57 protein-coding genes and 1 pseudogene are annotated in these 57,249 nt (G+C 42.1%); 53 read left to right on the plus strand and 5 right to left on the minus strand.

What is annotated here, in order from left to right; all coding sequences use genetic code 11:
* The first annotated feature begins 204 nt into the window (after positions 1 to 204).
* The 26 genes and pseudogenes from murD to AB5123_RS07410 all read left to right on the plus strand — a co-directional run bounded on the left by murD (position 205) and on the right by AB5123_RS07410 (position 27,180).
* Complete coding sequence (gene murD / locus AB5123_RS07285; protein ID WP_117897450.1) at positions 205 to 1,596, plus strand: UDP-N-acetylmuramoyl-L-alanine--D-glutamate ligase; 1,392 nt, start codon at positions 205 to 207, stop codon at positions 1,594 to 1,596.
* Positions 1,597 to 1,622: 26 nt separating this feature from the next.
* Positions 1,623 to 2,639, plus strand: coding sequence for a M42 family peptidase (locus tag AB5123_RS07290; protein ID WP_368364649.1), 1,017 nt, complete (start codon positions 1,623 to 1,625; stop codon positions 2,637 to 2,639).
* A gap of 6 nt (positions 2,640 to 2,645) precedes the next feature.
* On the plus strand, positions 2,646 to 3,665 hold the full coding sequence (locus tag AB5123_RS07295; RefSeq protein ID WP_368364650.1) for a M42 family metallopeptidase: 1,020 nt from the start codon (positions 2,646 to 2,648) through the stop codon (positions 3,663 to 3,665).
* Positions 3,662 to 4,438 (plus strand): hypothetical protein, encoded by a 777-nt coding sequence (locus AB5123_RS07300; RefSeq protein ID WP_117863987.1) that lies wholly within the window; start codon positions 3,662 to 3,664, stop codon positions 4,436 to 4,438. Before AB5123_RS07295 ends, AB5123_RS07300 begins: the two co-directional genes overlap by 4 nt.
* Complete coding sequence (locus AB5123_RS07305) at positions 4,431 to 5,702, plus strand: methionine gamma-lyase family protein (protein WP_117923476.1); 1,272 nt, start codon at positions 4,431 to 4,433, stop codon at positions 5,700 to 5,702. Before AB5123_RS07300 ends, AB5123_RS07305 begins: the two co-directional genes overlap by 8 nt.
* A gap of 27 nt (positions 5,703 to 5,729) precedes the next feature.
* Positions 5,730 to 6,689, plus strand: coding sequence for an HPr(Ser) kinase/phosphatase (gene hprK, locus AB5123_RS07310; RefSeq protein WP_022286731.1), 960 nt, complete (start codon positions 5,730 to 5,732; stop codon positions 6,687 to 6,689).
* Positions 6,690 to 6,728: 39 nt separating this feature from the next.
* Entirely contained in the window at positions 6,729 to 7,451 is a 723-nt protein-coding gene (locus AB5123_RS07315) for a phosphatase (RefSeq protein ID WP_347503300.1), read from the plus strand.
* 45 nt (positions 7,452 to 7,496) lie between these two features.
* Complete coding sequence (gene murB, locus AB5123_RS07320) at positions 7,497 to 8,411, plus strand: UDP-N-acetylmuramate dehydrogenase (protein ID WP_117927397.1); 915 nt, start codon at positions 7,497 to 7,499, stop codon at positions 8,409 to 8,411.
* 60 nt (positions 8,412 to 8,471) lie between these two features.
* Positions 8,472 to 9,329, plus strand: coding sequence for an RNase adapter RapZ (gene rapZ / locus AB5123_RS07325; protein WP_038671699.1), 858 nt, complete (start codon positions 8,472 to 8,474; stop codon positions 9,327 to 9,329).
* Positions 9,330 to 9,342: 13 nt separating this feature from the next.
* On the plus strand, positions 9,343 to 10,284 hold the full coding sequence (gene whiA, locus AB5123_RS07330) for a DNA-binding protein WhiA (RefSeq protein ID WP_242989164.1): 942 nt from the start codon (positions 9,343 to 9,345) through the stop codon (positions 10,282 to 10,284).
* A 2-nt stretch (positions 10,285 to 10,286) separates the two neighbouring features.
* Positions 10,287 to 13,757: a DNA polymerase III subunit alpha gene (locus tag AB5123_RS07335; RefSeq protein WP_368364651.1), complete on the plus strand. Its 3,471-nt coding sequence runs from the start codon at positions 10,287 to 10,289 to the stop codon at positions 13,755 to 13,757.
* A gap of 2 nt (positions 13,758 to 13,759) precedes the next feature.
* Positions 13,760 to 13,927 carry a hypothetical protein gene (locus AB5123_RS07340; protein ID WP_022286737.1) on the plus strand — a complete coding sequence of 56 codons (168 nt, stop codon included), beginning with the start codon at positions 13,760 to 13,762 and terminating at the stop codon, positions 13,925 to 13,927.
* 118 nt (positions 13,928 to 14,045) lie between these two features.
* Positions 14,046 to 15,332 (plus strand): pitrilysin family protein, encoded by a 1,287-nt coding sequence (locus tag AB5123_RS07345; RefSeq protein WP_337811858.1) that lies wholly within the window; start codon positions 14,046 to 14,048, stop codon positions 15,330 to 15,332.
* Positions 15,325 to 16,599 carry a M16 family metallopeptidase gene (locus tag AB5123_RS07350; RefSeq protein ID WP_368364652.1) on the plus strand — a complete coding sequence of 425 codons (1,275 nt, stop codon included), beginning with the start codon at positions 15,325 to 15,327 and terminating at the stop codon, positions 16,597 to 16,599. Before AB5123_RS07345 ends, AB5123_RS07350 begins: the two co-directional genes overlap by 8 nt.
* A 41-nt stretch (positions 16,600 to 16,640) precedes the next feature.
* Positions 16,641 to 17,891 (plus strand): prolipoprotein diacylglyceryl transferase, encoded by a 1,251-nt coding sequence (gene lgt, locus AB5123_RS07355; RefSeq protein WP_195388494.1) that lies wholly within the window; start codon positions 16,641 to 16,643, stop codon positions 17,889 to 17,891.
* Positions 17,892 to 18,746, plus strand: a complete 855-nt coding sequence (folD, locus tag AB5123_RS07360) for a bifunctional methylenetetrahydrofolate dehydrogenase/methenyltetrahydrofolate cyclohydrolase FolD (RefSeq protein ID WP_347503876.1) — start codon at positions 17,892 to 17,894, stop codon at positions 18,744 to 18,746.
* Positions 18,747 to 18,918: 172 nt separating this feature from the next.
* Positions 18,919 to 19,185 carry a 30S ribosomal protein S15 gene (gene rpsO / locus AB5123_RS07365; protein ID WP_022286742.1) on the plus strand — a complete coding sequence of 89 codons (267 nt, stop codon included), beginning with the start codon at positions 18,919 to 18,921 and terminating at the stop codon, positions 19,183 to 19,185.
* Positions 19,186 to 19,362: 177 nt separating this feature from the next.
* Positions 19,363 to 21,477, plus strand: coding sequence for a polyribonucleotide nucleotidyltransferase (locus AB5123_RS07370; protein ID WP_022286743.1), 2,115 nt, complete (start codon positions 19,363 to 19,365; stop codon positions 21,475 to 21,477).
* 106 nt (positions 21,478 to 21,583) lie between these two features.
* The gene (locus AB5123_RS07375; protein WP_038671712.1) at positions 21,584 to 22,318 is read left to right on the plus strand and encodes a hypothetical protein; all 735 of its coding nucleotides are present in this window, start codon (positions 21,584 to 21,586) and stop codon (positions 22,316 to 22,318) included.
* A gap of 93 nt (positions 22,319 to 22,411) precedes the next feature.
* Complete coding sequence (locus AB5123_RS07380; RefSeq protein ID WP_347503877.1) at positions 22,412 to 23,254, plus strand: zinc ribbon domain-containing protein; 843 nt, start codon at positions 22,412 to 22,414, stop codon at positions 23,252 to 23,254.
* A 142-nt stretch (positions 23,255 to 23,396) separates the two neighbouring features.
* Positions 23,397 to 23,741, plus strand: a complete 345-nt coding sequence (locus AB5123_RS07385; RefSeq protein WP_038671715.1) for a hypothetical protein — start codon at positions 23,397 to 23,399, stop codon at positions 23,739 to 23,741.
* Between the two features lie 17 nt (positions 23,742 to 23,758).
* Positions 23,759 to 26,005, plus strand: coding sequence for an ATP-dependent RecD-like DNA helicase (locus AB5123_RS07390; RefSeq protein WP_117938599.1), 2,247 nt, complete (start codon positions 23,759 to 23,761; stop codon positions 26,003 to 26,005).
* Positions 25,974 to 26,132: pseudogene (locus AB5123_RS07395) on the plus strand (double zinc ribbon domain-containing protein); the annotation flags it as partial. The gene AB5123_RS07390 and the pseudogene AB5123_RS07395, both read left to right, overlap by 32 nt.
* Positions 26,133 to 26,213: 81 nt before the next feature.
* Positions 26,214 to 26,696 carry a phosphoribosyltransferase family protein gene (locus tag AB5123_RS07400; RefSeq protein WP_302838991.1) on the plus strand — a complete coding sequence of 161 codons (483 nt, stop codon included), beginning with the start codon at positions 26,214 to 26,216 and terminating at the stop codon, positions 26,694 to 26,696.
* 42 nt (positions 26,697 to 26,738) lie between these two features.
* Positions 26,739 to 26,933: a hypothetical protein gene (locus AB5123_RS07405; RefSeq protein ID WP_022286749.1), complete on the plus strand. Its 195-nt coding sequence runs from the start codon at positions 26,739 to 26,741 to the stop codon at positions 26,931 to 26,933.
* A complete protein-coding gene (locus AB5123_RS07410; protein WP_347503408.1) occupies positions 26,923 to 27,180 on the plus strand; it encodes a hypothetical protein in 258 nt (85 codons plus the stop codon). The genes AB5123_RS07405 and AB5123_RS07410 overlap by 11 nt, the downstream gene beginning before the upstream one ends.
* Before the next feature lie 32 nt (positions 27,181 to 27,212).
* On the opposite strand, the gene AB5123_RS07415 is transcribed toward AB5123_RS07410, so the two are convergent.
* Entirely contained in the window at positions 27,213 to 28,019 is an 807-nt protein-coding gene (locus AB5123_RS07415) for a mechanosensitive ion channel family protein (RefSeq protein ID WP_195246533.1), read from the minus strand.
* Between the two features lie 235 nt (positions 28,020 to 28,254).
* Here AB5123_RS07415 and AB5123_RS07420 point away from each other — a divergent pair, with 235 nt between their 5' ends.
* The 4 genes from AB5123_RS07420 to rpe all read left to right on the plus strand — a co-directional run bounded on the left by AB5123_RS07420 (position 28,255) and on the right by rpe (position 31,355).
* Positions 28,255 to 28,707 (plus strand): OadG family transporter subunit, encoded by a 453-nt coding sequence (locus tag AB5123_RS07420; protein WP_051706523.1) that lies wholly within the window; start codon positions 28,255 to 28,257, stop codon positions 28,705 to 28,707.
* 31 nt (positions 28,708 to 28,738) lie between these two features.
* On the plus strand, positions 28,739 to 29,962 hold the full coding sequence (locus tag AB5123_RS07425; RefSeq protein ID WP_046439744.1) for a sodium ion-translocating decarboxylase subunit beta: 1,224 nt from the start codon (positions 28,739 to 28,741) through the stop codon (positions 29,960 to 29,962).
* Positions 29,963 to 30,030: 68 nt separating this feature from the next.
* Positions 30,031 to 30,615, plus strand: coding sequence for a 5'-deoxynucleotidase (yfbR, locus tag AB5123_RS07430; RefSeq protein ID WP_038671721.1), 585 nt, complete (start codon positions 30,031 to 30,033; stop codon positions 30,613 to 30,615).
* An 86-nt stretch (positions 30,616 to 30,701) separates the two neighbouring features.
* A complete protein-coding gene (rpe, locus tag AB5123_RS07435) occupies positions 30,702 to 31,355 on the plus strand; it encodes a ribulose-phosphate 3-epimerase (protein WP_038671723.1) in 654 nt (217 codons plus the stop codon).
* Here the strand turns inward: rpe and AB5123_RS07440 are convergent.
* Both AB5123_RS07440 and abc-f read right to left on the minus strand, forming a co-directional pair.
* The gene (locus AB5123_RS07440; protein WP_038671724.1) at positions 31,338 to 31,874 is read right to left on the minus strand and encodes an adaptor protein MecA; all 537 of its coding nucleotides are present in this window, start codon (positions 31,872 to 31,874) and stop codon (positions 31,338 to 31,340) included. The two genes, rpe and AB5123_RS07440, sit on opposite strands and share 18 nt — an antisense overlap.
* A 78-nt stretch (positions 31,875 to 31,952) precedes the next feature.
* Positions 31,953 to 33,896 (minus strand): ribosomal protection-like ABC-F family protein, encoded by a 1,944-nt coding sequence (abc-f, locus tag AB5123_RS07445; protein WP_038671726.1) that lies wholly within the window; start codon positions 33,894 to 33,896, stop codon positions 31,953 to 31,955.
* Positions 33,897 to 34,113: 217 nt separating this feature from the next.
* Between abc-f and speD the strand changes: the two genes are divergently transcribed.
* From speD to nspC, 11 genes are read left to right on the plus strand one after another with little or no spacing between them, the layout of a single operon-like run.
* The gene (gene speD / locus AB5123_RS07450) at positions 34,114 to 34,929 is read left to right on the plus strand and encodes an adenosylmethionine decarboxylase (RefSeq protein ID WP_171028812.1); all 816 of its coding nucleotides are present in this window, start codon (positions 34,114 to 34,116) and stop codon (positions 34,927 to 34,929) included.
* Between the two features lie 16 nt (positions 34,930 to 34,945).
* Positions 34,946 to 36,397 carry an aminotransferase class I/II-fold pyridoxal phosphate-dependent enzyme gene (locus tag AB5123_RS07455; protein ID WP_368364653.1) on the plus strand — a complete coding sequence of 484 codons (1,452 nt, stop codon included), beginning with the start codon at positions 34,946 to 34,948 and terminating at the stop codon, positions 36,395 to 36,397.
* Between the two features lie 16 nt (positions 36,398 to 36,413).
* Positions 36,414 to 37,265: a polyamine aminopropyltransferase gene (speE, locus tag AB5123_RS07460; protein WP_038671730.1), complete on the plus strand. Its 852-nt coding sequence runs from the start codon at positions 36,414 to 36,416 to the stop codon at positions 37,263 to 37,265.
* Positions 37,266 to 37,276: 11 nt separating this feature from the next.
* Positions 37,277 to 38,125 (plus strand): agmatinase, encoded by an 849-nt coding sequence (speB, locus tag AB5123_RS07465; protein WP_117876113.1) that lies wholly within the window; start codon positions 37,277 to 37,279, stop codon positions 38,123 to 38,125.
* A 12-nt stretch (positions 38,126 to 38,137) separates the two neighbouring features.
* On the plus strand, positions 38,138 to 39,049 hold the full coding sequence (locus AB5123_RS07470) for a YwqG family protein (RefSeq protein ID WP_337811886.1): 912 nt from the start codon (positions 38,138 to 38,140) through the stop codon (positions 39,047 to 39,049).
* A gap of 28 nt (positions 39,050 to 39,077) precedes the next feature.
* Positions 39,078 to 40,280 carry a saccharopine dehydrogenase family protein gene (locus tag AB5123_RS07475; RefSeq protein WP_337811885.1) on the plus strand — a complete coding sequence of 401 codons (1,203 nt, stop codon included), beginning with the start codon at positions 39,078 to 39,080 and terminating at the stop codon, positions 40,278 to 40,280.
* Between the two features lie 14 nt (positions 40,281 to 40,294).
* A complete protein-coding gene (locus AB5123_RS07480; protein WP_117891712.1) occupies positions 40,295 to 40,534 on the plus strand; it encodes a hypothetical protein in 240 nt (79 codons plus the stop codon).
* A 12-nt stretch (positions 40,535 to 40,546) separates the two neighbouring features.
* Positions 40,547 to 40,777 (plus strand): hypothetical protein, encoded by a 231-nt coding sequence (locus AB5123_RS07485; protein WP_022288395.1) that lies wholly within the window; start codon positions 40,547 to 40,549, stop codon positions 40,775 to 40,777.
* Positions 40,758 to 41,078, plus strand: a complete 321-nt coding sequence (locus AB5123_RS07490; RefSeq protein ID WP_038673184.1) for a YbjQ family protein — start codon at positions 40,758 to 40,760, stop codon at positions 41,076 to 41,078. Before AB5123_RS07485 ends, AB5123_RS07490 begins: the two co-directional genes overlap by 20 nt.
* Positions 41,079 to 41,363, plus strand: a complete 285-nt coding sequence (locus tag AB5123_RS07495) for a hypothetical protein (protein ID WP_046439728.1) — start codon at positions 41,079 to 41,081, stop codon at positions 41,361 to 41,363.
* A 16-nt stretch (positions 41,364 to 41,379) separates the two neighbouring features.
* Complete coding sequence (gene nspC / locus AB5123_RS07500; RefSeq protein WP_117856396.1) at positions 41,380 to 42,510, plus strand: carboxynorspermidine decarboxylase; 1,131 nt, start codon at positions 41,380 to 41,382, stop codon at positions 42,508 to 42,510.
* 47 nt (positions 42,511 to 42,557) lie between these two features.
* On the opposite strand, the gene AB5123_RS07505 is transcribed toward nspC, so the two are convergent.
* Positions 42,558 to 43,343 carry a Cof-type HAD-IIB family hydrolase gene (locus AB5123_RS07505; protein ID WP_038671740.1) on the minus strand — a complete coding sequence of 262 codons (786 nt, stop codon included), beginning with the start codon at positions 43,341 to 43,343 and terminating at the stop codon, positions 42,558 to 42,560.
* 427 nt (positions 43,344 to 43,770) lie between these two features.
* On the opposite strand from AB5123_RS07505, the gene AB5123_RS07510 reads away from it, so the two are divergent.
* On the plus strand, positions 43,771 to 46,041 hold the full coding sequence (locus AB5123_RS07510) for an LTA synthase family protein (RefSeq protein ID WP_337811883.1): 2,271 nt from the start codon (positions 43,771 to 43,773) through the stop codon (positions 46,039 to 46,041).
* A gap of 105 nt (positions 46,042 to 46,146) precedes the next feature.
* Here AB5123_RS07510 and rpmB read toward each other — a convergent pair whose 3' ends face one another.
* Positions 46,147 to 46,332: a 50S ribosomal protein L28 gene (rpmB, locus tag AB5123_RS07515; RefSeq protein WP_022288401.1), complete on the minus strand. Its 186-nt coding sequence runs from the start codon at positions 46,330 to 46,332 to the stop codon at positions 46,147 to 46,149.
* A 248-nt stretch (positions 46,333 to 46,580) separates the two neighbouring features.
* Here rpmB and AB5123_RS07520 point away from each other — a divergent pair, with 248 nt between their 5' ends.
* The 11 genes from AB5123_RS07520 to AB5123_RS07570 all read left to right on the plus strand — a co-directional run bounded on the left by AB5123_RS07520 (position 46,581) and on the right by AB5123_RS07570 (position 57,165).
* Positions 46,581 to 47,246 (plus strand): site-2 protease family protein, encoded by a 666-nt coding sequence (locus AB5123_RS07520; RefSeq protein WP_038671741.1) that lies wholly within the window; start codon positions 46,581 to 46,583, stop codon positions 47,244 to 47,246.
* Positions 47,247 to 47,272: 26 nt separating this feature from the next.
* Positions 47,273 to 48,475 (plus strand): segregation/condensation protein A, encoded by a 1,203-nt coding sequence (locus tag AB5123_RS07525; protein WP_337811882.1) that lies wholly within the window; start codon positions 47,273 to 47,275, stop codon positions 48,473 to 48,475.
* Positions 48,476 to 48,495: 20 nt separating this feature from the next.
* Positions 48,496 to 49,059: an SMC-Scp complex subunit ScpB gene (gene scpB, locus AB5123_RS07530; RefSeq protein WP_022288404.1), complete on the plus strand. Its 564-nt coding sequence runs from the start codon at positions 48,496 to 48,498 to the stop codon at positions 49,057 to 49,059.
* 19 nt (positions 49,060 to 49,078) lie between these two features.
* Positions 49,079 to 50,083 (plus strand): hypothetical protein, encoded by a 1,005-nt coding sequence (locus AB5123_RS07535; protein ID WP_368364655.1) that lies wholly within the window; start codon positions 49,079 to 49,081, stop codon positions 50,081 to 50,083.
* A gap of 20 nt (positions 50,084 to 50,103) precedes the next feature.
* Complete coding sequence (gene ytfJ, locus AB5123_RS07540) at positions 50,104 to 50,487, plus strand: GerW family sporulation protein (RefSeq protein ID WP_337812579.1); 384 nt, start codon at positions 50,104 to 50,106, stop codon at positions 50,485 to 50,487.
* A 90-nt stretch (positions 50,488 to 50,577) separates the two neighbouring features.
* Entirely contained in the window at positions 50,578 to 51,708 is a 1,131-nt protein-coding gene (locus AB5123_RS07545) for a D-alanyl-D-alanine carboxypeptidase family protein (RefSeq protein WP_368364657.1), read from the plus strand.
* A gap of 37 nt (positions 51,709 to 51,745) precedes the next feature.
* The gene (locus AB5123_RS07550; protein WP_368364656.1) at positions 51,746 to 52,477 is read left to right on the plus strand and encodes a pseudouridine synthase; all 732 of its coding nucleotides are present in this window, start codon (positions 51,746 to 51,748) and stop codon (positions 52,475 to 52,477) included.
* A 233-nt stretch (positions 52,478 to 52,710) separates the two neighbouring features.
* Positions 52,711 to 54,093 carry a carboxyl transferase domain-containing protein gene (locus tag AB5123_RS07555; RefSeq protein ID WP_256322486.1) on the plus strand — a complete coding sequence of 461 codons (1,383 nt, stop codon included), beginning with the start codon at positions 52,711 to 52,713 and terminating at the stop codon, positions 54,091 to 54,093.
* A 38-nt stretch (positions 54,094 to 54,131) separates the two neighbouring features.
* Positions 54,132 to 54,494 carry a biotin/lipoyl-containing protein gene (locus AB5123_RS07560; RefSeq protein WP_117957940.1) on the plus strand — a complete coding sequence of 121 codons (363 nt, stop codon included), beginning with the start codon at positions 54,132 to 54,134 and terminating at the stop codon, positions 54,492 to 54,494.
* A 37-nt stretch (positions 54,495 to 54,531) separates the two neighbouring features.
* The gene (locus AB5123_RS07565) at positions 54,532 to 55,929 is read left to right on the plus strand and encodes an oxaloacetate decarboxylase subunit alpha (RefSeq protein WP_022288411.1); all 1,398 of its coding nucleotides are present in this window, start codon (positions 54,532 to 54,534) and stop codon (positions 55,927 to 55,929) included.
* A gap of 108 nt (positions 55,930 to 56,037) precedes the next feature.
* Entirely contained in the window at positions 56,038 to 57,165 is a 1,128-nt protein-coding gene (locus tag AB5123_RS07570; protein ID WP_302838982.1) for a DUF4317 domain-containing protein, read from the plus strand.
* Positions 57,166 to 57,249 lie beyond the last annotated feature (84 nt).

Raw genomic sequence — 57,249 nt, forward strand, 5'->3', positions numbered from 1 at the left:
ACTTTATTTTATCAGATTTTTGCCTATCTCTCTTTTCTTTTTTCTTAATTTTGTCCAATATCTATTGTAGCACTACAGTAAACTTTTTTTGCATATATAAAAAAGTCCTTGCGTTTTTGGATAAAATGATATATAATAAAATAGAATAGGTATGTGTGCAGTATATTGCACACAACTGACAGAATTATTGAAGGAGTTAATGATATGACAAAAGCACAAAGATATTTCATGGAAATAAAAGATAAGAGAGTAGCGTTCATAGGTACGGGCGTAAGTCATCTGGAGCTTATAAAGCTTTTTCTCTCAAAGGGCATAAGATGCGTTGTCTGCGACAAAAAGACAGAGGACGAATTTGATGAGCTTATCTATGAGGAGCTTTCCGCAAAGGGCTGTGAGTTCTCATTGGGCGAGCATTATCTTGATATCATCTTCAACTGCGATATAGTTTTCAGAACACCTGGTATGTACTATAATGATGAAACTATTACAAAGGCAAGAAAAGCAGGCGTTGCCATTACATCAGAAATGGAAACTTTCTTTGACCTCTGCCCATGCAAGATATACGGCGTAACAGGTTCAGACGGAAAGACTACTACTACTACCCTTATCAGCGAAATGCTCAAAGCCGAGGGCAAGCGTGTCCATATCGGTGGAAATATCGGCAAGGCTCTTCTGCCTATCGTTGAAACAATGTCCGACAGTGATGTTGCAGTAGTTGAGCTTTCAAGCTTCCAACTTATCTCAATGAGACAGTCGCCAAACGTTGCCGCAATCACAAACATCACTCCAAACCACCTGAACGTTCACGGAACAATGGAGGAGTATATCGGTGCAAAGGCCAACCTTATCGCTCATCAGAACGGATACTCAAGAACTGTTCTCAACGAAGATAACGAGGAAACCATAAAGCTTGCAGACCTCGTAAGAGGAAAGCTTGTCACATTCTCTCTAAAGCACCCTGTTCAGACAGGCGCATATCTTAATGACGACGGTATGCTTTGCTACACGGAAAAGGGCAGAACTACAGAGATAGTGCACAAGGACGATATAAGGATACCTGGTATCCACAACGTTGCGAACTATCTCACAGCTATCGCCGCAGTATGGGGCGAGGTATCTATCCAGAGCATAGTTCAAGTAGCAAAGAACTTCGGTGGCGTTGAGCATAGAATTGAATTTGTAAGAGAGATAGATGGTGTTAAGTGGTATAACGATTCTATCGCAACAAGCCCTACAAGAGTTATCGCAGGACTTAATTCATTTAATCAGAAGCTTATTGTTATCGCAGGTGGCTATGACAAGAAGATACCTTTTGAGCCTCTTGCCGAGCCTGTGAACAAGAACGTAAAGATACTCATTCTTCTTGGTGCGACAGCAGACAAGATAGAAAAGGCTGTTACAGAAAGCCCGCTCTATCCTGAAAGCGGTCTGAAAATAGTGAGAGTAAAGACACTTGAAGAGGCGGTCCTCACAGCACAGAAAATGGCTGAAGAGGGCGATGTTGTCACACTTTCACCAGCCTGTGCAAGCTTTGACCTCTATCCTAACTTTGAGGCAAGAGGCAGACATTTCAAGCGACTTGTGAACGAACTCTAATTTTATAAAAAGCAGGGATATGTATTATGGATACATTTGAGATACTGTCACAGCTTTGCTCTGCGGCAGGTGTATCGGGAGCGGAAGGCTCAGCGGCTGAGGCTGCGGCAAAGCTCCTTGAAGAGTATGGCGAAGTCACCTTGGATAACGCTCTTGGCAGTGCTATCTGCAAGGTTGGAAGCTGGGAGAACGGCAAGCCTGTTATGCTTCTTGACGCCCATATAGACGAGATAGGCATGATAGTCACATACATCACAGAGGACGGCTTTTTGAAAATATCAGGCTGCGGTGGCCTTGATACAAGGCTTCTTTTGGCTCAGCAGGTGACAGTTTACGGCAAAGAAAAGCTCACGGGCATCGTGACTTCAACTCCGCCTCACCTTGAAAAAGACAGCTCTGTCGCACCAGACCTTGACAGCGTTTTCATAGATATAGGTTTTACGAGCCGTGAAAATGCAGCAAAGTATGTTTCCCTTGGTGACAGAGTGCTTATAGAAAACAAGGCCGAAAGGCTCGCAGGAAGCCGTGTGACATCTAAAGCAATTGACGACAGGTCAGGCTGTACGGCTATCCTAAAGACTTTGGAGCTTCTCAATGGTCAGCAGACAGCTTATAATATCGCAGTGTGCTTTTCAACTCAGGAAGAAGTTGGCGAGCGTGGTGCAAAAACAGCCGCCTTTGATATCAATGCAGACTATGCGATAGTGGTGGACGTTTCCTTTGCTAGGACTCATTATGAGAGCGAGGAAGAGTGCGGCATAATGGGCAAGGGAGCGATGATAGGCATTGCTCCGTCCCTTTCACGAGAGATGTCAGATGGCTTTGTTAGCCTTGCAGAAGAAAAGGGCATACCATATCAGCTTGAAGTCATGAGCGGAAAAACAGGTACGAACGCTGACGCTATCGGTGTGAGCGGAAGCGGAACAAAAGCCGTTACCATATCCATTCCAGAAAAGCATATGCACACGCCTGTGGAGATAGTTGATATAAACGATATTGATAATACGGCTCTGCTTATTGCAGAATATCTGAAAAGAGTGTAGATATTTATGTTGGATAAACTGAAAGACCTCTGCCTCCTTGACGGCATTTCAGGCGACGAGGGAGCGGTAAGAGAATATATAATAGATAAAATAGGCGATAAAGCTGAAATAAGGGTGGATAACCTTGGCAATGTCATAGCTTTCTGTAAGGGCAAAAAGATGCCTAAAAACAAGATAATGGTGTCTGCTCATATGGACGAGGTTGGCATGATAGTAACCTATGTGAATTCTGACGGCACGCTGAAAGTGTCATCAGTTGGCGGTGTTGACCCAAGAGTTGTTTTCGGCAGACGTGTCAAAATCGGCAGGAATAACGTCCTTGGCGTTGTGGGCGGAAAGGCTATCCATAACCTCACAGCCGAGGAGAGAAAAAAGTCTGTGCCTTTTGATAAGCTTACCATAGATATAGGCGTTGACAGCCGTGAGGAAGCCTTAAAGCTTGTGCGCCTTGGGGACAGTGTGAGATTTGTTTCCGATTTTGTAGAGTTCGGTGAGGGCTTCGTGAAGTGCAAGGCTATAGACGATAGAGCAGGCTGTGCAATAATGCTCAGAATGATAGAAGAGGGCATGGAGTATGACACATATTTTACCTTCGTGGTGCAGGAAGAGATAGGTTTGCGTGGCTCGACCTGTGCGGCGTTCACTGTTGCGCCTGATTATGCAGTGGTGCTTGAATCCACAACTGCGGCGGATATTCCATCGGCTTCTGGAGAGAAAAGGGTTTGTGAGCTTGGAAAAGGTCCTGTTGTTTCATATATGGACAGACACACAATGTATGACCGTGAGCTTTATGAGCTTGCATTTTCTGCGGCAGAAGAGAACGGCATATCGTGCCAGACCAAAACAATGGTGGCAGGAGGAAATGATGCAGGTGCGATACACGTTTCCCGTGGTGGCGTAAAGACAGCCGCAGTGTCGCTCCCTTGCAGATATCTTCATTCGCCTAGCTGCGTGATAAATAAGGCGGACTTTGAGAACGCTTATGTTCTTACAAAATTGATCTTGGATAGGACTTATAACAAATGATCTATGAAACCAAAGAGATCAGCTCAGAACTGCTGAGCGGTCTTAAACCTAACAATTATACAAGGCGTATAAAGTCGCACTTTGCGGCATACGGCACAGGGTATGATTTTCTGCATTTCTATGCCGTTGAGGAAAGCGGAGAAAAGCTTGGTATCATATCAGTATTCAACGCCTCTATGATGATATCGACTTTCAAGGATAAGAGATTTGACGATAAGGTATTGGGCGAGCTTGCAGGGTTCATTCTTATGAATAAGCCTGCCGCAGTGGAGTTTGAGGCGGAGTATTCAGATAAGCTTGCAGAACTCACTAAGGCAGAGTATAAGGGTGACAAACGGACGGAGTTCAGCTTTGTTGCAAAGAACGATATCCCGCCCCTTGATGTGAATGAGCTTCCAAAACTCGATGATGTTTTCAGGATACTTGCACCGTGTTTCCCTGCCATAAAAAATTCCTATGAGCTGTGGCTTACGGATACTTCCCACAGAGTAAGAAGAGGACTTTCACAGTCATTCCTGCTTGGAAACTACACCACTGCCACTATACAGTATATCATAGATGGAGTGGCACTTGTGGGACACGTTGGAACGATACCTGAGGAGCGTGGAAAATTCCATGCAAGACAGCTTTTGTATTGGATAGGTGAAAAGCTCACACAGGACGGCTTTCAGGTGAGATTATTTGCAAGACCCCATAGAGTGAGCTATTATGAGGAGATAGGCTTTAAAGCCTGCGGAATAGATCTTGTATTGGAGAGAATAGAAAATGAATGAATGTATATTTGATATAGACCCAAAGCTTTTATCTCTTGCCTCCGAGGCAGAGAATGAGTGCAGGGAGATGTTTGAGAAAATAGACAGCAATGCCGAGTATAACGGACAGAAAGTGCTGAAAGCTTTTATCGACAATCGTGTAAGCGAGGGCTGTCTTAAAGGCACAACAGGTTACGGATACGGCGACATGGGCAGAGATACTATAGACAAGGTGTTCGCTCAGGCGCTGGGCGGTGAGGACGCTTTGGTAAGACACACTTTTGTGAACGGTACTCATGCACTTTCAACAGCGCTTTTCGGAGTGCTTAGAAGCGGAGACACAATGCTTGCCTGCACTGGAAAGCCATATGATACTCTTGAGGAGATAATCGGTATCAGAGGCGAAAAGGGCAACGGCTCACTTATTGATTTCGGTGTAAAGTATGAGCAGGTAGACCTTGTTGACGAAATGTATCCTGACTATGACGAGATAGCAAAGAAAGCTGTTGGTGCAAAGATAGCGTATATCCAGCGTTCAAGAGGCTATTCTCTCAGACCGTCACTGACAGTTGAGATAATCGGAAAGATAGCAGAAACAGCAAAGAAAGCTAATCCTGATATAATCGTCATGGTGGATAACTGCTACGGTGAGTTTGTTGAAAGAAAAGAGCCACTGAGCGTTGGCGCAGATATCATCATAGGCTCGCTTATCAAAAATCCGGGCGGTGGAATTGCTTCTACAGGCGGATATATCTGCGGCAGAGCAGACCTTGTGGAAAAATGTGCCGACAGGCTCACCTGCGTTGGTATGGGCAAGGAAGTTGGTTGTTCACTTAATCAGAACAGAGAAATGCTCCTTGGCTTTTTCTTAGCACCACAGGTGGTTGCTTCTGCTCTTAAAACATCAGTTTTCGCCTGCCGTTTCTTTGAAAAACTTGGCTACAAGACCCTTCCTGAAAGCGGCGAAACAAGAACTGATATAATCGCATCTATACTTCTTGAAAACGAGGAGAACCTTGTGGCTTTCTGTCAGGGAATACAGAAAGGCTCGCCGGTTGACAGCTATGTTACTCCAGAGGCATGGGATATGCCGGGTTATGACAGCAAGGTGATAATGGCGGCAGGAGCATTCACAATGGGTGCGTCCATAGAGCTTTCCGCCGACGCTCCTATAAGACCGCCGTTTGCCGCATGGCTTCAGGGCGGTATCACATACTCAACAGGCAAAGCAGGCGTTATGCTTGCCGCACAGGAGATGTATAACAAAGGTTTACTTAGAATATAAAATTTGACTGGAAAGGAATGATATTCAATGGCAGAGATATTCAGCGTTACTGTCGAGGAGATAATCAAACAGCTTAATATGGAGATAATCTATGCTCCTGAGAACATCAGCAGCCTTGTTGTTACTGAGAATGATTGTAACAGACCTGGACTTCAGCTTATGGGATTTTATGAGTATTTCAATGCAGAGCGTGTTCAGATATGCGGAAATATGGAGTTTGCTTATCTTGCTTCACTTGACGAGAAAACAAGATATGAGAGGATAGACGCTCTTTTTGCTACAAAGATACCGCTTTTTATCGTGGCAAGAGGTCATGAACTTTACCCTGAAATGGTTGAGATAGCTAAGAAATACGGCGTACCTATCGCAAGAACTCAGGACAGCACAACAGCATTTATCGCCGCACTTATCGGCTACCTGAACGTTGAGCTTGCTCCGAGAATAACACGCCACGGCGTTCTTATCGAAGTATATGGCGAGGGTATCCTTATCGTGGGCGAGAGCGGCGTTGGTAAGAGCGAGACAGCTATCGAGCTTGTAAAGAGAGGTCACAGACTTGTGGCTGACGATGCCGTTGAGATAAGAAAGACATCAAACAGAACGCTTGTCGGCTCATCACCTGATAATATCCGTCACTTCCTCGAACTGAGAGGTATCGGTATCATCAACACAAGACGTCTGTTCGGTATGGGTGCTGTAAAGGTAAGCGAGAAGATAGACCTTATCGTAGAGCTTGAACCTTGGGACAGCACGAAGATATACGACAGAATGGGCGTAGACAATGAGTATACAACTATTCTCGGAATCAAGATACCGAGCCTTACCATTCCTATAAAGCCGGGCAGAAACCTTGCTGTTATCCTTGAAGTTGCGGCTATGAACAACCGTCAGAAGAAAATGGGTTATAACGCTGCCGCTGAACTTTTGCAGAATCTTGGTCTGCAAATGGACAAGAAAGACAAGGTCAAGAACTGGGATAATTTCTAAAAACACGCATATACTTTTTTAAATAGGAGATAGATCATAATGCACTTACAGGGAGATATGCACACGCACACTATAGCTTCAACTCATGCTTACTCCACCATAACAGAGAACTGCCAGTGGGCTGAAAAATACGGAATGAAAGGCATAGCGATGACAGACCATGCCATGAAAATGCCCGACTCGCCACATATCTGGCATTTTGTCAATCTTGGCATACTGCCGAGAAAGATAAACGGGATAACCGTCCTCAGAGGTATAGAGGCTAACGTTGTGAGCGATGACGGAGAGCTTGATACCAGCGAAAAGCTGCTTTCAGGACTTGAATGGGTGGTGGCGTCTATGCACAGTGCCTGCTATACTCCCTCGACACCTGAGAACCACACTAAAAGCTGGCTGAAAGTCGCACAGAACCCTCAGGTGGATGTCATAGGTCACTGCACCACCGCACCTTTTATATTCGATTATGAAAAGGGCGTAAAGGCGTTCAAGGAGTACGGCAAGCTTGTGGAGATAAATGAAAGCTCATTTGTGTGCAAAAGATCGCCCAGAAGAAACGTAGTGGAGCTTTTGAAGCTTTGCAAAAAGTATGAAGTGCCTGTGGTCTTTGACTCTGATTGTCATTTCTGTCAGCTTATCGGTCAAACACCGAAAGTGGCAAAGATAGCGGAGGAACTTGATTTTCCTGAGAAGCTTATCATGAACAGTGATTGGGAAAAGATAAGGGAATATGTTCTTGCGAAAAGACCAAACCTCGATATTTAAAACGATGAAAGGAGAAGCCCTCACAAGGGCGTTTTACAGATATATATGAATACACAAAAGCTGCTTGATCTTGCCTCAGAGCTTGAATGTAATGTTGTCTACAACGAGCCGCTTTCAAAGCATACCACATTCCGCACCGGCGGAGCGTGTACTGCAATGGTGGATATAAGCTCAGAGGAAAGCCTTGCAAAACTTGTTAGAGCCGCACACGAATGGAACGTAAGATATATTGTTGTTGGAAATGGCTCAAATCTTCTCTTTGACGACAGAGGCTATGAGGGCGTGGTGTTCCTTATGGGTCAGTCAGTGGACGAGATAAAAATGATGAACGAAAACACCATATACGCCGAGGCTGGGTGCAGCCTTATAAAGCTGTGCAGATTCGCTCTTGAGCATAACCTCACAGGACTTGAGTTTGCCTATGGCATACCGGGAACTGTGGGCGGTGCTATATATATGAACGCAGGAGCTTATGACGGTGAGATTAAAAATGTTATAACCTCTGCGAACTCCGTGAGGGCAGACGGCACTGTACATACTACAGAGGCAAATAAAATGGCTCTTGCTTATCGCAGCAGCTGTTATCAGAAAAACGGCGAAGTCATAACCTCAGGAGTGTTCAGACTTGAGGCAGGAGCGTATGACGATATTCAGGACAAAATGGTGGAGCTTATGGGCAGACGCCGTTCAAAACAGCCACTTGAATATCCAAGTGCAGGCTCGACCTTTAAAAGACCTGAGGGACAGTTTGCAGGAAAGCTCATTGAGGACTGTGGTCTGAGGGGATACACAGTGGGAGGAGCACAGGTGTCTGAAAAGCACTGCGGTTTTGTGGTGAACAAGGGTGGTGCAACAACTGAGGATATTATGTCGGTGATAAGACACGTTCAGCACATTGTCAAAGAGCAGACAGGCTATCTTCTTGAATGTGAGGTAAAGATAATACCTTACAAGGAATAATTTAAATAGGGATCAATAAGTGATGATTTTTTTCAGCTTTGTAAGAAAGGAATGAGCGTTATGCAGTTTGTGATAATTACTGGTATGTCAGGATCGGGAAAATCAAGTGCCGTGAATGTGCTTGAAGATATAGGATATTACTGCGTTGATAATATGCCGCCTGAGCTTATCCCAAAGTTTGCAAACATATGCAGTCAGTCTGACGGAAAAATAGACAAGGTAGCGTTTGTTGTTGATATAAGAGGCGGCGACCTTTTTCTGAAGCTTCAAGACACAGTAAAGCAGCTTCAGGGCGAGGGCGTGAGTCTTAAAATACTTTTCCTTGACAGCTCAGATGACGTTATCGTGAGAAGATACAAGGAAACAAGAAGAAAGCACCCTCTTGACGAGGTGTCATATGGAAACATAAGAAAAGCTATTGAAACTGAGCGTGAGATATTAAGACCTATAAAAGCACAGGCTGATTTTTATATAGACACGTCCAGAAGCTCAACAGCTCAATTTAAGGAAAGGCTTTATTCAATATTTCTTGGAAACAACGAGTTTATGCATATTGATGTTCAGTCGTTCGGGTTCAAGTTCGGTGCAATGAGCGAGGGCGATCTTGTATTTGACGTAAGGTGTCTGCCGAATCCGTTTTATGTACCTGAGCTTAAGAACAAAACAGGTCTTGACAAGGACGTTTATGATTATGTTTTGAGCTTTGACGAAGCCAAAGTGCTTCTAGGCAAGCTAACAGATCTTATCGACTATCTCATACCTCTTTACGAAAAAGAGGGCAAGTCACAGCTTGTTATAGCGTTCGGCTGTACGGGCGGAAAGCATAGGAGCGTTACCTTTGCAGAAGCAGTTGCGGAGCATCTGAGAAAGCAAGGTCACAGGATAAGAATAACACACAGAGATATAAATAATCAGTAAGGCGGTTTGAAAGTTGGAGGACGTATCCTTTTCATACAGAGCAAAAGAAGAAATAATCAGCAAGATAAATTCAAAGCCAAAGGCTGACGTGTGCATGATGGGTATGCTCACGTACTGTAACTGCCTGTCAGATGATGAGATATCTTTTCTCACTGAAAACAAAGCGGTAGCAGACTTTTTCGTGTTGAACACCGGCAGGATAACTGGTAATGAAAACGCAGTGTTAGTCACAGAGCAGAAAAAGCGAAACGGCGTTGTGCTTTATGCTTTGGATATTCCTGAGCGTGAGGACAGGCTCACACTTCTTGACTATTTCAGAATGGATAAGAGCAGGCGTTTGGAAGAAGCTGACCTGCCTAAAGAGAAGTTTTATCCACAGCTCGTGGCTGGTATATTTCTTGCCTGCGGTTCGGTGAACAATCCTGAGAAAAAATATCATATGGAGTTCGTTATGCCAACGATAGAGCTTTGCAATGATTTTGGTATGCTGCTTATAGATAATTACGATATCACTCCAAAGCACGTTGAACGTAAGAACGCACAGATAGTTTACATAAAAGAGTCTGAGAATATCATAGATATGCTTACTCTTATGGGTGCGCCTATGTGTTCGCTTGAACTTATGAATGTAAAAATGATGAAAGATATGCGCAACAAGATAAACCGAGCGGTGAACTGCGATAACGCCAATATAGAGAAGTCGCTGAAAGCAGCGGAAAAGCAGATAAGCGATATCGAGCTTATAGACGAGACAGTGGGGCTTTATTCTCTTCCTGATAATTTGCAGGAGATAGCTGAGCTTAGATATAATAATCCTGACTTTAATCTTAAAGATCTTGGTGCAGCCATAGATCCTCCTATCTCACGTTCGGGGGCAAACCACAGATTGCAGAAGATAGCAGAGATAGCTGACAGGATAAGAGTTGAAAAAGGTCTTGCACTGAAAGAGGAATAAAAATGCCTGAGTTTGTACATCTACATCTTCATAGTGAATATTCGCTCCTTGACGGCGCCTGCCGTATCAAGGAGCTTGTTTTGCGTGTAAAGGAGCTTGGACAGAAAGCAGTTGCGGTCACAGACCATGGAAATATGTTTGCGGCAGTGGAGTTTTACAACGAATGTCTTGCTCAGGGCATAAAACCTATAATAGGCTGTGAGGTGTATGTCGCACCAAGAACACGATTTGACAAGCTAGCGAAGATAGACAGTTCGCCTTACCACCTTGTGCTTCTGTGCGAAAACAACGAGGGTTATCAAAATCTTATAAAGCTTGTGTCGGCGGCATATACAGAGGGCTTTTACAGCAAACCGAGAGTAGATGTTGAATTGCTTGAAAAATATCACAATGGGCTTATCTGTCTGTCGGCTTGTCTTGCGGGTGAGATACCCAGAAAGCTTACCAATGGCGATTATGAGGCTGCAAAGCAGACTGCTCTTAAATATCGTGATATATTTGGCAGGGATAATTACTTTATAGAGCTTCAAAATCATAAGTTTGCAGACCAGCAGAGAATATTGCCTATGCTTATAAAGCTTTCACGAGAAACAGGAATACCGATGGTCTGCACCAATGACGCACACTATCTCAGACGTTCAGACGCTAATGCGCAACGTGTACTAATGTGTATCTCAACAGGCACGACACTAGACGACCCAAGCAGGCTTGAATTTCCGACAAACGAGTTTTATGTAAAGTCAGCAGAAGAAATGGCGGAGCTTTTTCCCTCTCAGCCTGAGTCGCTGGAGAATACAGTAAAGATAGCTGACAGATGTAATGTAAGCTTTGAGTTTGGCAAAACAAAGCTTCCGTATTTCCATATAGACGGTGTTTCAGATAACGAAAAGTTTCTTCGTGATATGTGCATTAAAGGGCTTTATAAACGTTATGAAAATCCTACAAAAGAGGCTTTGAAACGTGTTGACTATGAGCTTGACGTTATAACGAGAATGGGATATACTGACTATTATCTTATAGTGTGGGATTTTGTTCACTATGCAAAGACCCACGGTATACCTGTTGGCTGCGGACGTGGTTCAGGTGCAGGAAGTCTGTGTGCTTATTGTATTGGTATAACAGGCATTGACCCGCTAAAATATGACCTGCTCTTTGAACGTTTTCTTAATCCAGAAAGAGTTTCCATGCCTGACTTTGATATAGATTTCTGCATGGAAGGCAGACAGCGTGTTATTGATTACGTTGTGGAGAAATACGGTTCTGACCATGTGGCGCAGATTGCGACCTTTGGCACGCTTGCGGCAAAGCAGGCAGTGAGAGATGTGGCAAGAGCAATGGGTCTGCCTTATCAGACCGGAGATATGCTTGCAAAGAAAATACCTAGAGGTCAGCCGCTGAAATATTCCATAGAGAATATACCTGAGCTTAGTTCCCTTTATAAGACTGATATGAAGATACGACAACTTCTTGATATTGCCATGAGCGTCGAGGGTATGCCACGAAACGTGTCCACCCACGCAGCAGGCGTTGTTATCACAAAAGAGCCGGTAGACTTTTACGTTCCTCTCTATTCTCGTGACGGACAAGTTTCCACACAGTATACAATGACAGTGCTTGAACGATTGGGACTTCTTAAAATTGATTTTCTCGGACTTCGCAACCTTACCATTATAGACCACTGCCGAAAGCAGGTGATAGAAACTCACCCTGATTTTGACTTGGAGAAGATACCTCTTGATGACAAGAAGGTATATGAAATGCTTTCACAGGGCAAAACGGAGGGCGTTTTCCAGTTTGAAAGTGCAGGAATGACTGCGACTGTCATGAAGCTTCGCCCTGAAAGATTAGAGGACCTTATCGCTGTTATCTCCCTTTACCGCCCAGGACCTATGGACTCGATCCCAACATATATCCGAAACCGCCATGAACCTGACAGGATAGTGTATAAGCACCCATTGCTCAAAGGCATACTTGAAGTGACATACGGCTGTATAGTTTATCAGGAGCAGGTAATGCAGATATTCCGCACGCTCGCAGGATATTCATACGGCAGAGCGGATATCGTAAGGCGAGCAATGGCTAAAAAGAAAGCGGCTGTTTTGGAAAACGAGCGAAAAGCGTTTATCTACGGTGAGAAAGGGCAGTGCTGTGGTGCAGTGGCAAACGGTGTACCCGCTAATGTTGCCAATGAGATATTTGACGAAATGACCTCTTTTGCAAGCTATGCCTTTAACAAATCCCATGCGGCGGCTTATGCAACTATCGCATATCAGACAGCGTATTTAAAATGTCATTTCTATAAGGAATACATGGCGGCACTTATGACTATCACGCTTCTTGACAGCACCGATAAGCTTTACGGATATATTGCAGATGTTGGCAAAAGTGGCGTTAAAATTTTGCCGCTGGATATAAATAAGAGCGAAAGCGGTTTTGTGGCAGAGCCTGAGGGAATACGCTTTGCACTTCTTGCGGTTAAGTCGCTTGGTGAGGGGGCTATCGACAGAATAGTTTCTGAGCGTAAATCAGGTGGAGCGTTTCGTTCGCTTCAAGACTTTTGTACACGAGTTTCGGGCAGAGATATCCACCTGAGAACAGTGGAAGCACTTATAAAGAGTGGAGCTTTTGACGGTTTTGGATACACCAGACGTGAACATCTCAATGCTTGCGAGGACATAATGAAAAGCGTAACTCGGTCAGACGGAAGTGTGATTGAGGGTCAACTTGACTTGTTTGGCATGGGTGCTGCTTTGCCAATGGAAAAGAAGATAGAACGCTGCGGCGAGTTTGACGAACAGCAGCTTCTTGAATTTGAGCATGAAGCTCTTGGTATGTATATATCCGCCCACCCTATAGACCGCTTTGAGTGTGTGATTTCAGCCACAAGGTGTGTCACCTCTGCACAGCTCATAAAAGCCTGTACAGACGAGGGCGGAATGGCTGATAAACGTTTCGCTGATGGGGCGGAAGTAGACTATGCAGGAATGGTCAGGGGCAGAAAAATGCTAAAGACCAAAAAAGGCGATATGATGTGTTTTGTGGAGCTTGAAGACAAGTTCGGAACATTAGAGATAGTGGTTTTTCCGTCAGTTTTTCAAACTATGGGAGGCCTTATAAAAGACAGAGCGCTTCTGCACGTCAAAGGCAAGATATCATGTAAAGAGGAAGAAGAGCCTAAGATACTTGCGGATATGCTCGAGCCTGTCGATAGATTTTGCTCATTACAGCTTCAAAGGGATATTTGCGTAAGGCTTGTTTCAAGAGATGCAGAGGGCATAAAGGCTGTTAGAACTATAGCCGAGAAATACAGAGCACAGACTGGTTCAAAGTTTGCGGTATTTTTCAGCGATATACGCAAAATGACAGGCATAAAGTCTGTTCATGCTGTGAAAATGTGTCCTGAACTGCTCGTCGAACTTGAAAACAGACTGGGTGCTGAAAACGTGGTATTTATGGACAGAAAAGGAGAATAAAAATGGAGCCAAGAACATATAAGGTAACAAAAATTGACGGCGATTATGCACATCTTCTTAATGTGGACACAGGCGAAGATCTTCTTATGGCAAGAGCGCTTTTGCCTGACGAAACAGACGAGGGAACAATGCTTCACTGGGAAAATTTCATTTATACGGTAATAGAATAAGTGTATTTATGAAATTCTTGTGAAAAGTATGGAAATCTGCACAGGAATGTGATATACTATATTATTATCGTGTTATCACGAAAAATTTTAGCGTGAAAACGCTTGAAGGAGTAATCAAATGGCTGTATCTTATAGTAGGGAAGAACTCGGCAGAGGGATATCTCTTACAAGAATATATGACAAGAAATTCAAGTCAAACTGCGTGAAGATAGCATTTATATCACCGCTGGACGAAAAAACAGCCTGCGTCAATGCAATGCTACAAACAGTGCTTGTGACATCGAATGCGGAGATACCTTCACGAACAAAGCTTACATCTACACTCACCGGGCTGTATGGTTCAAGCATAGGTACTAACTGCGGCACTATAGGCGATTACCAGTCTGTCGGTCTGTCTGCGAGCTTTATCGGCGACGATTATACTATAGACGGCGAAGTAATATCCGTTCAGGTTGTAAGACAGCTTTTGAACTGTCTGCTCAGACCTCATCTTGTTGACGGAAAGTTCTGTGAGAAGTATTTTACTTTAAGAAAGCAGGAGCTTATCGACGCTATTGTTGCCACTGTCAATGATAAGCGTGGCTATGCACTTTTGCAGGCGAAAAAGCTTATCTTTGAGGGCGAACCTGCGGCTGTGTCTGCAATTGGAACTGTGGAGCTTGCTGAGAACATAACTCAGGAGGATTTGTTAAGACAACACAAAAAGCTTCTTGAAAGTGCAAAGATAGAGATAACCATATCAGGCGGTGGAAACACTGTTGCAGCTGAAAATCTTATAAGAAATGAAATGGCTGCTCTCGAAAGAGTTTCGCCTGTGGAGAAAATAGACTACAGACACAATTCACCTGCAAAGGCAGAGCCTGTTTATAGAGAAATTAAAATGCAGGTAAGCCAAAGCAAAATGGTCATGGCATTCAAGTCTGATTATGAGGATATATATACGGCAAAGCTTTTCTGTATGCTTCTAGGAGCAACGCCTTTTTCAAAGCTTTTTGCAAACGTAAGAGAAAAGATGAGTCTTTGTTATTATTGTTCCTCTGCATATGCCGACAGAAAGGGCACTCTTTTTATTGATAGTGGCGTTGAAAGCTGTAACATAGAAAAGGCAAAAAAAGCTATCGAAGAACAGCTCGAAGCCATATGTAATGGCGACTTCACAGAAGAGGAGCTTGAAAACACAAAGAAATCTCTATGCGGTGGCTTTAAGTCAAATTATGACAGCATATATGATATCATGGGTTGGTATGCAGCGCAGAACACACGAAACACAGCTTTCACTCCTGAGGAGATAAACGAGCGGATAGCAAAGCTTACTCGTGAGGACATAATAAGCTGTGCAAAGACTTTTAAGCCTGATACTGTTTTCGTTATCAGAGGCGAGGAAGAGGAGGACTGTGATGAATAAGGAGATTGTAAAGAGCGAGCGACTGGGCGAGAGCTACAGCGTTTTTCATCACCCGTCAGGACTTGACGTGCTTGTGTGGAAAATGGAGGGCTTCACAACTACAGAAGCCATATTTTCCACAAAGTACGGCTCAATTTACAACTGTTTCAAGACCAAGGACAGCAAAGATTTCATCACTGTGCCTGAGGGCATAGCCCATTTTCTTGAGCATAAGCTTTTTGAAAATGAAGACACAGATGTTTTTGACTTATATGCAAAAACTGGTGCCAACGCAAATGCTTTCACGTCTTTTGATGAAACGGCATATACGTTCAGCTGCTCGGAAAACTGGGAGGATTCTCTTGAAATACTTCTTGACTTTGTTCAGAAGCCTTATTTTACAGAACAATCTGTGGCTAAGGAGCAGGGAATAATCGGTCAGGAAATAAAAATGTGTGCAGATTCTCCTGAAAGACAGTGCTTTTATAATCTGCTGAAAGCTCTGTATGTAAACCACCCTATAAAGATAGATATTGCAGGAACTGTTGATACTATTGCTGAGATAACCCCTGATCTTCTTTATAAGTGTTACTACACTTTCTATAATCTTCACAACATGGTCCTTGCCATTGCAGGAAATGTTGACGAGGATAAGGTCATGGAAATATGCGATAAAATGTTGAAGCCATGCGAGAATATGGAGCTTGAAACAAAGCTTCCTGATGAGCCTGAGAATGTAGCGCAGAAAAAGATATTTCAGAGCTTCCCTGTGGGTCTGCCACTTTTCAATATCGGCTTCAAGTGCAAGCCTTATGAGGGCAGAGAACTTTTTAAAAAGGCTGGAACAGCGTCAGTTGCGCTTCATCTGCTCATTGGCTCTTCGTCACCTCTTTATAAACAGCTTTTTGATGACGGACTGATAAATTCGCAGTTCGGTGTCGAAGTGTTCACAAGCTGTGGAGTATTCTCTCCAATAATATCAGGTGAATCCCATGACCCCGAAGAGCTTTATCGCCGTTATCTAGCGGAGATAGAACGTGTAAAGACAGAGGGCTTTGACAAGTCGCAGTTTGATATGATAAAGCGTTCTATGTACGGCGAAATAGTAAGAGGAATGAATAATCCTGAAAGAGCAGCAGATTATCTTGCAGAAAGCTATTTTGAAAACTCTGACGCTTTCTATGAAGCACAGGTTCTTGCAGAAATGACTGTGGAGGATTGCGAAAACGCCGTAAGAGAAATGTTCGACCCTGAAAAGTCGTCTATCTCAGTGGTGGATAATAAGTAGGTATTTTGAGCCACAGACTCAGTGAAAGGAATGATAAATTTATGACAGCATTGCAGTTTCTTGCCGACTCTTCGGCAAATGACGCAATAAGGGAAAAACTCAGAGAGTTTCCGAACAGAGTTTATTTCCCTAATTTCGGAAAGGGTGACAATATCTTCAAAGAGGGTATTGATATCGACAGAGTGCTTTTTACAGTGCCGGGTACGAATTTCAAGATATATTGGTATGGTTTTTTGATAACCATCGGTATTCTTCTTGCGATGATATACGGCTTCAGAAGAATGAAGACCGTAGGCATCGACCCTGATAGAGCGACAGATTCCGTTATCGGCGGACTTATTGGAGCTATCTTTGGCGCAAGATTTTATTATATCATCTTTAATACAGAGGGTATGAAATTCTCAGAGTTTTTCGATATTCGTGACGGAGGTCTTGCTATCTACGGCGGACTTATCGGTGCGATAATCGTGGGCGGAATTATAGCAAAAGTAAGAAAGCTGAAGCTTACTGCGCTTCTTGATGTGGTCGCACCATGTTTTCTTATCGGTCAGTGTATCGGACGTTGGGGCAACTTCTTCAATCAGGAGGCCTTCGGTGCAAATACAAAGCTTCCTTGGGGCATGATAAGCAACACCACAATGGAATATATCTCAAACCATTATGACGAGCTTGGCGGCAAAGTGTCGGCTCTTGACCCTATCCACCCATGCTTTCTTTACGAATCTATTTGGTGTCTTATTGGATTTATAATCCTGCATTTCTATCTTAAACACCGCAAGTTTGACGGCGAAGTATTCCTTATGTACACAGGCTGGTACGGTCTGGGAAGATTTTTCATCGAGGGTCTGAGAACAGATTCGCTCTATCTTGGAAACATAAGAGTATCACAGCTTGTTGCAGGCACTTGTGTTCTTGCTTCACTTGTACTTATAATCGTGTTCAGAGGTATCACAAAGAGAAACAGCGATTACAAGCTGTTCGTTGATACAGAGCTTTCAAAGGCACAGCTTGAGCAGTATAACAGCTATAATGATATGCAGCAGGAAAAGAAAGAGCTTAAACATAAGATAAAGGAAGCCAAGGATAAGGGTGAGAGCTTTATTGAGCTTCAAAAAGAATATGACGAAAAATTCGGCAAGCAGGCTCAAAAAGACAAGCTTAAAGAAGCCGAGGAAAAGGACAAGGAGTCACACACCAAAGCCGAGACAGAGTATAAGTCTATCCTTGGTGACGATAACGACGAGGACAGCGAAGTAAAAGATACAGATGAAAAGGATACGGAGGAAGAATAAATGGGACAGATAATTGACGGCAAGGCAGTATCAGCCAAGGTCAAGGAAGAAATAAGACTTGAAACAGAGAAGCTTAAAGAGCAGGGCATAGAGATAGGTCTTGCTGTAGTCATCGTCGGTGATGATCCTGCCTCACAGGTCTATGTAAGAAACAAGGAAAAGGCTTGCGAAACTGTGGGCTTTAATTCATTCAAGTATGCTCTCCCTGCGGAAACAACGGAAGAAGAGCTTCTCAACCTTGTCAAAAAGCTCAATGATGACGACAGAGTGGACGGAATACTCGTTCAGCTCCCACTGCCAAAGCACCTTGACGATAAAGTGATAATAAATAACATCAGACCTGACAAAGACGTTGACGCTTTCCACCCTGTAAATGTGGGCAAAATAATGATAGGCGATTACAGTTTTCTGCCATGCACACCTGCCGGCGTTATGGAGCTTATCAAGTCAACAGGTACTGACATTGCAGGCAAGGAGTGTGTAGTGATCGGCAGAAGCAATATCGTTGGTAAGCCTCAGGCTATGCTGTTGCTGCACAATAACGGCACTGTTACTATCTGCCATTCAAAGACAAAAGATCTTAAAGAAGTTTGCCAGAGAGCAGATATACTGGTTGCGGCTGTTGGCAGACCAAAGATGATAACCGCTGATTATATCAAGGAGGGCGCAGTAGTTATCGACGTTGGTATGGATCGTGATGAAAACGGCAAGCTTTGCGGTGACGTTGATTTTGAGGACTGCAAGGATAAGGCTTCATTTATCACACCTGTTCCAGGCGGAGTTGGCCCTATGACCATTGCAATGCTTATGAGAAACACACTCACAGCAGGCAAGGCTCATCATGGCATAGAATAGTTGTAAAATTTCTGTTAAGACTATTTACAATTTGTCTGAAATAATGTATAATATATGAGTTGCTTACTGCAACATATCCATGCAACAGAATATGGGTCACGCCCGTAAGTGGGAAAGTTACCTGCCATATTCTTTTACATCGGAAATATTTTAACGAAAGAGGTACAAAAAAATGCTTAGAAAAGACGAAAAGACAGCTGTTATCGAAGCTAACAGAACTCACGAAACAGACACAGGTTCACCTGAGGTACAGATCGCTATCCTTACAAAGAGAATCAGCGACCTTACAGAACATCTTAAGACACACAAGAAGGACAACCACTCAAGAAGTGGTCTGTTCAAGATGATCGGTAAGAGAAGAAATCTTCTCAACTACCTCAAGAAGAAGGATATCGAAAGATATAGAGCTACTATCGAAAAGCTGGGTATCCGTAAGTAATCATGTAACTGACATCAAGGCAGAGGCATTTATTGCCACTGCCTTTTGGTGTTTATTTGAACTGTAGGTGAAAGGTAACTTAGCATTAAACAGAATGTATGAAGCTCGTATGTCCTGTTTATTGCTAATGCTTTCACCATACAGAGAATTCTAAATTTCTAAAATGGAGGAAAGACAATGTTTGAGAATTTCAAAACTTTTGAAACGACATATGCAGGCAGACCTGTAGTAGTTGAAACAGGTAAGACCTGCGGACTTGCTAACGGCTCTTGCTGGGTAAGATACGGTGAAACGGTTGTAATGGCTAACGTTACAGCTTCCGCAAAGCCAAGAGAGGGTGTTGACTTTTTCCCACTTTCAGTTGACTTTGAGGAGAAAATGTATGCAGTAGGCAGAATACCAGGTTCTTTCACAAAGAGAGAAGGCAAGGCTTCTGACAAGGCTATCCTTGCTTCAAGATGTGTAGACAGACCTATCAGACCTCTTTTCCCAAAGGATATGAGAAATGACGTTTCAGTTGTTATGACAGTTCTTTCTGTTGACCCTGACAACTCACCTGAGATCACAGGTATGATAGCTACATCTATTGCACTTTCCATCTCTGATATCCCTTGGAACGGACCTGTTGCATCTATCAACGTAGGTTACGTTGACGGCGAACTCGTTCTTAACCCAACTCTTGAGCAGAGAGCAAAGAACAGACTTAACCTTACAGTTGCAGGCTCTGCTGAAAAGATCGTTATGATCGAAGCAGGTGCTGACCAGATACCTGACGATCTTATGCTCAAGGCTATCATGACAGGTCATGAAGAGATAAAGAAAATGGTAGCTTTCATCAACGATATCAAGGCTCAGATTGGTAAACCTAAGTTTGAGTTTGAGTCAATGGAAGTTGACCACGATCTGTTCGACGCTGTTGAAGCAATGGTAGGCGAGCAGGTAAAGGTCGCTCTTGATACAGATGATAAGAATGTAAGAGACGCAAGACTTCAGCCAATAATCGACGCTGTTCATGAGAAGTTCGATGAGCAGTGTGAGGATAACACTGCTGTTCTTGACGAAGTTATGTATAAGCTCCAGAAGAAGATAGTAAGAAACTGGCTCTATGAGGGCAAGCGTGTTGACGGCAGAGGTATCGACGAGATAAGACCACTTGCCGCAGAAGTTGGTGTTCTCCCAAGAGTACACGGTTCAGGTATCTTCACAAGAGGTCAGACACAGGTAATGACTATCGCAACACTTGGCCCTGTTTCAGACGCTCAGAAACTTGACGGTATCGACGAGGAAACTTCCAAGAGATATATGCACCAGTACAATTTCCCTTCATATTCTGTTGGTGAAACAAGACCTTCAAGAGGCCCGGGAAGAAGAGAGATAGGTCACGGCGCACTTGCTGAGAGAGCACTCGTTCCGGTTATCCCTTCTGTTGAAGAGTTCCCATATGCTATCAGATGCGTATCTGAGGTGCTTTCTTCAAACGGATCTACATCACAGGGTTCTATCTGTGGTTCTACACTTGCACTTATGGACGCAGGCGTTCCTATCAAAGAGCCTGTTGCAGGTATTTCATGCGGTCTTATCACTAAGGAGGACGGCAGCTGGATGACTATGGTAGACATTCAGGGTCTTGAGGACTTCTACGGCGATATGGACTTTAAGGTAGGCGGTACAAAGAACGGTATCACAGCTATTCAGGTGGATATCAAGGTTGACGGTCTGACACCTGAGATAATCGCAAGTGCTTTTGAAAAGACAAGAAAAGCAAGAATGTATATTCTTGATGAGATAATGCTCAAGGCTATCCCTGCTCCTCGTGCTGAGGTAAGCAAGTGGGCACCTAAGATGCTGGCAACAAAGGTACCGGTTGACAAGATCAGAGAAGTTATCGGTTCAGGCGGAAAGGTAATTCAGAAGATCTCTGCTGAGTGTGACGTTAAGATAGACATATCTGAGGACGGTAGCGTATTCGTTTCAGGTATCGACAAGGAAAAGGCTGAACAGGCAATCAATATCATCAATACTATCGCTAATGACCCTGAGATAGGTGCTATCTACAGAGGTAAGGTAGTAAAGATCATGAACTTTGGTGCTTTCGTTGAGATAGCTCCTGGTAAGGACGGTTTGGTACACATTTCTAAGCTTGACAAATCAAGAGTAGAAAAGGTGGAGGACGTTGTTTCAGTCGGCGACGAGATCGTTGTTAAGGTAATGGAAATAGACGATCAGGGCAGGATCAATCTTTCAAGAAAAGACGCTCTTGCTGATATCGAAGCTAAGAAGAACGCTAAGTAATAAGTTTTTAAGAGCGGGCGGCTATGTGCTGTCCGCTTTTTTTTGTTGACAAAAAAGAAGAAATATGTTAATATAAAAGTAATAAATTTTTATAGGGGGTATCTTTATGAGATGTACAGTATGCGGGTGCGATATTCTGCCTAACAGCATTTGCTGTCAGAATTGTGGCACAAGAGTTATTGAAATGACAGGGGTAAATTCGGCACAGCCGAGGTATGGCAATAGTTTCAATAATAGCTTTAACAATGGCTTTGACAATGGTCTTAACAGCAATGTGAGGGCAGTGAGAAAGAATACGTCTATAGGCAAAAAGGTGCTTATCCTTTTGCTGGCATTGTTTGTGGGCGCAGCTATCGGTTTTGGATATTGGTACTATCACAATGTTTCAACTCATACCATTAGAGAGGAGAACTTTAGCGTTGAACTGCCAAGGTCACTTGAAAAGGCAACCACAATAGATTATGCGGCACAGAGCAGTGATGGAACTGTAAAAGCCAACGGAAAGTACGCCGATGTTAATAGCGATTTTCAGTATATGATCCTTGATTACTCTTCACTTGCTGGCGAAACAACGGATATTCTTACTGAGAAACTGTTTGTCACCTACATGAAGGGCAATTTGAAAAGTCAGTTTGGAAGCAGCTATAAAGAAGTGTATGCTGATGGTAACAAGCTTAAAATGACCTATCGTGCAAAAACGGGCGACGAAGTTTATAACTATGCTATATGCAAAAAGTCAGGTTATAAATATTATTGGTTTGTTTTTGGCTGTAAGGCTGATGAAAAGGATTTCTATGACCCGAAATTTGAAAAGTGGGCAAGCACTATCCATATCAATTAATACAAAATTTATAAAATCGATTTGTTAAATTATTGACATAATAAACAGTATATGTTAGAATAAAAGCATAAATTATATGAGGGAGAAAAGAATATGAAATGTCCTATTTGTTCGGCAAAGATCAGTGATACTGACGCTTTTTGTCCTAATTGCGGGTCGGCTGTGAAGTCTGAAACAAGCGGTTATATGGATTCTATCGACACATCAAACCTTGGTGAGAATGTTGGCTTTGGCAAGCGCAACACTACAGGAGCACAGCCTGTGAATGCAGTACCTCAGCAGAGTTATGCTCAGGGTCAGCAGTCTTATGGTCAGCCACAGAACGGCTACGCTCAGCAGAGTTATCCGCCTCCGCAGAATGGCAATGCTCAAACTCCATACGGCAGTGCATATGAGCCTTATAAGATAGCGCCTGTTACATCTGCTAAAAAGGGTATACCAAAGCCTTTGATGACAGTTCTTGTGTTTATCCTTGCGTTCTTGGTTGCTTTTGGTGTGAGATATTTTTACAAAAATACAGCTACGAAAACATTACAGGGTACGGGATATACAATGACAGCACCTGCGGACATTGAGAAATCTAGCAGTACAAATCTGTATGCCCTTGATAACTTCTCCAACAACGAGGTGGGCATAAACGCTGTTAAGCTTTCATATTCTGATATTGCACTTTACGGCTATGGCAAGGGCGAGTCTGCATCGGATATCTTTGATTTTATCCTTGAAAACGGCTCAACGACCTTGAAAATAACCGGCAAGGATTCAAAATATATTTATTATACCCAGAGCATAGGAGATAAACATTATTACGGCATGAGTTCTATAACAGAGGGCAACGGTGGCTACTACATTTTTGATTTTCTCTGCGAGCAGAAAAATAAGTCAAAGTATGAAGATAAGTTCAAAGATTGGGCTGCTTCAGTTGAGATAAAGTAAATAATTCAAGCTGTCCTTCGGGGCAGCTTTTTTGTTTTGCATAAAAATCTTGCTTTTTTCGTCAAAAAGGTGTAAAATGAATCATATGACACAAAATCTGCTTTCCGCATAAAATGTACTAATAATATGTGGAGGTGATCTTGTGTTGAATCTTATACTTCTTCTGGCTCTTGTGCTGGCGGTCGTTATTTGGTTTTGGGTGAAATGGTATAAGGTGCGAAATGTTGGCAAGCGTGGAGGATATTTGCTTATCCCATGTAAAAAGAATACACGTGAGCTTGAACATATGGTAAAAAGCTGTTATTGGGAGGAGTTTTTTCAGCCTGAATATTATGGGAGAGAAATAATCCTCGTTCAGCTTGACAAAAGCGAGATAAATTATGTTTCAAAGCGTTTGGAACAGGATTATAGCATCGTTCACTGTGTTGATATAACTGAACTTGCAGATTTTATCAAGCGCAGAGAGCTGAAATGCCATGAAAAATAGATCATTCGGAGAATAATATGGAAGATTTAAAGACCCTCAAGGGTGAGGTTGACAGCATAATATTTAAAAGTGAGGACACAGGCTTCTGTGTGCTTATGCTTAACTGTGACAATGACCTTATCACAGTTGTTGGCGAAATGGGTGACGTTGAGGAGGGCGAAGATCTCGTTGTAACAGGGGAGTTCACTTCACATCAGAAGTTCGGCGAGCAGTTCAAGGTGCATATCTTTGAGCGTTCTTTGCCTACTACCTCTGCAGCGATTCAGCGTTATCTTGCAAGCGGTGCTATATCAGGCATAGGGCCTGTACTTGCAAAAAAGCTTGTGAACAAGTTCGGGGACGATACCCTTGACATAATAGAAAATACTCCCGACAGGCTCACGGAGATAGACGGAATAACAGTGAAAAAAGCGGAAAAAATATCTCAGGAGTTCAAAACCACTTTTGCCGCAAGGTCTCTTATGTCATATCTTAACAAATTCGAGATAGAAACTTCTTATGGCATAAAGGCGTGGAAGCGTTGGGGCAACACTGCCGAGCAGATTATAAAATCAAACCCTTATGTGCTTTGTATTCAGGGCGTCGATCTGTCATTTTCCCGTGCGGACGCAGTTGCGGCAAAGTCTGATATCCCTGCTGACAGCGAGTGCAGGATAAAGGCAGGCATTACATATATTCTAAGACAAAACGCTGACCAAGGTCATACCTGCCTGCCTTTAGACAGTCTTGTGAAAACAGCGGTGAGTTATCTTGATGTTGATGAAAAGCTCATAAAAAAAGTAATCGAGGATGAAACTGAGGAGGAAAACCTCTACTATTACGATAAGCATGGCAGACGTTTTGTTATGCTTGCAGATTTTTACAAAGCTGAGGACTACATAGCAAGGCGACTTGCCATAATGCGGCAGATCTCTTATGACAATAAGATAGACTTTTCCGAAGTGATCGATCTTGAAGAGGAAAATAATGGCATACAATATGAAAAAATACAGCGTGAAGCCATAAATCTTGCACTGTCAAAGGGTTTTCTTGTGCTGACGGGAGGACCAGGTACAGGAAAGACCACAACGCTCAACGCTATAATTTCTCTTTATCAGCAGCAAGGGCTTAACGTTATGATATGTGCGCCAACAGGCAGAGCCGCCAAAAGGCTTTCTGACCTTACGGGATTTGACGCAAAAACTATCCATAGGCTTCTTGAAGTGAAGCATACAAGCGGTGACACACTTGCGTTTATACATGATGAAAACAATCTTCTCGATTGTGACGCTTTGATAATCGACGAGATGTCCATGGTGGATTCCTGCCTTTTTGAAGCCGTTTTGAGAGCCATAAGCGTTACCTGCAAGCTCGTTCTGGTGGGGGACAGCGATCAGCTTCCGTCAGTAGGTGCAGGAAATGTGTTAAAGGATATTATTGACAGCGGAGTAATGTCTGTTGTAACACTAAAAGAGATCTTCAGACAGGCACAGGAGTCTGAGATTGTTATGAATGCCCATAAGATAGTAAACGGCGAGCATATCGACCTAGCCAGCAAGGACAAGGATTTCTTTTTTATGCAACGGCTTGAATATGGAGAACTTCAGGATCTTGTGGTGGAGCTTTGCAAAACAAGGCTGCCAAAAGCCTACGATTACTCGCCCATAGACGACATTCAGGTGCTTTCGCCTACACGTAAAGGTCCTGCGGGTACTGTGGAGCTAAACAAGCGTCTACAGCAGGAGCTTAATCCTCCTGCCGCAGGAAAATCAGAGGTCAAGACCCCTGTTTATACTTTCAGAAAAGGTGACAAGGTCATGCAGACCAAGAATGATTATGAAATTCTTTGGAAAAAGTATATAACCGAGGACAAGACCGAAAGTGGCGCAGGCATTTTTAACGGCGATATAGGCATAATAATTGCAGTGAACAAGATACTTAAAACTGTGACTATAGATTTTGAAGGCAGAATAGCTGTCTATGACAAGCAAATGCTGGATAATCTGGAGCTTGCCTATGCCATAACAGTGCATAAAAGCCAAGGTTCTGAGTTTGATGTTGTCATTCTCACTGTATTCGGTGGATTTGACAAGCTTTATTACAGAAATCTTCTTTATACGGCTGTGACAAGAGCCAAAAGAATGCTTATAATAGTTGGCTCGAAAAAGCGTGTTGATTTTATGATAGATAATAATAAACGCACTTTGAGGTATACTGCGCTTAAAAATATGCTAATGGAGCTTGTAGAGGGTGATGACAGTGGTCAGCAGACGCTTGATATATAAATTTCTGCTTGATTTTGTTTATCCTAATCGTTGTCCTATATGTGGAAGTTTTATAAAATGGGACGAGCTTTTGTGCAAAAATTGTGAATGTAAGCTGCCTTTTCATAAAAAAATATTGTGCGAAAAGTGCGGCAAGGATAAGTGCCTAGATCATGATTCACTACATTTTGATAGCATTTATACTCTTATGAGATATGAGGATATCTGCGTGAAAGCAATACATCAGCTTAAAGACGACAGACAGCTTAATTTTGCGGAATATTCTGCGAAGCTTCTGGGTAATGTGCTCAGAGAAAATGGTATCGCACAGCAGGCGGATATCATCACATCAGTGCCAATGCACAGATCAAAACGCCGTAAAAGGGGATATGATCAGGCACAAAAGCTTGCACACTTTACGGCTATGGAGCTTGGGATAAGAGAAGATCATCGCCTGCTTGGACGGACAAGGGATACTGCAGAACAGCATACTTTGACTGCCGCTCAACGAAAAACTCATGCGGAGGATATTTATTATTCTCTAGCGAAACACGCTGACATAAAAGGCAAAAATGTCCTGCTATTTGATGATGTTTACACAACAGGTTCGACGCTTAACGTGTGCAGCGGACTGCTAAAGAAAATGGGTGCGAAAAAGGTGTTTTGTGAAGCTATCGCCACCACCTTGCTCGATGAAAAACACAAAGAATAAAATAGACCGCCTTCGGTATAATAATATCGGGAGGCGGTCTTTATGATAACTGAGGAACAGTTTGCGGCGATAAAAAGACTTATCGTGTCTGAAAACTGCATGATAGACAGGTTTGAGCATTATGTGAGTGAGATAAAAGAGCCGCAGCTAAAGGAAGATATGCAAAAGCTTACAGCGGCTTTGAAAAATCAGCGTTCAGGGTTGCTCACAAGTCTGGAGGATAACAATGGTAACTGACGGAAATATAATAAAAGAAGCAAGATTTTTTGTCAAGGCATATTCAAAGGAGTTTTGTCAGACCTATAGTGATCTATGCGGAAGTCCTTTTGCGGAGTGTATAAAAAGTGCGCTTGACGGTCAGCTTAGAATAGCAGAGAAGCTTGAAAGTCTTGAAAAAACATACTGTGACAAAACCAAGCTGCCAATTGCAGACAGTATTGATGTGAACAGATTTTTATATAAGAACAGGGAAGATATTTGGTAAAAAGTCCGCAGACGCTCGCCTGCGGACTTTTGTTATTTTGATATATGTACGTCAAGTTGGTCGAATGGTATGGAAATGCCGTTTGCGTCAAAGCGTTCCTTTGCCTCTTTGAGAAATTTGTATCGTATCTCCCAGTAAGCATCGGTCGGTATCCATACACGCATGATAAGAATTATAGCGCTTGCGCCATGCTCGCAGACAGCCACAAGCGGCTTGTCAGGCTCGTTTATTACCCTTGGCTCATCATTGAGCATTTCTCTAAGAATAGCCATTGCCTTGTTGTGGTCGTCATTGTAGCTGATAGAGAATTTCAGTTCAAGGCGACGTTTGTTGTCAGCAGTTATATTCGTAATAGTCGATTGTGAAACAACTCCGTTTGGTATAAATATCATCTTATTCTCAAGGGTCTTTAGGGTGGTGTAAAGTATAGAGATAGCGTCAACAGTTCCCTCTGAGTCGCCTATTTTTACATAATCACCGCATTTAAAAGGCTTTGAAAAAAGTATGATAAAGCCGCCTGCGACGTTTGAAAGACTGTTTTGAAGAGCAAGACCGATAGCAAGACCTGCTGCACCAATAGTTGCGACTATTGATGACATAGGTACTTGAAGTGCAGAAAGTGCCATTACTATTATTATAATAAGCAACACAGTGTGTACCACAGATGTGAGAAATTTATGTATAGTCACGTCTGTTCGACGCATGCTCAAACCTTTGTGCATGACCTTCAAAACAAGCTTGTCAAGAAGTATTCCTAAAAGAAAAATAACAGCCGCCGCTATAAGGTGTGGGGTAAATTCCTCAAGCCAATTCAAAAATTTGTCAGACAAAAAAATCATCTCCGTAACATTATTATGTAAAGATATTATAACATCTTAACATGATATTTGCAAGTGTGCCCAATATATAAGTTTTTTTGCGTATTTATGCACTTTTATCAGAAATCATAACAAAAATAGGTGTTGACTTGGAGATAATTTTGTGAAAAAAATGTGGGAAAAAGTCTTGCTATTTGTGTGGCTTTGGTGTATAATAATATTAAGTTTTATTATACTTACAGTAAGGAGAATTTTTATGATCAATTTTCTTAACACTGCAGCTCAGATGGTTGCGGCAAAGAGTACGATCAGTCCGGACCAAAAAGATCTGGGTGCTGGAACTGTTGCCTCTGTCGTTATCACGGGTATAGTTGTGGTATTTATCGGACTTGTTCTGCTTATTCTGCTTGTATCGATATACGGCAAGATATTTGACGTTATCAACGGCAGAGCTGCAAGAAAGGCTGAAGAGGCAAAAAAAGCCGCTGAAGCTGCAAAGGCTGTTGCTAAGCCAGAGCCAATAAAGGCTGCTGCCCCTGTTGTAGAAGACGGCATTGAAGAAGAAACAGTTGCTGTTATCATGGCTGCAATTTCGGCTATGAGCAGTGCAGAGGGCAAGAAGCTCGTTCTTAAGAGCGTTAAAACTGCCAAGCCTCAAAGACCTGCATGGTCTACCGCAGGCATAATAGACAATACAAGACCATTTTAGTGCAGTTGACGTGAAAGGAACGTGATAATAGATGTCAATAATTAATTCATTTCTTGATACCATGGCGTCTTTGGCGTCACAGTCGGGTTTTGCGGGTTTCCTCGTAGACGGCGGCTGGAAAAATATCGTAATGATACTTATTTCATTCGTATTTATGTATCTGGCTATTGCAAAGGGCTTTGAGCCGCTTCTGCTTTTGCCTATCTCATTCGGTATGCTGCTTACAAACCTGCCATACGCTGAGATGTATCATCCGGACTTCTGGAACTATAAAACGGTTGCAGGCAATGACCACTATATAGATTACGGTCAGATACTTCAAAAGGGTGGCCTGCTGGATATTCTTTACATGGGCGTTAAGCTTCAGATCTATCCACCACTCATATTCCTTGGAATCGGTGCTATGACAGACTTTGGTCCGCTGATCGCAAGCCCTAAGAGCTTTCTTATGGGTGCTGCTGCACAGGGCGGTATCTTCTTTACATTCATCGGTGCGGCTCTCTTCGGCATGAGTGCTGCTGAGTGTGGTTCTATCGCTATCATCGGCGGTGCAGACGGTCCTACATCTATCTATGTATCTTCAAGACTTCTTACATCAAATAGTAATATCGGCGTTGGTACTATTGCACTTGCAGCCTATACATACATGGCTCTTGTTCCTATTATCCAGCCGCCTATCATGAAGGCTCTCACAACAAAGAAAGAGCGTTCAGTAGTAATGGGTCAGCTAAGACCTGTTTCTAAGGTAGAAAAGCTTATTTTCCCTATCCTCGTAACTATCGTTATCTCACTCATGGTTCCTTCAGCAGCTCCACTGGTTGGTATGCTCATGTTTGGTAACCTTCTTAAAGAGAGTGGCGTCTGCGACAGACTTGTTAAGACTGCTCAGAACGAGCTTATGAACATCATCACTATCTTCCTTGGTGTAACAGTTGGTGCAACAACACAGGCAGATAAGATCATGAACATTCAGTTTGCAGAAGTTATGGCACTTGGCGTTGTGGCATTCTCAATTGGTACAGCCTGCGGCGTACTTCTTGGTAAGCTTATGTATGTTCTTTCAGGTCACAAGATCAATCCTCTTATCGGTTCAGCAGGTGTATCTGCCGTTCCAATGGCAGCTCGTATCTCTCAGAAGGTCGGTCAGCAGGAAGTTCCTACAAACTATCTGTTGATGCACGCTATGGGTCCTAATGTTGCCGGCGTTATCGGTTCAGCCGTTGCTGCTGGTGTTCTTCTTACAATTGTAAGATAAGATCAGAAATTTTTCGGGACGATGAAAAGCATCGTCCCGATTTTTGTGTATAGTTTAGGAGAGTTGATATGTCAGAAAGTAAATTTTTTGCAGTGATATCCCGTATGAAATATATAAATCGTTGGGCACTTATGAGAAACACGATCAATGAGAATATTAGCGAGCATTCCCTTGAAGTTGCTTTTATCGCACATGTGCTTGCACTTATCAGAAATAAGCGATTTGGCGGTAATGTTTCTCCTGAGAGATGTGCGCTGCTTGCTATGTATCATGATGTCACCGAGATAATCACAGGTGACTTGCCTACGCCTATAAAATATTACAGCCATGAGATAAAGGGCGCATATGATGAGATCGAGCAGAAAGCCAAAAATACTCTGGTGTCTTATCTTCCTGATGATCTGAAAGAGGACTTTGAGCCGCTTTTCTGTAAAACTCCACAGGAAGAAGAAGCATGGACTCTTGTTAAAGCGGCTGATAAGCTTTCTGCACTTATAAAGTGCCTTGAAGAAAGACAAATGGGAAATACTGATTTTGCATCAGCTGAAAAATCTACACTTGAATCTATTGTCGCAATGAATATTCCAGAAGCAAATGTTTTTCTTGATGAATTTATTCCAGCTTATACATTAACTCTTGACGAACAAGCTTGACAATGCCCCAGTGGTGTTGTATAATAGAAACTGAAATTATAGGACAATATTAAGTGGGAAGATATTGAATTAACGGAGGCTTTCAATTGGATATTATCGTTTCTGCGTCGCTGCTTGCCTGCGACTTTTCAAACCTTGCGTTCGAGATAAAGCGTGCTGAGGACGCTGGTGTTGACTGGATTCATTATGATGTCATGGACGGAATGTTTGTGAGAAATATAAGTTTTGGCGAACCGCTTTTGAAAAGTGTGGGCAAAAGCATAACTATTCCAATAGACGTTCATCTCATGATTTGCGATCCTATCAGATATATTGACAACTACGCAGATCTTGGAGCTGACCTTATAACTTTTCATTATGAGGCGGCTGATGATCCGCAAGCTGTTATTGACAAAATACATTCGAGGGGGATCAAGGCAGGAATCTCCATTAAGCCTGCAACACCTGTAAGTGCGATCCAGCCATTTCTTAAATCTGTTGATATGGTACTCGTTATGACAGTAAACCCAGGTTTTGGCGGTCAAAAGTTTATTCCTGACACTCTTGAAAAAATAAGCGAAGTGAGATATCTAATTGACCAGACGGAAAGGGATATCAGACTTCAGGTTGACGGTGGCGTAAATCTCGAAACTGCTGGTTTGCTTAAAGAATCGGGTGCAGATACTTTAGTAACGGGAACATATGCTTTTAAGGCAAACGATATGCCAGAGGCTGTTAAGCTTCTAAGAGAAATAGTTTAGTTTTTCAAAAGGAGTACTGCTCAATAATGGGCTGTACTCCTTTATTTTGTTTATAATCACGTTGTCAGCAGCACAGGTTTTCAGTAAAGCTTTTTTCGCAACTGTTGAGCGTGCGTATCCTATGGTGAAGATTAGAGCATGACCACTAGGAAGCTGATACAGACTGCTTTTTATAATCTTTTCGGAGTATTTTTGGTTTATTTCAGTGGCTTTTGATATTAGCTCGTTTGGATCGTAGCTGATTATGGCAAGTTCAGTGGTGTGATGATTGTCGTTTTTAGGTAGTATAAAATATATGTTTATTGTTTCTTCACTTGTCAAAGCAACATCAACTTCAATATTTCCTTCGGATATTTTTATAAGTCCTGCCTCCTTGAGTATAAACATGAGTTCAGATAAAAAATCTTTGCTTCTTTTGTTGTTTTTCTCAAAATCTTCAAAGGATATATTCATTATCCGCATATCATTTTCGTTAAGAATAACTTTTATTTCATACTCTGACAGCCTTTTTATCTCCAAAACAAACACCCCTTATGTATAATGTCAGTCTGTGCTGTATCATTATACTCATAAAGGGTGATTTCTGTGAAAATTTGTTTATGAAAGCTGGTCGGAAAGCTCAGCCCACTCGTCCATTTTCTGGTCAAGGGCGGTTTTGGCTTCTTCAAGCTCTTTGCATTTCTCGCTCATTTTGCTGTAGTCAGAAGCTATCTCAGGGTCAGATATGGCATTTTCAAGCTCAAATATAAGAACTTCTGTGTCTTCGATCTCCTTTTCAAGTTCTCTTATGCGGTTGCGTTTTTGAGCGTCAGCGGCACGCTGTTCCTTACTGCGATATTGTTTTGCTTTGTTTTCTTTGTACGCTTTTTCCTCTTCAGCCCGCTTTATCTCTGCTTCGCTCTGCATCTTGAGCTGACGGGCAGCGTTCACCGCTTCGCTGTATGCGTCAAAGTTGCCCTCGTATGAGTTCACCTCGTCATGCTTTATCTCTATTATCCTGCTTGCTACCTTGTTGAGCAGATATCTGTCATGAGATACAAGGATTATCGTTCCACCAAACTCTGCCAAAGCGTCCTCCAACACTTCTTTTGTGCTTAGGTCAAGGTGGTTTGTAGGCTCGTCAAGCACAAGTACATTTCCACGATTGAGAGCCATTATGGCAAAGCAAAGCTTCGCCCTTTCGCCACCGCTGAGAACAGAAATAGGCTTGAACACATTCTCGCCTGTAAGCAGAACTGCACCTAGCACGCTTCTTGCCTGTTGTTCTGATAATCTTGGATAGCGATCCATTATTTCTTCAAGCACTGTCTTATGGGGATCAAGTATAGCGTGTTCCTGTTCAAAATAGGATATCTTCACGTTTCCGCCCCAGCTTATATTGCCGCCCTCGTGTGGGATAATGCCTTGGATAAGTTTCAGTATGGAAGTTTTTCCGATACCGTTTGCACCGATTATAGCAACGTGCTCTCCACGGCGAACGTTCATGGTAAGTGACTTTATAAGCTCCTTTTTGTCAGCACCCTCGCCAACGACCAGCGGACAGTCAACAACTCGCACGATATCCTTTGTTGGCTCAATATCATATTCAAGCTTTATCTTTGGCGGCTTTGAGTACATAAGCGGTTTGTCGATTCGCTCGATACGGTCAAGCATATGCTGTCTTGACTTCGCCATTTTTGAGGTTGAAGCCCTGACGAGATTTTTCGCGACATAGTCCTCAAGCTTTGCTATCTCTTTTTGCTGTGCTTCATATTCTTTGAGCTGACGCTCTGAGTTCATTTTCTTTTGCACAAGATAGGAGGAATAGTCCCCTCGATATGATGTGAGCCTGCCTTGTTCTATCTCACATATTCTCGTACAGACCTTGTTTAGAAAATATCTGTCGTGGGAAACTATGATTATTGCACCCTTATAGCCTTTAAGATAGTCCTCTAACCACATGAGCGTTTCAAAATCAAGGTGGTTGGTAGGCTCGTCAAGTATAAGCAGATTAGGTTCTTCAAGAAGAAGCTTAGCCAGTGCAAGACGTGTTTTTTCACCGCCTGAAAGGGTAGAGATGACTCTGTCTGTAGGTGTTGAGCCAAATCCCATGCCGTTAAGCACCTGCTTTATTTTTACATCTATCCTATATCCGTCCCGAGCCTCAAAGTATGAAGAAAGCTCGGCATATTCGTGGCTTATACTGTCAATATCTCCGCCATATGCCATTTTCTTTTCAAGGATTTTCATTTTATCCAGTGTTTCAAGGAGGGGAGCGAAAGCGTTCTTCATTTCCTCACCGATGGTAAGTTCAGAATTAAGTCCGCTGTTCTGCCTTAAAAAACCAATTGAAGCCTTGCCTGCGATATTCACAGAGCCTAGTCCTTCGGGGGTCTTGTCATAACCCTCACTGCCTGTAATGATGTTAAGCAGGGTAGACTTTCCGCATCCGTTTATGCCGATAAGTCCAACGGCTTCTCTGTCTTCAACTGTAAAATTTATATCCTTGAGCAGTGCTTGCCCATTGAAATATTTGTAAAGATGTTCAACATTCAATAACATTGTATATTTCTCCTGTAACAATTATCAGAACTTATTATACACTATTTTCTTCTTGATTTCAACCTTTTTTATTTTATTGCCACACTTATGCCATGCTTAATAAAAAAATATGAAAAAAGTGCGTAAAACTATGTACTTTTTGATCGAGATGTGGTATAATGAAAACAAGTCTATAATTTTAGTCTTGATAGGCTGATTATTTTATCCGAAAGGACGGGTGATGTTAGGGTTGGAGCAGAAGCTTTCTTTGTATGGTTTTAATAATCTAACCAAGACCCTTAGCTTTAACATATATGATGTATGTTATGCCAAAACTGAAAGAGAACAAAAGGAATATATTGCTTATATTGACGAGCAGTATAATTCAGAGAGACTTACGAAAATTCTTTGCGACGTTACTGAGATGATAGGCGCAAGGATACTTAATATATCAAAACAGGATTATGAGCCGCAGGGTGCGTCTGTGAACGTGCTTATTGCTGAAAAAGCCCTCGATGAGGACAGTATCGACCCTTCGTGCAATCAAGGAAAAATAGGCGGCGATGTGCCTGAAATGATACACGCTCACCTTGACAAAAGCCATGTAACTGTTCACACATTTCCTGAATATCACCCAGACAACTCCATTTCCACATTCCGAGTGGATATAGATGTTTCTACTTGCGGAACTATTTCTCCGCTAAACGCACTGAATTATCTTATCAGCAGCTTTGACTCTGATATTATAACTATTGATTACCGAGTAAGAGGCTTTACGCGAGATGTTTTGGGAAAAAAGTTTTTTATAGATCACAAGATAACTTCGATTCAGGATTATATAGATAAAAATACGCTGACTAAATATGACGCTATAGACGTCAATGTTTACCAGTCGAACATTTTCCATACCAAGCTTCTCATTAAGGATATCGACTTGCAGAATTATCTTTTCAAGCAGGACGTATATGAGCTTACGCCGAAGCAAAGGCTTGACATAACAGATAGTCTGCGCCGTGAGATGATCGAGATATACAGCGGCATGAACATATACTGATAAGGTAGTGATAGATTTGAACTTAACACAGAATAATGCACCTGTGTATGAGGCTTTAAAAAAACATATGAGGAACAGAGTGGTGCGTCTTGACGTACCTGGTCACAAGGGCGGAAGAATGAATAAAGAGCTTCGTGACTTTTTGGGCGTGGATTGTCTGAAGTGCGATGTGAACTCCATGAAGCCACTTGACAACCTTTGTCACCCTGTTTCTGTGATAAAAGATGCTGAAATGCTTGCCGCTGAGGCTTTTGGTGCAAAGCACGCTTTCTTTATAGTAAATGGTACTACTGCTGCAGTCCAGACGATGATATTTACAAGCTGTAAGGCAGGAGATAAGATAATAATGCCGAGAAACGTTCACAGAAGTGCTATCAATGCACTTGTTGTGTGCGGTGCTATACCTGTTTATGTAAATCCAGGCACAAACAAACAACTTGGAATACCTCTTGGAATGTCCGTTAAGGACGTTGAAAAAGCTATCAAGGAAAATCCTGATGCAAAGGCTGTTTTGGTGAACAACCCGACTTATTACGGAATTTGCTCTGATATAAAAAGCATCGTCAAGCTTGCCCATGAGCATGGTATGTTGGTGCTTGCGGACGAAGCACATGGCACTCACCTTTATTTTGGTGAGGGTCTGCCTTGCTCTGCAATGGCGGGAGGAGCGGATATGGCGGCAGTATCAATACACAAAACAGGAGGAAGCCTAACACAGTCATCGCTCCTTCTTTGTGCAGACACTGTTTCAGAGGGTTATGTAAGACAGATAATTAACCTCACTCAGACCACGAGCGGCTCTTATCTGCTTATGGTATCCCTTGATCTTGCAAGAAAAAATCTTGCGCTCAACGGCAAGGAGCTTTTTAAAAAGGCAGTTGACTATGCCGATTATGCAAGAGAAGAGATAAATAAGATAGGTGGCTATTACGCTTTCGGTCGGGAGCTTGAAAACGGTGACGATATCTTCGCATTTGACAGCACAAAGCTTTCCGTTCACACAAGAGCCATGGGATTGGCAGGTGTTGAGGTCTATGACATTCTCCGTGACGATTACGACATTCAGATAGAGTTCGGTGATATCGGAAATATACTTGCTATAGTTTCCGCAGGAGATAGAGAGCTTGAGATAGAGCGTTTTATATCCGCACTTTCCGAAATTAAAAGGCTTTATTCAAAAGATCCGTCAGGAATGTTTGACCACGAATATATCAATCCTATCGTTGAGATACCGCCGCAGCAAGCTTTCTACAGCGAGAAAAAATCAGTGCCTATCGAAGAAAGCAACGGTATGATATGCGGAGAGTTTGTTATGTGCTATCCGCCGGGAATACCTATTCTTGCCCCTGGTGAGAAGATAACTTCCGACATACTTAATTATATCGCATACTGTAAAGAAAAGGGCTGTTTCCTTACAGGTACGGAGGATCTTGAGATAAACAACATAAACGTAGTGGTAAATTCATAGAGAGGAGATACATTTTATGGATCTTTGGTTTACTGAGAAACATACGGACGATGTTAATTTCACCATTCGTGTAAAAAAACAGCTTTATTCTAAAAAAAGCTATTATCAGGAAATAGACGTTTTTGACACATATGAGTTTGGCAGGGTATTAGTGCTTGACGGCTTTATAATGCTTACCGAAAAGGACGAGTTCATCTATCATGAAATGGTAACTGCAGTTCCTATGGCGGTCAATCCTGAGATAAAAAAGGTGCTTGTTATTGGTGCGGGGGACGGTGGAACTATCCGTGAGCTTTGCAGATATAACACTATTGAAAAGATAGATATGGTGGAGATAGATGAGCAGGTAGTAAATGTGTGCAAGGAGTATCTTCCACAGACAGCCTGTGCATTTGACGACCCTAGACTTACCCTCTATATTGAGGACGGTCTGAAATTCGTTCGCCGCAAGGAAAATGAATATGACCTTATTATAGTTGACTCCACCGACCCGTTTGGACCGGGAGAGGGACTTTTTACAAAAGAATTTTACGGCAACTGCTCAAAGGCGCTCACAGATCAGGGAATATTGATAAACCAACATGAAAGCACTTATTATGATTCCTATGTGGATATGGTAAAGCGCACACACAGAAGAATAGGCAGTGCGTTTCCAGTTTCAATGGTCTATCAGACACATATACCTACCTATCCGTCTGGTCATTGGCTTTTCGGCTTTGCTTCGAAAAATCTTCACCCTATATATGACCTTAAGGCTGATGAGTGGAAAAAATTCGGCATAAAGACAAGATATTATAACACAGAGCTTCACAAGGGCTGTTTCGCACTGCCGAATTACGTCCTTGATGTACTTGAGGACTGTGACTAAAGGAGAGAAGTATGGAAAAGAATGTTCATACCTTTATAGGCTGTGATTGTGAATATGATGATTCAAAGATAGTCCTTTTCGGCGCACCATATGACAGCACAACTTCGTTCAGACCGGGTACAAGATTTGCAAGCTCTGCAATGCGCAATGAGAGCTTCGGCATTGAGACTTATTCACCATATCAAGATAAGGACCTCCTTGATGTGAATGTGTTCGACAGCGGCGACCTTGAACTGCCATTTGGCAATCCTGAGGGCGCACTGAGGGATATCCAAAGCCGTACATCAGAAATACTTGATGACGGCAAAGTGCCTTGCATGATAGGCGGCGAACACCTTGTCACTCTCGGTGCGGTTAGAGCTGTGGCAGAGAAATATCCAGATCTGCATATCGTTCACTTTGACGCTCATGCCGATTTGAGGGACGATTACCTTGGAGTGAAAGAGTCACACGCCTGTGTGCTTCATAGATGCTGGGATATTGTGGGCGACGGAAAGATATATCAATTTGGCATCAGAAGCGGTGACAGGGACGAGTTCAAGTTTGCGAAAGAGCATACTTTTATGGAAAAGTTCGGCTTCTTCAGACTTGACAGCATAGTAAAAAAACTTCAGGGAAAGCCTGTTTACTTTACACTTGACCTTGATGTGCTTGATCCCTCAGAGTTTCCCGGCACTGGTACTCCAGAGGCAGGCGGAGTTACCTTTAAGGAGCTTATGTTCGCAGTGGAGGAAGTTGCAAAGCTCAATATCGTGGGCTTTGATGTGAATGAGCTTTCCCCTGTTTACGATCAGACAGGACGTTCAACGGCACTTGCCTGCAAGCTGCTGAGAGAGATACTTTTGTATTTTTATAAATAAAAGGGGAAAATTATGGGGTTATTTGATATTTTTAAGAAAAAGAATACTGACGTTAATGTGCAAAATGAATCAGCGGAGAAAACTTTAGACCACGAAACAGAACTTAAAGTTGCCGAGCAGGCACTTAAAGCTGTCGAGAAAAAGACGCTGACACCTTGCGTGAAACTAGAACTGACAGGTAATAAGCCCTCTATTTTTGAGAGCAAGGTCGGTGGAATTGGCTATGTTCCACATGACGGCACTATCCCAGAGGACAAAAAGGGCAGGCAGTTAAGGCTGCTGGCTCAGATAGTTTGTTCGCAGGTGACTGATATTGAAGATTTTCCTAAAAGTGGACTTTTGCAGTTTTGGATATTAAATGATGATGTTTACGGAATGTCTTTTGATGATATTACTTGTCAAGATACGTTCAGAATAGTTTATCACAAGGATATCGACAATACCGTTACTGAGGAAGAAGTCAAAGCCAAGTTCAAGGAAAACGGACTTGACGGAGAGTACAGTATGCCGGTAAATGGCGAGTTTGGCTTGAAATTCACTTCAAGTGCTGACATTATGAGCGAATCTGACGTTAGGTTTGAGAAGATGTTTTGTGAGTACTATAATGCCGCTCAACCGAAAAAGAAAATAAATTCTCTTATGGACATGGATATCGCTCCTGCTGATGAGATAGAGGCTTATGAGCAGAACTATCAGAACGCTTATGGTCATAAGATAGGTGGCTATCCTGCTTTTACGCAGTGGGACCCTCGTAATGAAGATACCAAGTATGACTTTTTGCTTTTGCAGCTTGACAGCGATTTCGGCAATGGCGATGAGAAGATAATGTGGGGAGATGCAGGTATCTGCGGATTTTTTATAAACAGACAAAGGCTTAAAGATCTCGATTTTGATGATGTTATTTATAATTGGGATTGCGGTTGATAATAAATTTAGAAAGGAATGATCTAATATGTCAAGAGCATTGATAATCGGTGCAGGCGGAGTTGCAAGTGTAGTTATACACAAGTGCTGTCAGAACAGCGAGGTATTTACTGATATCTGTATCGCCAGCAGAACAAAGTCAAAGTGCGATAAATTCAAGGAGGAGCTTCAGGATAAGACAAAGACAAATATCACAACTGCACAGGTGAACGCAGACAACGTGCCTGAGCTTGTGGCTCTCATGAAAGAATATAAGCCTGATATTTGTATCAACGTGGCTCTGCCTTATCAGGATCTTCACATTATGGACGCTTGTCTTGGGTGTAAAGTAGATTATGTTGACACAGCAAACTATGAGCCAGAGGACACTGCAAAGTTTGAATACAAGTGGCAGTGGGCTTATAGAGAGAGATTTGAAAAGGCTGGTATCACAGCGCTTCTCGGATCTGGCTTTGACCCAGGTGTAACAGGTGTTTTCTGTGCATATGCTCAGAAGCATTATTTTGATGAAATAAACTATATAGATATCCTCGACTGCAATGGAGGCGATCATGGCTATCCATTCGCAACGAACTTCAATCCTGAGATAAACATAAGAGAAGTTTCCGCAAAGGGCTCTTATATTCAGGACGGCGAGTGGGTAGAAACTGAGCCAATGGAGATAAAGAGAGTTTATAACTTCGATCAGGTTGGTGAAAAGGATATGTATCTTCTCCACCACGAAGAGCTTGAATCACTGGCTCTCAACATCAAGGGTATCAAGAGGATTCGTTTCTTTATGACATTTGGTCAAAGCTATCTTACACACCTTAAGTGCCTTGAGGACGTGGGCATGACATCTATCGAGCCTATTGACTTTGAGGGCAAGAAGATAGTACCGCTACAGTTCCTTAAAGCAGTTCTTCCTGATCCAGCTTCACTCGGTCCAAGAACAAAGGGTAAGACAAATATCGGTTGTATCTTCCAGGGCAAAAAGGACGGCAAGGACAAGACATATTACGTTTACAACGTATGCGATCATCAGGAGTGCTATAAGGAAGTCGGTTCACAGGCTATCTCCTACACAACAGGCGTGCCTGCAATGATAGGCGCAATGATGATACTCACAGGCAAGTGGAAAAAGCCGGGCGTACACAATATAGAGGAGTTTGATCCGGATCCATTCATGGACGCACTTAACAAGTGGGGTCTGCCTTGGACAGAGAACTTTGATCCTGTTCTTGTTGACTAATAGGAGAACAAAAAATGAAGATCGAAGAAGCTTTTGCGAGATATCTCGGACAAGAGGTGCTTGTCTATACAGTTTCGCAGGGAGGCTCGCTTTCATCAGTTATAGACTGCACACTTGAAGAGATAGGCGATGGCTGGGTGAGTGTTACTCAGGGTGATGACCGAAACGAAAGTATCGTGAATACAGCCAATATCATCAGGATAAGAGAGTATCCACGAAACAAAAACGGCAAAAAGAAAATGGTTTTTGATTAAAGGTGACGAAAAGTGAAAACCAAAACAAAAAAAATGATAGCACCAGTTGTGATAGTTGCTTTGATATCTATTTATTATATAGCTATTGGCGTTATTTTTGCATATATGAATGGTGTTCCTATGCTTGCAAAGATAATTGCTCTGGTAGTTCCTGCATTGCTGTCAGGCGTTGCGATAACGGTGCTTATTCAGCGTATAAAAGAAATAAAGAAGGGCGAAGATGATGATCTTAGTAAATACTGATTATATTTCTGGCAAAAAGCTTGAAATGCTTGGGCTTGTCAAAGGCTCAACTATCCAGACCAAAAATGTCGGAAAGGATATCATGCAGAGCTTTAAAAATCTTGTTGGCGGAGAACTTACTGCCTATAATGAGATGATGAATGATGCAAGAGCTCTTGCCACGAAGAGAATGGTGGTTGAAGCTGAACAATTGGGTGCTGATGCAGTAGTTAATATAAGATATGCTTCATCTGCTATTGCGGCAGGCGCGGCTGAGGTGATTGCATACGGAACAGCAGTAAAATTTATGGGGGACGAGTAAATGATATTGATGATAGACGATGTTAAAATGGTAAATGCTGATATGTTTTACCCATATGTCAGCAAGGCGCTTGCTCATGATATGGATTCTATAGCTAACGGCGACAAGCTTTATGAGAAGCTATGTGAAGTCGAAGAGCCATTGGAAATAATGATACATGACTTTGACGATATTCCTGAGGAGAGTCTTGAATTTGCCAAGGGTGTTCTTAGTGTTTTTATGGACGCAAGAATGAAAAACAAAAATATTACAGTAAACTTTATCAACGATGGTTCATATAGATGAGCTGTGGAGGAAAAGAATGTTTGATATTTCTAAGGTGAAAACCCCTTGTTATGTTGTTGACGAAGCAAAGCTTCTAAAAAATCTGACTATCTTGGATAATGTCATGGAGAAAACGGGTTGTAAAATACTTTTGGCACAGAAAGCTTTTTCCATGTATAGCACATATCCTATGATATCACAGCACTTGAAAGGCACTACCGCCAGCGGTCTTTATGAGGCAAAGCTTGGCAGGGAAGAGTTTGACGGAGAAGTTCATGTTTATTCTCCTGCATACACAGAAAAGGACATGAATGAGCTTGTTCAGATATGCGATCATATCGTGTTCAACTCACCAAAACAGTGGCAGAAATTCAAGGGCATTGTTGAAAAAAGCGACAGGAAGATATCCTGTGGAATAAGGTGCAATCCTGAGTATTCGGAGATCGAAACAGATATCTACAATCCATGCTTCAAAAATTCAAGGCTCGGAACAACTTTAGATAATTTTGATGACAGTCTTATTGATGGCATAGATGGTCTGCATTTTCATACTATGTGTGAGCAAGGCTCTGATGTGCTAAAAAGAACGATACCACATATTGAGGAGAAGTTCGGAAAGTATCTTTACAATATGAAATGGATAAATCTTGGTGGTGGACATCACATAACCCGTGATGACTATGACCTAGATACCCTTATCGAGTGTGTGAATTATCTTCATGACAAATATGGTGTTCAGGTTTATCTTGAGCCTGGTGAGGCTGTTGCACTCAATGCAGGATATCTTGTTTCAGAGGTGATAGACACGGCTAAAAACGGCATGGATCTTGCTATCCTTGACGCATCAGCAGCCTGTCATATGCCTGACGTTCTGGAAATGCCTTACCGACCGAATATCATCGGTTCAGGGCAGGCAGACGAAAAGGCTTACACATATCGCCTTGGCGGTCCGACCTGTCTTGCAGGAGATATAATCGGGGATTATTCCTTTGATAAGCCGCTTAAAGAGGGTGACAGGCTTGTTTTCTGTGATATGGCTATATATTCCATGTGTAAAAACAACACTTTCAACGGAATGCCTTTGCCGTCAATATATCTTCAAAAGCTTGACGGCGAGTTGGAGCTTATAAAAGAGTTCGGCTATGATGATTTTAAAATGAGATTATAAGAAAAAGCGGTCTGATTTTTGGTCAGATCGCTTTGTTTATGTTTTATTTATGCAAGGCAGTGTTTTTCGATTTCTTTCATAACGCTGTTGTCATTGTTTGAGCCTGTCATGAAATTTGCTACCTTTTTAATAGACTCATGAGCATTTGACATTGCAAAGCTGTAGTAAGAATTGTTGAGCATATCAACATCGTTAAGATAATCGCCGAAAGCCATGGTTTCTTCATATCGTACTCCAATGCGGTTTTCTATGGTTCGCAGTGCAGTGCCTTTTGTTACGCCTTTATTCATTATATCCGTCCAGTATTTACCTGAAAGCTGCACGTTGAAATTTTCGCCGAAGCGTTCTTCAAGCTTGCAGTAGCCGTCATTTTCAATGCCGCTTTCTTCAAAAACGGCTATCTTGAAAATATCATCGTCGACAAGGGTGAGATCCTCCATCTTTACTTGATTTACATAGTATGAAGCTATTTCTTGGTGCTGACTATCATTTCTTGAGTTATGCCATGTGCCATTTTTTCCGCAAAGAAGGACTGTAAGTCCTAATTTGTCGCAAAATCTAACAGCTTCTTTAACGGTATCCTTTGGCAACACTGAAACCGAAAGAAGTTTTCCTTTATCAACAACATATGCACCATTGTCGCAAATAAATGTCATGTCGTCAAGATATTCAGAAAACTGTTTTTTTAGCGTGCAGTAGCTTCTGCCACTTGAAATAACAAATCTGATATTTTTATTAAACAGCCGTTTTACTATGTTGTCAAAATTTTTGGGAAGCTGCTTGTTATCGTCAAGCAAAGTGCCGTCCATGTCAGTTGCAATAAGTTTTATCATTGTTTTCCTCCGTGATCATTGTTATGCTCAGACATTCATATTATAATGTATTTCTATACTATTTTCAATTATTTTTGATTTTTGACAAAAAACTTTGTCGATTTTAATATATTTATTCCATATAAACAAAAGCACATTGAGATTATTGTACAGTTAAATTATTTGAACATACATAAAATGTAAATTGTTTTACACGATTATTACAAAAGTGAAAAATAGCTGAAATTTCAGCTTAATTTGTTGACATTAAGGTTCAATGGGAGTAAAATATACTTTGTTCAAGGAATATTGCCTTTAAATTAGTTGGCTTGTTTGAGGAAAGTTTTGTGTATTTCACTGAAAAGGTTTTAATATGCTTGACTTTTATCAGAAAAAATTATACAATATTCTTTGCGACTGAATAAAGTAAATTGAAAAGGAGATATAAATGAATAAGGTCATAACAAAGATCCGCAGTGGAATAGGCGGATACCTGAAGGATAACATCTTGTTTCTAACATTTGTATTTGCATCTGTTCTGAATGGATTTCTTCTTAGAGCATTTACTGTTAAGTTTAATTACAGCCAGATAAAACCGCTCATGGCTGATATGGCAGTTATACTGTTGCTTGCTCTAATTTCATATGTGTTTAAAAAGCCAAGAAAGCAATTTGTATATTTGCTTGTACTCACCATAATTTTTTCTATTCTTTGTACGGCAAATTCTATATACTATACAAATTATAAGTCGTTTATCTCAGTATCGCTTATTTCAACGGCTTCACAGCTCGGCGGAGTAATGGACGCTGTTACTGAGAACATCATGGAACCAAAGGATCTTATTTTCCTGTGGGATATCCCTGTGATCATAGTTGTGTACATACTTCTTAAAAGACGTACAAGAGATTATATCACCGAGGTCAAGGAAAAGAGAAAGCGCCGTGGATATGCTCTTGGAACATTTTGTGTTTCCATAGGTCTTGCAGGAATATTTTGCTCAACACTTACCGGCACTGATTATTCAAGACTTGCTAAGCAGTGGAACAGAGAATATGTTCTTGGCACTTTTGGTCTTTACACATATCAGTTCAGCGATGTTATTTCCTGCACTCATGCGAAAATAAATATGATGTTTGGTTACGAGGAAAGCGAGGAGGTTTTCAATAAGTTCTATGACGATAAGTCAAAGACTGAAGAAACTTCCGAAAAGAGTAACAAGTACACAAATATTTTCAAGGATAAGAACATTATAGTTATCCATGCTGAAAGTTTTCAGCAATTCTGTATGGATACATATATAAACGGAGAAGAGCTTACACCTAATATGAACAAGCTTGCGAGAGAGGGTCTTTATTTCTCAAATTTCTATGCTCAAGAGAGCGTGGGAACAAGCTCAGATAGCGAGTTTACCTTTGCTTCTTCACTTATGCCAGCTTCAAGCGGTACAGTTGCTATCAACTATTGGGACAGAGATTACACAACTACCCAGAAAATGCTTAAGAAGAAGGGCTATTATACTTTCAGTATGCACGGCAACAACGGCTCTTACTGGAACAGACTTAATCTGCATCATTCCCTTGGTTATGATGATTTCTTTAACTATAACAAAGATTTTAACATTGATGAAACTATTGGTCTTGGTCTGTCAGATAAATCGTTCTTCAGACAGGCAGTGCCAAAGATCGAGAAGATAAACAAGGAGCATGATAAGTGGTATGGTGCGTTCCTTATGCTCACAAACCATACGCCGTTTACTGACATTGAGCGTGTGAGCGACTATGAGGTAGATTTCAAGTATAAGATGTACAACGAAGAGGACGGAATGTATGAGGAAAAATCTGCACCGTTCCTTGAGGGTACAAAGCTTGGATCTTATTTTAAGTCTGTTCACTATGCAGATCAGGCTATCGGTCAGTTCATGACAGAACTTGACAATGCAGGACTTCTTGATAACACTGTAGTTGTTATTTATGGTGACCATGACGCAAAGATAAAGGCAGAGGAGTATGACCGATATTTCAACTATAATCCATTTACTGATTCTGTTCTTACTGAGGATGACGAGGGCTATGTTCCTGTTGACGATTTCTACTACAATCTTAACAGAAAAGTGCCGTTCATAATATGGTCGAAAGACGGCGGATATGAGCCTACAGAGGTCAAGCAGATAATGGGTATGTATGACGTTCAGCCAACACTTGGAAATATGTTTGGCTTCTCAAATGTCTATGCACTTGGTCATGATATCTTTTCTGTTGCTGATAACGAGGAAAATGTTGTTATCTTCCCAAACGGCAATTTTGTAACAGATACTGTTTACTATGATAGCCAGAAAAACACATATTTTGATCTTACGGATTACAAAAATGTGGCAACGGCGGTGTCATGCAATCAAGTATATAAAGATGATCCTAACCCAGTGTATATGGACGACAATCAGGGTCTGTTCAAGACCACTGTGAATGAAACGTACTGTCAGGATTCTTGTAACGCACGAATAAACGATGGTGTTGTGGACGAGGATTATATCAGTAACTATTCAAATTATGCCGAGGAGCGAATTAACATTTCCAATGCTATAATCTACTATGATATGATATATAAGACCGACCACGGTTTCAGTAACAACAATATGAACAGTGACAATTCATCGTCAGGTGCTAATTCTGTTTTTGCACCGCCTGAGAATAAGAGAACATTTGGCAGACACGCTGCATAATAAAAATCGGAGCAGAGTATGACACTCGGCTCCGGTTTTTTTGTATCTTAAAAAGCATAAAAAAAAGACTAGCGAAGCTAGTCGATTTTTTGGAATATTCAAGCATTAAGCTCTTTCTACCTTACCTGAACGCAGGCATCTTGAGCAAGCGTAAATGTGACAAGGAGTGCCGTTTACAACAGCTTTAACTCTCTTTACATTTGGCTTCCAAGTTCTGTTTGTTCTTCTGTGTGAGTGTGATACCTTGATACCAAAAGTAACGCCCTTACCGCAGATTTCGCATTTTGCCATTACGCTGCACCTCCTTTACCCTTAAAAATGCAATACTATTATTCACAATATTAAATATTATAGCATAACTGAAAAGAAATTGCAAGAGCTTTTTGAGATTTTTTTTGAAATTTCCGTAAAATCGTATATATTTATAGTTTTCGATTAAAAATAAAGACAAAATGCCTTGAAATTTCATTGAAAATAGTGTATAATTACACTTGTGATTTGTGTAATTTTGTTTTGAAATGACAGGAGGTCATGAAAATATGGATCCGCAGAAAATTCTTGATTACGGTGCAAAGCTCATCGTAATTTTCATGTGTATACCTATCCATGAGTACGCTCACGCATGGGCGGCAACAAAGCTTGGGGATGATACCCCACGCTATCAGGGGAGACTTTCCCTTAACCCTCTTGCACATCTTGACCCTATTGGTGCATTGTGCATATTCTTCATAGGTTTTGGTTGGGGTAAACCTGTTCAGGTAAACCCTATCAGGTTTAAGAATTATAGGAAGGGCATGGCACTCACGGCAGCCGCAGGTCCTATTTCAAATATCATAATGGGACTTATCGGAATAGTTCTTTATAAGCTTTTCTATGTGCTTTATATAGTGCATTATTCTATAGCTCTTTACTATGTGTCGCTTATATTATATTACTTTACAGCTATAAACGTGGGACTTGCAGTGTTCAACCTTATACCTATCCCGCCGCTTGACGGTCAGAAGATACTTTCTTACTTTACAAGCAGTAAGGTAGATCGCTTTATGGCGCAGTATCAGAACTATATCGCTATTGCATTTATGATACTTGTTGTAACAGGCGTTCTTGATACGCCTATAGGTTGGTTGCAAAATGGTATGTTCTGGATAATGGATAAGCTTACGTTCTGGGTTGACCCTATACTAAAAGCGATATTTTTGAAATAAAACTGTTCATGAAAGGAAAAACGTAAATGAGTGCTGCTCAGTTCAAGCTGGATATGTTTGAAGGACCGCTTGACTTGCTTCTTCACCTTATCAGCAAGCACAAACTGAATATTTACGATATTGAGATATCTTTGCTCCTTGAACAGTATATGGACTATATCAATGATCTTGACCACGAGGATTATGAGGATGCCGCTGATTTTCTTGAAATGGCGGCACGCCTTATATACATAAAGACCTGTTCGCTTCTGCCTCATGACGAGGAGTCAAAAGAGCTTAAAAAAGAGCTTGAAGGCAGGATCATCGAGTATTCTCTGTGCAAACAGGCGGCACAGACTCTCCGTGAAGTTTACGTTGGCGACCTTGTTTTTATAAGGACGGCGATAAAGCTTCCTGTAAACAAGACCTATACCCGTGAGCATGACCCTCAGTGCCTTTATGACGCTTATATGGGCATATCAAAGAAAGCCCGTGAGAGCGTTCCGCTGAAAGCGAAGATGTTCGAGCCGATAGTTTCACATAAGATAGTATCGGTCACATCGAAGATAATCCATGTCCTTAAAAGACTATATAAGCATGGTGAATGCGATATGGGCGACCTTTATGACGGCATGACGGAGAAAAGCGAGAAAGTCGCTACTTTTCTTGCTATATTGGAGCTTACAAAGTCTGGCAGGATATTTCTCAATGACGATAACTCAAAGATTTTTTTCAACAAGGCTTCAAAGAACGGAAAAGTCGAGTCCGACTTCGATAAGCCTGTTGTTATCGAAAGCGAAACGACAGAAGCTGTCCCCGAGCCTGAGCCTATAGAAAATATACTTGACGATGAGCCTGCAGATGAGATAGAAGAAGTTGCTGATGTTGACGCAGAGCGTGAAGAAGCTTCTCAGTTAAAGCGGTATATATCTGCAAAATCCGAGCGCATATCAGGTGAAGTCATTGCGGCGTATGCTCCTGTGAAGTCAGCTGAGGAGGTCATGGCAGAAATGGAGCAGATATCTGAAAAGATAGACAGTATTGATTTATATACCGAGCCTACTATGGCAAAGCCTGAGTCCGAACAGCCTGATGAAGCCACTATGGAGGAGATAAGGCTAATCGAACAGCTTGCGGATATCACCCCTGACACAGTGTTCAAGCCTAATTACTGGGCAAAAAGAAGATATTATTGGGGATATTCACCTGTGGGCGATGACGGAGACAATAATTTCTGGTGCTACGGATAAAATAAGAAAAGGGATAATCTATGGAACATTCAAATATACAGGCAGCCGTCGAGGCTGTGCTTTTTGCAAGCGGAGAGCCTGTGGAGAGCGAGAAGCTATGCGAGGCAGTTGGTATCGTCAAAGATCAGCTTGAGGAAGCTCTTGGCTCTTTGGCGGATAAATACAGCAAGGCTGAAAGCGGAATTACGCTTCTGAGCCTTAATGGGTCATATCAGCTTGCCACAAAAGAAGAGCTTGCGACATTCATTAAGGCGGCTTTGGAGATAAAGAAAAACTCTGTTCTTAGCCCTGCGGCAATGGAGACGCTGACAATAGTCGCATACAATCAGCCTGTAACAAAGGGCTTTGTCGAACACGTCAGGGGAGTTGACTCCTCGGGAGTTGTAAATTCTCTCGTAGATAAGGGTTTGCTTGCAGAAGCGGGAAGACTTGACCTGCCTGGCAGACCTATTGCATACAAGACGACGGACAATTTTCTCCGTTGTTTCAGGCTGTCAAGCCTGGACGATCTGCCGCCTATCCCTGATAAGCAGGAGCAGATAACCATTGACGAGATAACAAAAGAGAATGATACGGAAGAATAAAGTATGACCGTGAGGGGAGATGATAACGATAATTGTTTTATGGATACTGCTTGGTATTATAGCGGTTATTGTTATCCTGCTGCATTTTTCCATTACGGCACAGATAGATCTGAATAAAAAAGGCTTTGATCTTAAAGTGCGGTATATGTTTTTTGACATTTATCCACGAAAGCCTAAGAAGAAAAAACAGAAAAGATCAAAAAAAGCTGAACTGCCTGAGGATAGTTTTGATGATTTTGAGGAGTTTGAGGACAATATTGAAGAAAGCTTACCTATCCCACAGATTGATGATACGCCTGATAAAACAGGAGAAGTGTCCGAGCAAATTGTTGAAGCTAAGCCTGAAAAAATAGAAAATAATGAAGCAGATGAAAATGTCAGCGTGGCTGAGATAGAGGATAAGCAGGAAGATATCTCTGATATTGATATTGATACCAATGTTGAAGCTGGTGCAGAGGACAAACCCGAGAAAATAACTGTGAAGCAGGAGAAAAAGGGCTTTGCCGGAAAGCTTTTTCATAAAAAGGATAAGGGTGAAAAGAAGCCGGTTTCCAAATCTAAAGAAAAGAAAAAAAGCAAGTTCTATGAGCTGAAAGCGCAGTATAAAAAGGTGAAGCCTTATATTCCAATGGGCTGGAAATATTTCAAAAAGCTTCTGAAAGCTATACGCTTTACAGACACAAGGATAGTTCTTGACGTTGGAAAAGAGGACGCTTACGAAGCGGCTATGCTATACGGCAAGGTGCAGGCAGGGCTTTTCAATACCATTGCAATACTTGCGGGTGTTTTTACAGTAAAGCTTAAAAAAGCTGATGTGAACTGCATTTTTGATGAAAAAAAGTTCGGATATGACGTTCATACCCTAGTCAGGGTAAGACCAAGCACTTTTATAGCAATAGGGTTTTGCACGGGCGTTAATTTTCTTAAAATATATCTTTCAGGCAGACGTAAGAAAAAGCGTGCTGCCAAGCGCCGCAGTAAAGAGCTTGCGGCTAAGAAGAATGAAGTTAAAGCAACAAATTGAAATACGAAAGGTTGAGAAAAATGAGCGAAAGTACAAAGATCGAGGGACTTGTTAAAACTGCAATGGACAAGGTCCGTGAAATGGCAGACTGCGAAACTGTTGTGGGCAAGCCTATCGTTACCGCAGATGGTACTACTATAATCCCAGTTTCAAAGATATCAGTGGGCTTTGCATCGGGTGGCTCCGACTTGCCAACAAAAAGCACAAAGGAAACGTTCGGCGGTGGCTCAGGAGGAGGAGTAACTATCCAGCCTATCGCTTTTATCGCTGTTTACAAGGGCGAAGCAAAGCTTTTACAGCTTTCAATGAATGCGACAAAGGAAAACGCTATCATAAATATGGTACCTGAGGTAATAGATAAGATAACAGATTTTCTTGGCAAAAAGTCTGACGACGAGGACTAAGACGAGGAATAATTTTACTGAATTTTAAAAGCACAAGTGAGCAAACTAATCCTTGAAATTGATTTTAAGGGTGTGGTTTGTTTGAAATGCGTGACGGTATTTATTTGTACGGTCATGATGATGTGCTTTTGCTGTATGAATGTCAGCGCTGACGATCTCAGTGAGATATCCGCGAAGAGTGCTATAGTTATAGACGGTGAAACAGGTGATGTGCTGTTCGAGAAAAACGCCTATGAAAGGCGTCCGATGGCAAGCACTACCAAAATAATGTCTGTGCTTCTTGTGCTTGAAAGTGGTGAAGATCTTGACAAGCAGTTCGTGGTAGACAGCGAAGCTATAAAGGTCGAAGGCTCGTCCATGGGTCTTCAAGATGGTGACAAAGTCACTCTACGCGATTTATGCTGTGGCATGCTTCTTCCAAGCGGAAATGATGCTGCAAATGCTGCTGCGGTAAGAGTGGCAGGAAGTATCGGCAAGTTCGTTCAGCTTATGAACAAAAAGGCTGAACAATTGGAGCTTAATGATACTCATTTTGTAACGCCGTCAGGGCTTGATGATGATACAGATGAGCATTATTCCACTGCAGCGGATATGGCAAAGCTTGCAGCGGAAGCAATGAAAAATGAAGATTTCAGGGCTATATGTCACCTTGAAAAGGTTGAGTTGTGCTATGGAAACCCACCGTATGACCGCTGGCTAATTAACTCAAACAAGCTTTTAAAAAGCTGTGAGGGTATTGTGGGCGTAAAAACGGGGTTTACGGACAAGGCGAGGAGATGTCTTGTTTCAGCCTGTGACAGAAAGAATAAAGAGCTTATATGCGTTACCTTGAATGCTCCTGATGATTGGAATGATCACTCAAAGCTCTATGATTATTGCTTTGATTTTGTATCTAAACAGAAGCTTCCACTGGATAAAAGTAGTTTTGATGTTGCAGTTGTTGGCGGAGTGAACGACAGTGTGAAATGTAAGGTAGGGCATACAAGTGCAGTGCTTTTGAACGGCAGGGCTTACAAAGTCAAGATAAAGATATATCTGCCAAGGTTTGTTTATGCGCCTGTGAAAAGTGGAGATAAAATAGGGCTGGCATTGTTTTACTACAATGATGTGGAAATAGCCCGAACGGATATCACGGCGGTGGAAGATGCGATGCTTGCAGAGCCTGAAAAGCCAGATATATTCCACTATTATCTAGATAAGCTGAAAAAATTGTTTGCATAACGGCTCAATGTGAGCCGTACATAAATAAGGAGAAAATATGGAAAAGATTCGTATACAGAAAATAATGTCTGACAGTGGTGTTTGTTCAAGAAGAAAGGCAGAGGAGTATATCTCACAGGGAAGGGTAAAGGTCAATGGCAGACCTTGCAAGCTTGGCGACAAGGCTTTGGCAGGCAAGGATATAATCACCCTTGACGGGGAAAAAATATATGTTGCCAAGAAAAGACAGCTTTATTATATCATGCTCCATAAGCCAAGAGGATATGTTACCACAATGAGCGATGAGCTTGATAGAAAGTGCGTAACCGAGCTTCTAACAAAAGTGCCTGAAAGAGTTTATCCTATTGGCAGACTTGACAAGAACTCAGAGGGACTGTTACTTTTCACAAATGACGGAAATTTTGCCAATGATATCATGCACCCTTCAAGGCATGTCGCTAAGACTTATCGTGTTACAGTAAGACCTGACATAAACGATGAGCAGCTCATAAAGCTTGCTTCAGGAGTTGAAATAGACGGCAAAATGACACAGGAGTGTTCAGTTGTTGTGCTCGACAAACAGCCTGGCAGGGTTGTGCTTCAAATGACTATCCATGAGGGCAGGAATCGTCAGATAAGAAAAATGTGCGAAGCTGTGGGACTTGAAGTCGCAAGACTAAAGCGCACTGCCATCGGTCCGGTTAAACTGGGTATGCTAAAACCAGGTGAGTATAGAGAGCTTAAACCTGACGAGCTAAGGGCTTTAAGAAATGCTATCACCAAAAAATAACGCTTATCGAGGGTCTCTTTTTGTCAGGAGGCCCTTTGCTATTGTGCAAAATGCTTAATAATATGCGTGTATCGATATTGATTATGCTACTAAACGTAAAATATGCGGAAATAGGTCAATTTACTCTTGTAAATTTGGCGAAAAAATAGTATAATATTAAGTGTATAAATATGATAAAATCCAGTAGTTTTGCGTTATTTTATCACAAAAATTATTTGAATGGAGGAAACTGTATGTCTGATTCAATTTCTACTCTTGCTGAGCTTAAAGCTGCGTCGCAGACTCCTACTGCTGCAAGAAACAGGCTGACATATTTGTTTGACGAAGGAAAATTTACAGAGCTTGACGCTTATGCTGCTGCGGGTGACTCCCTTGCTGGAGTTATTACTGCTTTTGGCTATGTTGAGGGTAATCCTGTATATGCTTTTTCTCAGGACGTGACTGTTAAGGACGGTGCTTTGACAGAGGCACAGGCAAAGAAGATAGCAAAGGTTTATGACCTTGCTGCTAAGACAGGAGTTCCTGTTGTCGGAATATTCGATTCTTATGGTGCTGACGTAAGCGACGGTTCAAAGGCTCTCAATGCTTATGGTGAACTGCTTATGTGGACTTCTAACCTTTCAGGTGTTGTTCCTCAGATAGCTGTTGTCGCTGGCACTTGTGCAGGCTGTGCAGCAATGCTCGCTGAGTCTGCTGACTTCACTGTTATCGCAAAGGATGCTGAGCTTTATGTTGCACCAAATGCAAACATAAAGAACTCTGCTGAAAATGCTGCTGAAAACGGCACTGCTGCTGTTGTTTGTGAGGACGATAAGGCTGCTGTTGAGGCTGCAAAGAATATACTTACAAAACTTCCACAGAACAACCTTTCACCAGTACCAATGTATGAATTTGCTGATCCAACTGAGGCTGTTGGTGATGACGCTGACGGCATTGCAAAGGCTGTTTGCGATGGTGAAAGTGTAACTGAGCTTAATGCTGAGTATGGCAAGGCTTCTTATACAGCACTTGCAACACTTGGCGGTGCTACAGTCGGCGTTGTTGCTACTAACAAGACAGGCGACAAGCTTACGTCTGCTGATTGCTCAAAGATCGCAAGATTTGTAAGAACTTGTGACGCTTACGCTATCCCTGTTGTAACTTTTGTTGATACAGAGGGCTTTAAGGCTGATGATGATACTGAGGCTTACGGTGCTGTGAAGGATATGGCTAAGCTGTGCCACGCTTACGCTGAGGCTACTACTATTAAACTTGCTGTTGTTACAGGTAAGGCTTATGGTCCTGCATTCATCGCTCTTGCCGGCAAGGGTTCAAATGCTGACCTGTCATTTGCTCTTGATACCGCTGTTATCTCTGCACTTGCTCCTGTTACTGCTGTTGAATTCCTTCAGCATGACGAGCTTAAGGGTGCTGCTGATCTTACTGCAGCAAGAAACACTCTTGCTGATAAGTTCGCTAAGGAGAATGCCTCTGCTGCTGTTGCTGCAAAGAACGGCTGTGTTGACGGCATAATCGCTAAGAACGAGATCAGACAGACACTTATGGATTCTATCGAGGTAATGGCAGGAAAGAGAATTTCCAGACTGCCTAAGAAACACAGCAATATTCAGTTGTGATAAACATATCAAATTAAAAAGATTGGTGGTTTTTTAAGATGAAAAGATATAATATTACAGTAAACGGAAAAGCTTATGACGTTGCAGTTGAAGAAGTTGGCGGAAGTGCCGCTGTTGCTCCTGTAGCCGCTGCCCCTGTTGCAGCCGCTCCTGCTGCTCCAGCTCCAGCCGCTGCACCTGTTGCGGATGGCACAAAGGTAACAGCTCCAATGCCTGGTACTATCCTTGACATCAAGGTAGCTGTGGGCGACACTGTTAAGTCTGGTCAGGCTATTTGCGTACTTGAGGCTATGAAAATGGAAAATGACGTTAACGCTCCTTGCGACGGTAAGGTACTGAGCGTTAATACAACTAAGGGCTCTGCTGTTGAGACTGGTGCAGTTCTTGCTGTTATCGGCTAATAACATTCCTGAAAAATAACGAAAGGATCGATTTAAAATGGCAAAGCTTAAAATAACTGAAACTGTCCTCCGTGACGCTCATCAGTCACTTCTCGCTACAAGAATGTCAATGGACGATATGCGTGAGATACTTCCTGAGATCGACAAGATTGGTTTTTATTCTGCTGAGTGTTGGGGCGGTGCTACATTTGACTCATGTATCAGATTCTTAAATGAAGATCCATGGGAAAGACTTCGTATACTTAGAAAAGAAATGCCTAACACAAAGCTCCAGATGCTTTTCAGAGGTCAGAATATGCTTGGCTACCGTCACTATGCTGATGACCTTGTTGAGTATTTTGTACAGAAGTCTATTGCAAATGGTATTGATATCATCAGAATTTTTGACGCACTGAACGATATCAGAAACCTTGAAACAGCTATCAAGGCTGCTAAGAAGGAAAATGGTCACGCTCAGGTTGCTATCTCGTACACACTTGGCGAGGTATTTACTCATGAGTATTACATGAACTATGCAAAGCAGATCGAGAATGCAGGTGCAGATTCTATCTGTATCAAGGATATGGCGGCTCTTCTGACTCCATATGAGGCTGAAACACTTGTTAAGGACCTCAAGTCAGCAGTTAAAATTCCTATCCAGCTGCATACACACTATACATCAGGTCTTGCATCTATGTGTATCCTCAAGGCAGTTGAGGCTGGCGTTGACGGCGTTGATACAGCAATGTCACCACTTGCTCTTGGTACATCTCATGCACCAACTGAGTCTATAGTTGCTACATTCAAGGGCACTGAGTATGACACAGGTCTTGACCTTGTTAAGCTCAACGTGATAAGAGATTACTTCATGAAACTCAGAAAGAAGTACATCGACAATGGTCTGCTTGACCCTTCAATGCTCGCTACAAATACAAATGCACTTCTGTATCAGGTCCCTGGCGGAATGCTTTCAAACCTCCTTTCACAGCTGAAACAGGCTGGCAAGGCAGATCAGCTTGACGACGTTCTCAAGGAAGTTCCAAAGGTTCGTAAGGACGCAGGTTATCCACCACTTGTTACACCTACATCACAGATCGTTGGTACACAGGCTGTGTTTAACGTAATCATGGGTGAGAGATACAAGACAGTAACTAAGGAGTTCAAGGGACTTGTTAAGGGTGAGTACGGTAAGACACCAGTTGCTATCGACCCTGAGTTCCAGAAGAAGATTCTTGGCGACGAAGAGCCTATCACTTGCCGTCCTGCTGACCTTCTCCAGCCAGAGTTTGAAACAATGAAGAAAGAGGCTGCTGAGTGGACAGAGCAGGAGGAAGATATCCTCACATATGCAATGTTCCCTAAGGTTGCACCTAAGTTCTTCAAGGACAGACGTGATAGAAAGTACGGCGTTGACGGTAAGCACTCAGACGCTGAAAATAAGGTTCACCCAGTTTAATAACAATTATCCCACAGTTTCGGCTGTGGGATTTTTTTGTCTGTGGCTCTTGAAAAATCTGTACATTTGTGCTATAATAATTGTACACTTTCTCAGGAGGATGCTAATATGAATAAAAAGGAAATAAATGAAATAAAGAAAAATTTTAATGACGATTGTGGCTTTTTCACTGTAAACCACGTTGTTACGGCTTTTGTGGACGCTGAGAAAAACATAAAGTGCAAGACCAATCAGCTTTACAATACTATTCCGCAGGACGAGGCGGAGCTGATAATGATAAACCTGAAAAAGGTACTCAGCGGTTCTATCGGCAAAAATCTGCTGGAATATTCGTTTCCGAAGGACGCATATCTTGAGGGTGGCGCACAGCCTTTCATGTATGAAACATTGCAAAGCAAGCTGCTTGATGAGGAAAAGGTTGATAATTTTCTCAACGCCATAGTTGAAAAGGTGGAGTATGTGTCTACATATACTATTTTCATGGCACATTGTACATATTCTGTGCTGAAAAAGAACAAAATGGACGAGTTTGAGGACGAAGCTGACACCGATTACAATTTTATAGTGACGGCGCTTTGCCCTGTAAACCTGCGTATTGACGGGCTTGTGTATGATGAGCAGGACAACTCTATCGCTAAGAAAGAGTCATGCGACAGAATTGTTGAACTGCCAAGTGACGGCTTCCTGTTCCCTATTTTCAATGACCGTGCACCAGATATCAACGGAGTGCTTTACTACACGAAAAACGCCAAAAAGCCGAACACTTCCGTTGTGGAAGAGCTTCTGGGTTGTGAGTTCTCAATGACCTGTCAGAACGAAAAGGAAACTTTCAAGGATATCCTCACAAGCGTTGTGGGCGATGAGCTTGACTATGATCTTATCACTGCTGTGAATGACAAGATTTCCACATTTGTTGACCAAAATGCTCATGAAACTGAGATACCGACAATTGACGAACATAAACTTTCGTCCATTCTGTGGGAAGCTGGAGTTAGTCAGGATAAGCTTGATAATCTTCCTAAAGTTTTTGACGCTGCGGCTGGCGGGAAGCCACTCACAGCGGTAAACCTTGTGGAGAAAAGGACCGTAGTTTCTGCTCCAAGCATAACCGTAAATATTGGCAAGGACGCAGTTGACAAGGTAAAAACTCAGATAGTCGATGGCAGAAAGTGCCTTATAATCAATCTTGATGACCCTGAGATAGAGGTCAACGGACTTGAAACTACAATAAAATAAGCACAAAAAAGGGGCTGTAAAAAAAGTCCCCAAGAAAAAAGGCTGCGATCTTGCCAAAAAGCAAGACAGCAGTCTTTTTTTGTG

The sequence above is a fragment of the Ruminococcus sp. RTP21204st1_B2_RTP21204_210225 genome, assembly GCF_040914135.1.
Lineage (GTDB): Bacteria > Bacillota > Clostridia > Oscillospirales > Ruminococcaceae > Hominimerdicola > Hominimerdicola aceti.

Bases quoted from the DNA above. Each gene is read 5' to 3' on its own strand.
- rpmB (WP_022288401.1), bottom strand. From the start codon at position 46,332: ATGGCAAAATGCGAAATCTGCGGTAAGGGCGTTACTTTTGGTATCAAG.
- AB5123_RS07480 (WP_117891712.1), top strand. From the start codon at position 40,295: ATGAAGATCGAAGAAGCTTTTGCGAGATATCTCGGACAAGAGGTGCTT.
- folD (WP_347503876.1), top strand. From the start codon at position 17,892: ATGGGACAGATAATTGACGGCAAGGCAGTATCAGCCAAGGTCAAGGAA.
- AB5123_RS07405 (WP_022286749.1), top strand. From the start codon at position 26,739: ATGATAACTGAGGAACAGTTTGCGGCGATAAAAAGACTTATCGTGTCT.
- AB5123_RS07300 (WP_117863987.1), top strand. From the start codon at position 3,662: ATGATCTATGAAACCAAAGAGATCAGCTCAGAACTGCTGAGCGGTCTT.
- AB5123_RS07565 (WP_022288411.1), top strand. From the start codon at position 54,532: ATGGCAAAGCTTAAAATAACTGAAACTGTCCTCCGTGACGCTCATCAG.
- AB5123_RS07510 (WP_337811883.1), top strand. From the start codon at position 43,771: ATGAATAAGGTCATAACAAAGATCCGCAGTGGAATAGGCGGATACCTG.
- AB5123_RS07370 (WP_022286743.1), top strand. From the start codon at position 19,363: ATGTTTGAGAATTTCAAAACTTTTGAAACGACATATGCAGGCAGACCT.
- AB5123_RS07415 (WP_195246533.1), bottom strand. From the start codon at position 28,019: ATGATTTTTTTGTCTGACAAATTTTTGAATTGGCTTGAGGAATTTACC.
- AB5123_RS07425 (WP_046439744.1), top strand. From the start codon at position 28,739: ATGTCAATAATTAATTCATTTCTTGATACCATGGCGTCTTTGGCGTCA.
- AB5123_RS07335 (WP_368364651.1), top strand. From the start codon at position 10,287: ATGCCTGAGTTTGTACATCTACATCTTCATAGTGAATATTCGCTCCTT.
- murD (WP_117897450.1), top strand. From the start codon at position 205: ATGACAAAAGCACAAAGATATTTCATGGAAATAAAAGATAAGAGAGTA.
- hprK (WP_022286731.1), top strand. From the start codon at position 5,730: ATGGCAGAGATATTCAGCGTTACTGTCGAGGAGATAATCAAACAGCTT.
- AB5123_RS07290 (WP_368364649.1), top strand. From the start codon at position 1,623: ATGGATACATTTGAGATACTGTCACAGCTTTGCTCTGCGGCAGGTGTA.
- AB5123_RS07380 (WP_347503877.1), top strand. From the start codon at position 22,412: ATGAAATGTCCTATTTGTTCGGCAAAGATCAGTGATACTGACGCTTTT.
- lgt (WP_195388494.1), top strand. From the start codon at position 16,641: ATGACAGCATTGCAGTTTCTTGCCGACTCTTCGGCAAATGACGCAATA.
- rpsO (WP_022286742.1), top strand. From the start codon at position 18,919: ATGCTTAGAAAAGACGAAAAGACAGCTGTTATCGAAGCTAACAGAACT.
- ytfJ (WP_337812579.1), top strand. From the start codon at position 50,104: ATGAGCGAAAGTACAAAGATCGAGGGACTTGTTAAAACTGCAATGGAC.
- AB5123_RS07555 (WP_256322486.1), top strand. From the start codon at position 52,711: ATGTCTGATTCAATTTCTACTCTTGCTGAGCTTAAAGCTGCGTCGCAG.
- AB5123_RS07535 (WP_368364655.1), top strand. From the start codon at position 49,079: ATGATAACGATAATTGTTTTATGGATACTGCTTGGTATTATAGCGGTT.
- speE (WP_038671730.1), top strand. From the start codon at position 36,414: ATGGATCTTTGGTTTACTGAGAAACATACGGACGATGTTAATTTCACC.
- nspC (WP_117856396.1), top strand. From the start codon at position 41,380: ATGTTTGATATTTCTAAGGTGAAAACCCCTTGTTATGTTGTTGACGAA.
- AB5123_RS07390 (WP_117938599.1), top strand. From the start codon at position 23,759: ATGGAAGATTTAAAGACCCTCAAGGGTGAGGTTGACAGCATAATATTT.
- AB5123_RS07505 (WP_038671740.1), bottom strand. From the start codon at position 43,343: ATGATAAAACTTATTGCAACTGACATGGACGGCACTTTGCTTGACGAT.
- AB5123_RS07550 (WP_368364656.1), top strand. From the start codon at position 51,746: ATGGAAAAGATTCGTATACAGAAAATAATGTCTGACAGTGGTGTTTGT.
- murB (WP_117927397.1), top strand. From the start codon at position 7,497: ATGAATACACAAAAGCTGCTTGATCTTGCCTCAGAGCTTGAATGTAAT.
- scpB (WP_022288404.1), top strand. From the start codon at position 48,496: ATGGAACATTCAAATATACAGGCAGCCGTCGAGGCTGTGCTTTTTGCA.
- AB5123_RS07350 (WP_368364652.1), top strand. From the start codon at position 15,325: ATGAATAAGGAGATTGTAAAGAGCGAGCGACTGGGCGAGAGCTACAGC.
- AB5123_RS07375 (WP_038671712.1), top strand. From the start codon at position 21,584: ATGAGATGTACAGTATGCGGGTGCGATATTCTGCCTAACAGCATTTGC.
- AB5123_RS07470 (WP_337811886.1), top strand. From the start codon at position 38,138: ATGGGGTTATTTGATATTTTTAAGAAAAAGAATACTGACGTTAATGTG.
- AB5123_RS07560 (WP_117957940.1), top strand. From the start codon at position 54,132: ATGAAAAGATATAATATTACAGTAAACGGAAAAGCTTATGACGTTGCA.
- AB5123_RS07420 (WP_051706523.1), top strand. From the start codon at position 28,255: ATGATCAATTTTCTTAACACTGCAGCTCAGATGGTTGCGGCAAAGAGT.
- AB5123_RS07410 (WP_347503408.1), top strand. From the start codon at position 26,923: ATGGTAACTGACGGAAATATAATAAAAGAAGCAAGATTTTTTGTCAAG.
- AB5123_RS07305 (WP_117923476.1), top strand. From the start codon at position 4,431: ATGAATGAATGTATATTTGATATAGACCCAAAGCTTTTATCTCTTGCC.
- AB5123_RS07295 (WP_368364650.1), top strand. From the start codon at position 2,646: ATGTTGGATAAACTGAAAGACCTCTGCCTCCTTGACGGCATTTCAGGC.
- yfbR (WP_038671721.1), top strand. From the start codon at position 30,031: ATGTCAGAAAGTAAATTTTTTGCAGTGATATCCCGTATGAAATATATA.
- AB5123_RS07520 (WP_038671741.1), top strand. From the start codon at position 46,581: ATGGATCCGCAGAAAATTCTTGATTACGGTGCAAAGCTCATCGTAATT.
- speB (WP_117876113.1), top strand. From the start codon at position 37,277: ATGGAAAAGAATGTTCATACCTTTATAGGCTGTGATTGTGAATATGAT.
- AB5123_RS07340 (WP_022286737.1), top strand. From the start codon at position 13,760: ATGGAGCCAAGAACATATAAGGTAACAAAAATTGACGGCGATTATGCA.
- AB5123_RS07345 (WP_337811858.1), top strand. From the start codon at position 14,046: ATGGCTGTATCTTATAGTAGGGAAGAACTCGGCAGAGGGATATCTCTT.
- AB5123_RS07495 (WP_046439728.1), top strand. From the start codon at position 41,079: ATGATATTGATGATAGACGATGTTAAAATGGTAAATGCTGATATGTTT.
- AB5123_RS07525 (WP_337811882.1), top strand. From the start codon at position 47,273: ATGAGTGCTGCTCAGTTCAAGCTGGATATGTTTGAAGGACCGCTTGAC.
- AB5123_RS07570 (WP_302838982.1), top strand. From the start codon at position 56,038: ATGAATAAAAAGGAAATAAATGAAATAAAGAAAAATTTTAATGACGAT.
- AB5123_RS07490 (WP_038673184.1), top strand. From the start codon at position 40,758: ATGATCTTAGTAAATACTGATTATATTTCTGGCAAAAAGCTTGAAATG.
- abc-f (WP_038671726.1), bottom strand. From the start codon at position 33,896: ATGTTATTGAATGTTGAACATCTTTACAAATATTTCAATGGGCAAGCA.
- rapZ (WP_038671699.1), top strand. From the start codon at position 8,472: ATGCAGTTTGTGATAATTACTGGTATGTCAGGATCGGGAAAATCAAGT.
- AB5123_RS07475 (WP_337811885.1), top strand. From the start codon at position 39,078: ATGTCAAGAGCATTGATAATCGGTGCAGGCGGAGTTGCAAGTGTAGTT.
- AB5123_RS07315 (WP_347503300.1), top strand. From the start codon at position 6,729: ATGCACTTACAGGGAGATATGCACACGCACACTATAGCTTCAACTCAT.